This window comes from Eisenibacter elegans DSM 3317 (assembly GCF_000430505.1).
Classification (GTDB): domain Bacteria; phylum Bacteroidota; class Bacteroidia; order Cytophagales; family Microscillaceae; genus Eisenibacter; species Eisenibacter elegans.
Map to the genome: position 1 here is coordinate 115,344 of NZ_KE387152.1, position 57,671 is coordinate 173,014.

General features: G+C 48.0%; 44 protein-coding genes (2 of these 44 cut by a window edge). 23 read left to right on the forward strand and 21 right to left on the reverse strand.

The features are described from left to right. On the reverse strand, positions 1-572 hold the 5' portion of the coding sequence (locus G499_RS0110780) for a mannose-1-phosphate guanylyltransferase (RefSeq protein ID WP_035727424.1). Its footprint begins 502 nt before the window's first position; only the first 572 of its 1,074 coding nucleotides appear in the window; it begins with the start codon at positions 570-572; the stop codon falls past the left edge of the window. A 272-nt stretch (positions 573-844) separates the two neighbouring features. On the opposite strand from G499_RS0110780, the gene recQ reads away from it, so the two are divergent. Continuing rightward, the gene (gene recQ / locus G499_RS0110785; protein ID WP_026999955.1) at positions 845-3,040 is read left to right on the forward strand and encodes a DNA helicase RecQ; all 2,196 of its coding nucleotides are present in this window, start codon (positions 845-847) and stop codon (positions 3,038-3,040) included. Positions 3,041-3,091: 51 nt separating this feature from the next. Here recQ and G499_RS0110790 read toward each other — a convergent pair whose 3' ends face one another. Beyond that, positions 3,092-4,360, reverse strand: coding sequence for a SpoIIE family protein phosphatase (locus G499_RS0110790; protein ID WP_026999956.1), 1,269 nt, complete (start codon positions 4,358-4,360; stop codon positions 3,092-3,094). 41 nt (positions 4,361-4,401) lie between these two features. Further along, positions 4,402-5,013, reverse strand: a complete 612-nt coding sequence (locus tag G499_RS0110795; protein WP_026999957.1) for a tetratricopeptide repeat protein — start codon at positions 5,011-5,013, stop codon at positions 4,402-4,404. Positions 5,014-5,191: 178 nt separating this feature from the next. On the opposite strand from G499_RS0110795, the gene G499_RS19625 reads away from it, so the two are divergent. After that, entirely contained in the window at positions 5,192-6,316 is a 1,125-nt protein-coding gene (locus tag G499_RS19625; protein ID WP_051296170.1) for a glycosyltransferase, read from the forward strand. Here G499_RS19625 and G499_RS21180 read toward each other — a convergent pair. Further along, complete coding sequence (locus tag G499_RS21180; protein ID WP_026999958.1) at positions 6,306-7,319, reverse strand: T9SS type A sorting domain-containing protein; 1,014 nt, start codon at positions 7,317-7,319, stop codon at positions 6,306-6,308. The genes G499_RS19625 and G499_RS21180 overlap by 11 nt on opposite strands. Before the next feature lie 425 nt (positions 7,320-7,744). Here G499_RS21180 and G499_RS0110810 point away from each other — a divergent pair, with 425 nt between their 5' ends. Both G499_RS0110810 and G499_RS0110815 read left to right on the forward strand, forming a co-directional pair. Then, complete coding sequence (locus tag G499_RS0110810; RefSeq protein WP_035727268.1) at positions 7,745-8,929, forward strand: glycosyltransferase family 4 protein; 1,185 nt, start codon at positions 7,745-7,747, stop codon at positions 8,927-8,929. Between the two features lie 180 nt (positions 8,930-9,109). Continuing rightward, positions 9,110-9,484 carry a hypothetical protein gene (locus G499_RS0110815; protein ID WP_154658411.1) on the forward strand — a complete coding sequence of 125 codons (375 nt, stop codon included), beginning with the start codon at positions 9,110-9,112 and terminating at the stop codon, positions 9,482-9,484. Between the two features lie 47 nt (positions 9,485-9,531). On the opposite strand, the gene G499_RS0110820 is transcribed toward G499_RS0110815, so the two are convergent. From G499_RS0110820 to G499_RS19635, 3 genes are all read right to left on the reverse strand, one after another. Continuing rightward, on the reverse strand, positions 9,532-10,893 hold the full coding sequence (locus G499_RS0110820) for a DUF58 domain-containing protein (RefSeq protein ID WP_245576729.1): 1,362 nt from the start codon (positions 10,891-10,893) through the stop codon (positions 9,532-9,534). Then, positions 10,893-11,606, reverse strand: coding sequence for a Crp/Fnr family transcriptional regulator (locus G499_RS0110825; RefSeq protein WP_026999962.1), 714 nt, complete (start codon positions 11,604-11,606; stop codon positions 10,893-10,895). Before G499_RS0110825 ends, G499_RS0110820 begins: the two co-directional genes overlap by 1 nt. A 340-nt stretch (positions 11,607-11,946) precedes the next feature. After that, entirely contained in the window at positions 11,947-12,798 is an 852-nt protein-coding gene (locus G499_RS19635; protein WP_051296171.1) for a hypothetical protein, read from the reverse strand. Positions 12,799-12,880: 82 nt separating this feature from the next. Here G499_RS19635 and G499_RS0110835 point away from each other — a divergent pair, with 82 nt between their 5' ends. The 7 genes from G499_RS0110835 (at position 12,881) to G499_RS0110875 (ending at position 23,720) form a co-directional block, all read left to right on the forward strand. After that, positions 12,881-13,858, forward strand: a complete 978-nt coding sequence (locus tag G499_RS0110835; RefSeq protein WP_026999963.1) for a TraB/GumN family protein — start codon at positions 12,881-12,883, stop codon at positions 13,856-13,858. A gap of 277 nt (positions 13,859-14,135) precedes the next feature. Beyond that, a complete protein-coding gene (locus G499_RS0110840) occupies positions 14,136-14,657 on the forward strand; it encodes an adenine phosphoribosyltransferase (RefSeq protein WP_026999964.1) in 522 nt (173 codons plus the stop codon). A gap of 192 nt (positions 14,658-14,849) precedes the next feature. Beyond that, positions 14,850-15,476, forward strand: a complete 627-nt coding sequence (locus G499_RS0110845) for a hypothetical protein (RefSeq protein ID WP_026999965.1) — start codon at positions 14,850-14,852, stop codon at positions 15,474-15,476. A gap of 108 nt (positions 15,477-15,584) precedes the next feature. Next, complete coding sequence (locus G499_RS21510; RefSeq protein WP_245576743.1) at positions 15,585-16,262, forward strand: DUF2490 domain-containing protein; 678 nt, start codon at positions 15,585-15,587, stop codon at positions 16,260-16,262. Between the two features lie 570 nt (positions 16,263-16,832). Then, on the forward strand, positions 16,833-17,750 hold the full coding sequence (locus G499_RS0110860; RefSeq protein WP_035727271.1) for an aspartate carbamoyltransferase catalytic subunit: 918 nt from the start codon (positions 16,833-16,835) through the stop codon (positions 17,748-17,750). Positions 17,751-18,129: 379 nt separating this feature from the next. Beyond that, positions 18,130-20,910 carry a putative LPS assembly protein LptD gene (locus G499_RS0110870; RefSeq protein ID WP_026999967.1) on the forward strand — a complete coding sequence of 927 codons (2,781 nt, stop codon included), beginning with the start codon at positions 18,130-18,132 and terminating at the stop codon, positions 20,908-20,910. 41 nt (positions 20,911-20,951) lie between these two features. Next, on the forward strand, positions 20,952-23,720 hold the full coding sequence (locus G499_RS0110875; RefSeq protein WP_026999968.1) for a hypothetical protein: 2,769 nt from the start codon (positions 20,952-20,954) through the stop codon (positions 23,718-23,720). Between the two features lie 236 nt (positions 23,721-23,956). On the opposite strand, the gene G499_RS0110880 is transcribed toward G499_RS0110875, so the two are convergent. Then, on the reverse strand, positions 23,957-24,529 hold the full coding sequence (locus G499_RS0110880) for a hypothetical protein (protein WP_026999969.1): 573 nt from the start codon (positions 24,527-24,529) through the stop codon (positions 23,957-23,959). Positions 24,530-24,871: 342 nt separating this feature from the next. Here G499_RS0110880 and sufC point away from each other — a divergent pair, with 342 nt between their 5' ends. The 4 genes from sufC to G499_RS0110900 all read left to right on the forward strand — a co-directional run bounded on the left by sufC (position 24,872) and on the right by G499_RS0110900 (position 28,338). After that, positions 24,872-25,627, forward strand: coding sequence for a Fe-S cluster assembly ATPase SufC (gene sufC, locus G499_RS0110885; RefSeq protein WP_026999970.1), 756 nt, complete (start codon positions 24,872-24,874; stop codon positions 25,625-25,627). A 22-nt stretch (positions 25,628-25,649) separates the two neighbouring features. Next, a complete protein-coding gene (locus G499_RS0110890; RefSeq protein WP_026999971.1) occupies positions 25,650-26,249 on the forward strand; it encodes a pentapeptide repeat-containing protein in 600 nt (199 codons plus the stop codon). A gap of 44 nt (positions 26,250-26,293) precedes the next feature. Then, positions 26,294-27,622: a Fe-S cluster assembly protein SufD gene (gene sufD / locus G499_RS0110895; protein WP_026999972.1), complete on the forward strand. Its 1,329-nt coding sequence runs from the start codon at positions 26,294-26,296 to the stop codon at positions 27,620-27,622. 203 nt (positions 27,623-27,825) lie between these two features. Beyond that, on the forward strand, positions 27,826-28,338 hold the full coding sequence (locus G499_RS0110900) for a GbsR/MarR family transcriptional regulator (protein ID WP_026999973.1): 513 nt from the start codon (positions 27,826-27,828) through the stop codon (positions 28,336-28,338). A gap of 7 nt (positions 28,339-28,345) precedes the next feature. Here the strand turns inward: G499_RS0110900 and G499_RS0110905 are convergent, their stop codons facing one another. From G499_RS0110905 to G499_RS19645, 5 genes are all read right to left on the reverse strand, one after another. Then, positions 28,346-29,206 (reverse strand): hypothetical protein, encoded by an 861-nt coding sequence (locus G499_RS0110905; protein WP_026999974.1) that lies wholly within the window; start codon positions 29,204-29,206, stop codon positions 28,346-28,348. Beyond that, complete coding sequence (locus tag G499_RS0110910) at positions 29,199-30,302, reverse strand: Nif3-like dinuclear metal center hexameric protein (protein ID WP_026999975.1); 1,104 nt, start codon at positions 30,300-30,302, stop codon at positions 29,199-29,201. Before G499_RS0110910 ends, G499_RS0110905 begins: the two co-directional genes overlap by 8 nt. A 9-nt stretch (positions 30,303-30,311) precedes the next feature. Beyond that, positions 30,312-30,650 carry a hypothetical protein gene (locus G499_RS0110915; protein WP_211231611.1) on the reverse strand — a complete coding sequence of 113 codons (339 nt, stop codon included), beginning with the start codon at positions 30,648-30,650 and terminating at the stop codon, positions 30,312-30,314. Positions 30,651-30,926: 276 nt separating this feature from the next. Then, the gene (locus G499_RS19640; RefSeq protein ID WP_051296172.1) at positions 30,927-31,901 is read right to left on the reverse strand and encodes a serine/threonine protein kinase; all 975 of its coding nucleotides are present in this window, start codon (positions 31,899-31,901) and stop codon (positions 30,927-30,929) included. Between the two features lie 60 nt (positions 31,902-31,961). Then, positions 31,962-33,404 (reverse strand): protein kinase domain-containing protein, encoded by a 1,443-nt coding sequence (locus G499_RS19645; RefSeq protein WP_035727279.1) that lies wholly within the window; start codon positions 33,402-33,404, stop codon positions 31,962-31,964. A 209-nt stretch (positions 33,405-33,613) separates the two neighbouring features. Here G499_RS19645 and G499_RS0110935 point away from each other — a divergent pair, with 209 nt between their 5' ends. The 8 genes from G499_RS0110935 (at position 33,614) to G499_RS0110970 (ending at position 46,147) form a co-directional block, all read left to right on the forward strand. Beyond that, positions 33,614-35,812 (forward strand): S9 family peptidase, encoded by a 2,199-nt coding sequence (locus G499_RS0110935; RefSeq protein ID WP_026999977.1) that lies wholly within the window; start codon positions 33,614-33,616, stop codon positions 35,810-35,812. A gap of 164 nt (positions 35,813-35,976) precedes the next feature. Continuing rightward, positions 35,977-36,606 (forward strand): outer membrane beta-barrel protein, encoded by a 630-nt coding sequence (locus G499_RS0110940; protein WP_026999978.1) that lies wholly within the window; start codon positions 35,977-35,979, stop codon positions 36,604-36,606. A 159-nt stretch (positions 36,607-36,765) separates the two neighbouring features. Next, entirely contained in the window at positions 36,766-37,311 is a 546-nt protein-coding gene (locus tag G499_RS0110945; protein WP_026999979.1) for a SiaB family protein kinase, read from the forward strand. 23 nt (positions 37,312-37,334) lie between these two features. After that, positions 37,335-37,730 carry a DUF1987 domain-containing protein gene (locus G499_RS0110950; protein WP_026999980.1) on the forward strand — a complete coding sequence of 132 codons (396 nt, stop codon included), beginning with the start codon at positions 37,335-37,337 and terminating at the stop codon, positions 37,728-37,730. Positions 37,731-37,810: 80 nt separating this feature from the next. Further along, complete coding sequence (locus G499_RS21185; protein ID WP_081413766.1) at positions 37,811-39,331, forward strand: PAS domain-containing sensor histidine kinase; 1,521 nt, start codon at positions 37,811-37,813, stop codon at positions 39,329-39,331. 305 nt (positions 39,332-39,636) lie between these two features. Beyond that, positions 39,637-42,363, forward strand: coding sequence for a 2-oxoglutarate dehydrogenase E1 component (locus G499_RS0110960; protein ID WP_026999981.1), 2,727 nt, complete (start codon positions 39,637-39,639; stop codon positions 42,361-42,363). A gap of 126 nt (positions 42,364-42,489) precedes the next feature. After that, the gene (gene odhB / locus G499_RS0110965; RefSeq protein ID WP_026999982.1) at positions 42,490-44,058 is read left to right on the forward strand and encodes a 2-oxoglutarate dehydrogenase complex dihydrolipoyllysine-residue succinyltransferase; all 1,569 of its coding nucleotides are present in this window, start codon (positions 42,490-42,492) and stop codon (positions 44,056-44,058) included. Positions 44,059-44,959: 901 nt separating this feature from the next. After that, on the forward strand, positions 44,960-46,147 hold the full coding sequence (locus G499_RS0110970; protein ID WP_026999983.1) for a hypothetical protein: 1,188 nt from the start codon (positions 44,960-44,962) through the stop codon (positions 46,145-46,147). A gap of 204 nt (positions 46,148-46,351) precedes the next feature. Here G499_RS0110970 and G499_RS0110975 read toward each other — a convergent pair whose 3' ends face one another. The 8 genes from G499_RS0110975 to G499_RS0111010 all read right to left on the reverse strand — a co-directional run. Beyond that, complete coding sequence (locus tag G499_RS0110975) at positions 46,352-47,665, reverse strand: TolB family protein (RefSeq protein WP_026999984.1); 1,314 nt, start codon at positions 47,663-47,665, stop codon at positions 46,352-46,354. A gap of 143 nt (positions 47,666-47,808) precedes the next feature. Further along, positions 47,809-48,231 carry a thiol-disulfide oxidoreductase DCC family protein gene (locus G499_RS0110980; protein ID WP_026999985.1) on the reverse strand — a complete coding sequence of 141 codons (423 nt, stop codon included), beginning with the start codon at positions 48,229-48,231 and terminating at the stop codon, positions 47,809-47,811. Positions 48,232-48,250: 19 nt separating this feature from the next. After that, the gene (locus tag G499_RS0110985) at positions 48,251-49,267 is read right to left on the reverse strand and encodes a hypothetical protein (protein WP_026999986.1); all 1,017 of its coding nucleotides are present in this window, start codon (positions 49,265-49,267) and stop codon (positions 48,251-48,253) included. Positions 49,268-49,308: 41 nt separating this feature from the next. Continuing rightward, the gene (locus tag G499_RS0110990) at positions 49,309-49,692 is read right to left on the reverse strand and encodes a response regulator (RefSeq protein WP_026999987.1); all 384 of its coding nucleotides are present in this window, start codon (positions 49,690-49,692) and stop codon (positions 49,309-49,311) included. Continuing rightward, complete coding sequence (locus tag G499_RS0110995; RefSeq protein ID WP_051296174.1) at positions 49,679-53,431, reverse strand: PAS domain S-box protein; 3,753 nt, start codon at positions 53,429-53,431, stop codon at positions 49,679-49,681. The genes G499_RS0110990 and G499_RS0110995 overlap by 14 nt, the downstream gene beginning before the upstream one ends. Positions 53,432-53,665: 234 nt before the next feature. After that, entirely contained in the window at positions 53,666-56,476 is a 2,811-nt protein-coding gene (locus tag G499_RS0111000) for a UvrD-helicase domain-containing protein (protein ID WP_026999989.1), read from the reverse strand. A 103-nt stretch (positions 56,477-56,579) separates the two neighbouring features. Beyond that, entirely contained in the window at positions 56,580-57,110 is a 531-nt protein-coding gene (gene lptC, locus G499_RS0111005) for an LPS export ABC transporter periplasmic protein LptC (protein WP_026999990.1), read from the reverse strand. 128 nt (positions 57,111-57,238) lie between these two features. Continuing rightward, on the reverse strand, positions 57,239-57,671 hold the final stretch of the coding sequence (locus G499_RS0111010) for a tetratricopeptide repeat protein (RefSeq protein ID WP_026999991.1). 932 nt of this gene lie beyond the right edge of the window; only the last 433 of its 1,365 coding nucleotides appear in the window; the start codon falls outside the window, past its right edge; the stop codon is at positions 57,239-57,241.

Genomic DNA, 57,671 nt, shown 5'->3' on the forward strand with positions numbered 1-57,671 from the left:
CCACTTTCTAGGAATTTTTCGGCCAGCTCTTGCGGGGGCTTTTCGGTAAATGTTTTGACTTTGCAAATCTCATCATCCCCCTCAACAAACTGAATATAGCCAAAGCCCGTGTCGGGGCGGCTGGGTTTTACGCCCAAAGTCAGCAAAACAGGGTGTAGGGCAGCCTGTGTGAGGGCTTGCTGTAAGATATGGTGAAACCGCGCCTCTTCCAAGATGATTTGGTCTACTGGCGTAACAACTATCAGTGCATCGGGGTCTTGTTGGCGTATTTTGTAGGAGGCATAGGCGATACAGGGCGCGGTATTGCGCTTGAATGGCTCTGTAAGCACTTGGCTTTCAGACAAAAAAGGCAATTGCGCCAAGATACGTTCTTTGTATGCCAGACTCGTTACGACCAAGATATTGCTATCGGGGCAAATACTTCGGAAGCGCTCAGCAGTAGCCTGTAATAATGATTGCCCACTGTCCAAAAAATCGTGAAATTGTTTGGGGTGTTCTTGCCGGCTATATGGCCATAGGCGCGTACCCGTACCACCGGCCATAATCACTACATAGTAGTTGGCATTTGTCATAAGGAAAGAGGTTGGATTGAATGCTTGGTAGTGCAATTTTAGAAAATTTTGCCGTATTTTTACCATCCCATCGCAAAAAACAAGGCCATAAGTGGGGCACATCTCAGGTGTGCTTTTTTTCTTACATCCTTTTTTTGTGAACAGGGTTTTTTGCGTAACTTCATATTCTCAATTCCCAATAATAGCAGGCTCCGAAGGTTGTAGAATGTAATGAACTTTAGTATATTTAGCCTATGGTTGCCCAACTCTCACCAATTTAGCGAAGAACAAAGATGATGTTGACCGACAGTGTAAACCTGAAAAAAGTACTAAAAGAGGTTTTTGGCTACAGCCAATTCCGAGGAGAGCAAGAAAGAATTATTCAAAGCATTCTTGCTGGTAAGAATACCTTTGTGATTATGCCCACTGGTGCGGGCAAGTCGATGTGTTATCAGTTGCCGGCGATTGTATCTGAAGGGGTGGCCATCGTTATTTCGCCACTGATAGCGTTGATGAAAAACCAAGTTGACCAGCTCAACAGTGTTGGGGTTCAGGCTCAATTTCTCAACTCTACGCTGAGCAAGGCTGAGATTACCAAGGTGAAGAAAGATGTCTTGGCTGGCACTACCAAGCTGCTTTATGTAGCGCCCGAATCGCTGACCAAAGAAACCAATCTGACCTTCTTGCAGCAGGCTCAAATCTCTTTTATTGCTATCGATGAGGCGCACTGTATCTCAGAATGGGGGCACGATTTCCGCCCCGAATACCGCAAAATCCGCAATATTATTGACACTATCGGGGACTTACCCATCATTGCCCTTACGGCTACAGCCACGCCCAAAGTACAACAAGATATTTTGCGCAACCTACGGATGGAGGAGGCGACGATTGTCCAGACTTCCTTCAACCGCTCCAACCTATACTATGAAGTACGCCCCAAGACCGCTGCCAAAAAGGAGCTGATTAAATACCTCAAGTCGCAAAAGGGCAAATCGGGCATTATCTACTGCCTCAGCCGTAAAAAAGTAGAAGAGATTGCGGAGTTCTTGCGTGTCAACGATATTCGGGCATTGCCCTACCACGCCGGCTTGGAGTCTCAGGTGCGGATGCAAAACCAAGATGCCTTCCTCAATGAGGATGCCGATGTGATTGTGGCGACTATCGCCTTTGGGATGGGTATCGATAAGCCCGATGTACGCTTTGTCATCCACTATGACGCGCCCAAGTCGATTGAAGGGTATTACCAAGAAACGGGGCGCGCTGGGCGCGATGGCCTAGAGGCCGACTGTATTATGTTTTATAACCCGGCGGATATCCAAAAACTAGAAAAATTCAACAAAGACAAACCCGTTACGGAGCGTGATAATGCCCGCCACCTGCTCCAAGAGATGATGGCCTATGCTACTTCGGGTATCTGCCGCCGCCGTCAATTGCTTTATTATTTTGGGGAGAAAATGGAGAAGGATTGCGGCTATTGCAACAACTGTAAGAACCCCACAGAACGCTTTAAGGTAAAAGAAGAAATGGTGATGGCGCTCAAGGCCATCCAACAAACCAAACAAAAGTTTGCCGCCCAACACATCAGTGATGTGCTTACCGCTACGATGAACGACTACATCGAGAGCTACGGCCATGACCAACTTGAGGTCTATGGCCAAGGCCAAGAGCAGACACCGGAGTTTTGGCTCTCGCTCCTCAGGCAGGCGGTATTTTTTGACCTCATCGAAAAAGATGTGGACAATTACGGAGTGCTCAAGCTTTGCGCCAAGGGAGAGGCCTTTATCAATGATCCTTATACCTTGCAATTGTGCGAAGGCTACGACTATTCGAAGCTCACCGAAGAGGAGGCCGAAGAGGAAAAAGAAATCGGCAGTGCCAACCAAAGCACCAAAGCCTATGACCCAGTGTTGTATGATTTGCTCAAGGCGCAGCGCAAACGTGTAGCCAAAAGCAAAAACTTGCCCCCATATGTCATTTTCCAAGACCCTTCGCTCGAAGAAATGGCAACTACATACCCAACTACTGCCGAAGAGCTGGCGCAAATCAACGGCGTAGGGATGGGAAAAGTCCAGAAGTTTGGCAAGTCTTTCTTAGAACTGATTAGCAAATATGTAGAAGAACACGACATCGAGACCGCCTCGGAGGTGGTTATCAAATCGACGGTCAATAAGTCTAAAATCAAAATCTTTATCATCCAACAGATTGACCGTCGCATAGATCTCGAAGAAATTGCTGAAGCAAGGGGCCTCTCCTTTGATGCACTCCTAAGCGAAATCGAGCATATTTGCTACTCCGGCACGAAGCTGAATTTGGACTATTATATCGACCAAGTCATAGAACAGGACCGCCAAGACGAAATATTTGAGTATTTCCTCAGCTCCGAGACAGACCATATCCCTACGGCCATTGCCACATTAGGGGAAGATGAGTTTAGTGAGGAAGAGCTGCGATTGATGCGCATCAAGTTCTTGTCAGAACTAGCAAACTAATGCACGAGTTACGATTTGGGATTTACGATTTGCGAATCCCAACTCGTCAATTTATACTTTCACCCCAATCACCAATACATCATCAGTTTGTTCTTGGCTGCCTTTCCATTGTTCGAAAGTCTGTTTGAGGGCGGCTTGTTGTTCTGGTATGGGTAATTGGCTGATAGACAAGAGCAGGTTGCGGAAGTTGCTTTTGAGAAACTTACGGTTTTCGGCGCCTCCAAACTGATCCTGAAACCCATCCGTAACGATATAGTATGTATCTTCGGGCAGGAGCTGTAGAGTGTGCTCCTCAAACTGCTTTTGGCCATACTGTGTACCTCCTATGGGGTAGGGAGAGCCTTTGATACTGCTGATTTCTTGATTTCTTACGATGTAGAGCGGATTTTTGGCACCAGCAAATTGTAAGGTTTGTTGATTAAAATCAAATACCATTACGGCCATATCCATCCCATCGTGGTTGGTTTTATCTTCTTGTTGGTGTAGATATTCGACTACTTTTTGGTCAAGCGTTGCCAAAATTTTGGCAGGAGCTGTAATTCCTTGGTTTCGGACGATGTCGTTGAGCAGCCCGTGAGCCATCACCACCATAAACGCCCCCGGCACACCGTGGCCAGTACAATCGATGGCTGCAATCACAACGCGCCAATGTTCACACGTTTCATTAGGTGCTACTTCACTGATCCAATAAAAATCTCCTGATACGATGTCCTTGGGTTGATAATAAATAAAGGCGTTGTCAGAGTAGTTTTGAATATACTTGACCGGCGGCAGGATAGCCCGTTGGATGCGCTCGGCGTAGCGGATGCTATCCAAAATATGCTTGTTTTGCGATTCTATTTTGGCGTATGCCTGTCGGATTTCAACAGTCTTCAGCCGCTCAATTTCTGCGTCTTGTTTGGCCTGTTCTACTTGAAATACAGCCCTCAGATTGTCCATTTGCAGGCGCTGCTCTTCTTTCATAAAAGCCGTTTTGACCTCCATATACTGCTCATAGGCTTCTAGTGCTTGTGCAAGGCGGCCTTGTGCTTTGTAGAGTTGCGCTAGGAGTTGATGCGCTCGTTGGATTTTGGCTTTTATTTTTACCTTATCGGCTAGGGTGAGGCTTTCTGAGAGGTAACTCTCTGCTGTTTCGTATTTCCCCAATACGGTATACAGTTCTCCTAAGTTGAGTAAGGAAGTGATGACCCCTTGTTGATTTTGGTAATGCCTGCGGATAGCCAGCCCCAGTTGCAAAAACTCTTCTGCGCGATGGTAATCCTGAAGTTGTTGGTAGGCCACGCCCAATTCATTAAAGGCGCGGGCTTCAGAATTAGGCACTTGGTATTTTTTGGCAATTTCAAGGGCTTCCCAAAGGCTGTTTAGCGCCTCCTCGGTATGCTCTCTAATTGGAACAATGCGATTCCCTTGCCAATGAGGGACGAAGCTTGCCCTACACCATCATCTACGGCTTTGGCAGCATCAAAGGCTTGTTGGAGGTATTTTTTGGCTTCGCGGTAGTTTTGTAATTCAAGGTAAAAATCGCCTAAGAGGTAGAAGCCCCAAGCTTGCCAGCGTTCGCGATTGGACCCAAAATTTAGGGAGGTGGCTTTGACAATTAGCTGAAAGCCTCTGTTAAAGTCGCCGGCTGCACGGTAGATGCTGCCCATGACCCCTAGGGCGGAGGCCAAACCCTCGTTGTCTTGGAGGGCTTCAAAAATATCTACGGCTTGTTGTACAGTAGCTAGGGCTTGTTTGAGCTGGCCATATCTATAATATTCGGAGAAAGCAATATGTGTCAGGGCAAAGGCTTCCCCTCTAGGGTAGGGAATTTGTAGACTGATATCAAGCGCCTCACGGGCATATTTTTCCGATGCTTGAATATTGACACCACGTGCATTCCAAGACTGCTCTACGAGCGTATCCACCTTGGCTATCAGCTCACTAGTATTTTGATGGTGGGTAGAAGACGAAGTATTGGTGGTTACAGACATGTGTTGGGGGGGTGCGTCAGGGCATTGTCAAAAAAGCTCAAATATAAAGCCAAAACCCTTTTTGAGGCAGAATAGTTGCACTGAGCTCTAGGAATTGGCCTGCCCTAAAACATTTTCGGTAAACTATCGGGGCTTAGGCAAATATGGTATAACTTAGCACCAAAAAAATTGGACGGAGATGGCAGTAGCGCTATTTTTCATTGTTTTTTATGGCTTGGTGGCTTATTGGTTGTTTATTCAGGGATATATGCTGTCTAAGCTACGCCAATGGCAACACCTAGCGCCACAACTGCCCTACCTGCCCAAGGTGTCTATCTTGATAGCTGTGCGCAACGAAGCTCACACCCTCAAGCGTTGTTTGGCGGCGTTGGCAGCCCTGACTTATCCTCAGAAACGCCTAGAAATTTGGATTGCCAATGATGCTTCTGAAGACGAAACAGCGCAATTGTTGAGAAGCGACCTGAGCCAAGCCCCTCATTTTCGGGTATTGACCTTGCCCCGACCTAGTGCCGGCGACAAGCTCAAAGGCAAAGCACGGGCCTTGGCTGCCCTAACGGCGGTTGCGCAAGGAGAGGTATGGTTGTTTACGGACGCTGATGTGGCCGTACCTCCTGATTGGGTACAACACATGGTTGCCCCCGTCTTACACGAACGCGCCGATATCGTTACGGGATTCACCCAGATTGACAGCAGCAGTGGCTGGCGTGTTGCTTGGCAACAGTGGGATTGGGCCAGAGCACAACTACAAATCGCTGCGGCTGCCGCCATGGGGATTCCACTCACTACAATGGGCAACAATATGGCGTTGGCCGCAGGGGCTTATCGGAAATATGGGGGATGGGAGACGCTTCCTTTTTCGGTAGCCGAAGACTGGGCCTTGTTTCGGGCTTGGGTCAATAAAGGAGCACGATTTAGGCACTTGATAGCGGATGATATTCAGGCGGTTACCCTACCAGAGCCAAGCTATAAAAATCTATTGGCACAACGCCGCCGTTGGGCTGTTGCTGCCCTTCATAGTCCGTGGTATGTGCGGCTATTGTTGGGAATGATTTTATTACAGCCCTTGGTGTGGTTGTGGCTGTTATGGCTGTATTGGCCGGCTGCCTTGGCGCTGGCGATGCTACAGTGGTTATATTGGCAACAGCTATTTGCCCGGCATACAAAGTTAGGCTTTGCCCCCTGGGGTGCCATCACCTACTGGCCTTACCAAGCTTTTTTGCCTTGGCGGTTGTTGTGGAGTCATTTGTGCCGCCGCCCAGTAGTTTGGAAAGGGCGCTATTACGCGCCTGGCACTACACCTTGAGTAGTTTGATATGTTCCCAGCCCTCAGGGGTATAGATACTCAGTAGGTAGACCCCTGAGCGCAAATCTCCGACAGGCTTTGTTGTTTGTGCTTCTTCCAATACCCACTCCCGTATCACCTGACCCTGCATATCTGTCAATTTGGCCTTTACGGGCTGTGTATAGGTTCTCCCTAAGTCTATAGTGATTTGTTCGCGCATAGGGTTGGGGTATACGCTGACCACCACAGGCATCCGCTCCATTGATACTGCCACGGCCTCCGTCTGTGTACTCTGACCGTCGAAGTCCGTTTGTTTGAGGCGATAATAATTGATACGCCCCGGCGCAAAGTGCTGTGTTTGTGCTTCATACCGCCGGATAGCCTGTGTGTTGCCGGCTCCCTCCTTGGTCAGTATGGTTTGCCATTGTTGCATATCGAGGCTGTGCTCGATGCTGAAATAAGCGTTGTTTTTTTCGGAGCTTGTTGTCCATTGTAGCTTGACGGCCTCATTGCCTTCGGCAAAAGCATAAAAATTGAGCAGTGTAATGGGCAATGGCTCGATATTGCAAGTGATGGTTCGGTTGGAGATTCCCGGTCCATTGATTTGCAACGCAATCGCATCACACCCCATACTGGCAATGGTGGTCGTATTGCAGTCTGTCCCGTTGTAATAGCTATTGGCCGAAACCGAAGTCCCTGTCCCTCCGTTATTGGGCAAGTTGAAAAAATGGCTCTGCCCACTAGTAGCGCAGCTTACAGTCCCTTGTAATGTCCACACCCCGGCAGCAGGCACACCAGGGCCACTAAAGCTGACATCATAGGCAACACTTACGGTGTAGTTGTATCCAAAAGCACAAGAACTGCTAGCGGGGTTTATCTGTGTGGGATTGAGCGATATATGGACTTTGTAATTGTTGCTTGACTCAACCTCTATCTCACATTGTGCCCACAGGGTGGTAACACGCAGCCACAAACCCAATAACAAAAGCACTGTTGTCGAGGCTTTGGTGATGTAATATTTCATGAGTTAGTTGTATACTGTTTTGTAATTAATACAGCTTACGCCCTCAAAGTCAGCATATAGTTGCGATTAGAGACCTTTTTTTCGACCAGCCTATTAAAATCACAGACGAGCGCTCGTGTAATAAAGAATGCTATTTCAGAATAATAATCTGTGTATTCAGTTTTTCGCAAGCTATTTCGCATAAATTTGTACTATAAAGGGTATATGCATTTTGTTTTTACTAAAGATTCAGTGTATGTGTATCAAGACTGGCAGGCTCTAAAGATTGACAGGATTGGGTTTTCAAGGATTTTGAGTGTCTACATTTCCAGTGCTCTCAAAGATGTCGGTGTAAGGTTTTAAAAACAGGCACTAGGTTTGCAATTCCCTTATCTGTGCTGCATCTTTGCCATAGAGGCAAGACACCTGAGAACAAGATTTTTACTATGTTTTTTTTGCAACAACAACACCCTGCGCTTTTTGCCGCCTTCGATGTGTACCCTTCGGCCAAAGGCTCTGCTACCCATATCTACCACAATGCCGAGGCGCTTTTTGCCTATGCTGGTGGGGGCTGGCTGGCAGTTTTGGGAGATGAGCGTTTGGCCGATTATCAGCGCGAATTCAATCCCCAGTCGGTAGAAATCACTCGGTTTTCGCAGCCTATAGACAATTACCTCCGTCGTGGGCAGGCGTATAGCGACGCGCTCCTACAGACCTTGGCCGAGCAAAAAGGCCTGCGATTGGCGCATTTTCGCGATATTTGGGGTGGCTTACCTATTTTGTTGCACAAAAGCCGCAGCCAAGCCCCTTACAAAACTGTCTTTGAGGTCAATGGGCTGCCTTCCATTGAATTGCCCTATCGCTACCCCCAGCTCCCCCAGAGCACCTTGGCCAAGCTGGGGCAAATGGAGCAATACTGCTTACAACAGGCTGATGCAGTGATAGTACCGTCAGAAGTTATTCGCCAAAACCTCTTACGAATGGGGCTAAGCGCACAGAAGGTCAGTGTCATCAGCAATGGTGCTGAAGTACCAGAAGATTTCCAGCGACTTGCGGCTATGCCGGAGCGCTATGCGATTTATTTTGGGGCTTTGCAGCCTTGGCAAGGAGTCGATACCTTGCTCAAAGCATTTCAATATTTAGAAGATATTCCTGACATAAAACTGGTGATTTGCGCTTCTTCAAAAGCCAAACAAACACGGCCCTATCAGAAACTTGTCCGCCGGCTGGGGCTTACAGAGCGCATAATCTGGCAATATCGCCTCAAAAAGCGCCCGCTGTATAATTGGGTACACTTTGCGGAGTTTTCCGTTGCGCCACTCAAAGACTGTAGCCGCAATCTGGCCCAAGGTTGTTGCCCGCTCAAGGTCTTAGAATCGATGGCTGTGGGCACACCAGTGATTGCTTCGGATATGCCAGCCGTGCGTGAGATTATCCCCTCGGCTTCCTTAGGGCAGTTGGTTCGCGCCGACCGGCCGGCTGTTTTGGCCCGAGCAATGCGTCTCTGGTTTGATCAACCCCCACACACAAGGCAGATGGGCGCGGCCACACGCCAACACATCCAAAAACACTACACCTGGGAGCAAAAAAAAGCAGAGCTTCAGGCCCTATACCGGCAACTTTTGGCCTAATAATTTGTGTTCTCGATACGAGCAAATCTCATATAAATTGCTAACTTTGTTTAGTACTTCTCTGGCGGGCACATTGGCCTAACTCTTGGCACAAACCAATGTTAAGAAGAGTACGCCAACACTCATAAAAACAAACCCTAAATCTTTAGTGCGCTAACTATGAAAATACTTGGTTATATAATGATGATTTTTGGTGGATTCATGTTGCTCGGAGCGCTCTCTTCGTTTTCCATCCCGGGCATGGTGGTGTCTTCACTGATATTGGGTAGCGGAAACTATCTCGCCCGTAAAGCCCAAACACCTGCCCTGCCAAGCACTGGACAAAATCAAGCCGCCCTCAATCCCACCTCAGAGTTCAAACTGACCGACCAACTGATTATCCGTTTGGCACATCGCAATGGCAATCAACTTAGCCCTGAATTTTTGGCCAAACAAACCTCTCTCTCTATTCAAGAAGCACGTGAGCGCCTCGACTTAATGAGCCAGCAAGGGTTGTGTCAGATTGATTTGGATAAGATTGATGCCAATGGAAACATTATCTATGTGTTTTTATAAATAGTGTATCGAAAATCAGCTACTTGAATCCTTAAAAGTCCGCCGCTTCAGACTACCCCCTTGGCCTTGAGCGCTAGGTATTCGTTGATGACCGCAGCCGTTAGCTGGTTAGGGTGGGATAATACCGTATAGATGCCATACTTGTTGAGTTCACGAACAATGAGGCGTTTTTCGTAAACAAATTGCTCAGCCACAGTTTGATTATATAGTTCTTCTAGCGACCGAGGGCGGCGGGTGATATAGCTGTTGATAGCGGTATTTTCAAACATTACCACAAGCAGAACCTGTGTTTTGGCTAGTTGTCGTAGAGCCGGCAGTGCGCGCTGTAGGGTATGTAAGCTTTCAAAATTGGTAAACAACACCAGCAAGCTACGTTGTTTGATAAGTTGGCGTACTTGAATAAAAAGCCGTTGATAGTCCGATTCCTCAAAGCCGGTTTCTTGTTTGTACAGTGTTTCGAGGAACTTCTGCATTTGCCTCCGTCCCCGCGTGGCAGGTACAATCTCGTCTATCTGATGCCTGAAAGTCAGCAAGCCGGGCTGGTCATATTGCATCACTGCGATATTGGCCAACACCAAGGCTGAGTTGATAGCATAGTCGAGCAAGGTCATCCCATTGAAGGGTTGCCGCATATTGCGGCCTTTGTCGATGAGGCAGTATATTTGCTGAGATTTTTCGTCTTGATAATGATTGACCATCAGCTGGTTGCGCCTAGCAGTAGCCTTCCAGTTGATAGAGCGAATATCATCTCCCTGGACATAGTCTTTGATTTGCTCAAACTCACGGTTTTGGCCTATGCGCCGTATTTTTTTGATGCCTGCTTCGCTCAGCTTATTCGAAATAGCAAGCAACTCGTATTTGTGTACTTGAGCAAAAGAAGGGTATACGGCTACTTCGTCAGGCTGTACAAAACAGTAATGACGCGAAATCAGCCCTAGGCCTATACTGACATTGAGGTGTAAATTCCCGAATTGATAAAGACCGCGCTCGGTAGGGCGCAGAGTATAGCTGAGAGTGGTGGATTGTTGGGAGGCCAGCTGGTGGTGATAGAGCGCGAAATCTCTGCGCTGAAACTGTATTGGCAGCTCATCGATTACCTTTAGGGAAATGTGTACGGGGTATTGGTTGGCTATTTCAAGCCCGACAGGGTTGTCATCTCCGTTGGAGAGGCGGCGCGCCACCGTACGAGAGGCTTGTACTCCCTGCTTAGTTTGCCACAGCAACAAGGCCTCTATCAGTAGATAGATGCTCAAAAACAACATCAGGATGTTGGCCGGCAATAATAATAGGGGCCAAAAAAAGGCCAACACAAACAAGAAAGCAGAAAAGAGCAGCACCATAAAAAAGCGCCGCTCTAGAGATAACTGCCAGTATGATGGCTTTTTAGTGTATGGGGTAGTTATAGGCACTAATCAAAGTTTTTGGTCATACGATCTAGGCGTTTTACGTCCAAGATAGCAATTTTTTTGCCTTGTAAATCTACCAAGCCTTCTTTTTTGAAATCTGATAAGGCACGGATTAGTGTTTCGGTTGCGGTACCTACAAGGTTGGCGAGGTCTTCGCGCGAAAGTAGGATATTGATAAAGCCGGTATCGTCGGCCTCTTGGCCATAGTACTGCTTGAGCATCAGGAGGGTTTCGGCTAGCCGCTCTTTTACAGTTTTTTGAGCCATCTTGGTGAGCTTCTCTTCAGCAAAACGGAGGTCGTGGCTTAGCAAGTTCATCACTTGACCGGTCAAGTTGGTGCTTTCTTGCAACACACTCATAAAGACCTGTTTGGGGATAAAACATACACGGGTATCGACCAAAGGAATAGCCGAGACTTCATATGCTTCGCCAGAAATCAAGGAGCGATAGCCCAATACATCGCCTTCAGATGCGAGACGGAAGATATGGTCTTTGCCAGACTCGGTGGTTTTGAATACCTTGACTTTGCCTTGATAAATCGCATACAGCCCTTGTGGATACTGATTTTCTTGAAAAATTAGCTCTCCTTTGCTGAATACTTGGCATCCTTTTTTGGTGGATATTTCCGATAAATTATGGCTTTCAAGGTCTGCGAAAATACCTTTATGCCGTACACGGCAGGTCTCGCAGGGGAATGATTTAACGGTATTACTCATAATTGCGGACAGACAGGAGGGGTGTTAGGGGAGGGGAAGTTACATACATACATACGCCCTTGACAGAGAGGAAAGGCTAGGAGAACCAAGGAGTGGTTTTTGGAAACGAAACTCCTGAGGGATTACAGGTAGCGACAGGTATTTTGAACTTGGTAAAAGCAGTAAATACAGATTAAAAGTGCACATTTTTTACAAATTGTGCAAGTTTAAGGCTGTTATTTTTACAAGTCTAATCTGTGATACAAGCCCTCCCCCGATATTTCCATATCCAATCAAAATTAGTTGGGGAAGTGGATGTATTGAAGCCTAGGCACAACGGGTTGATACTCTGGTGTATTGGCTAGGGTTGTAAGAGAGACAAAAAGGCAGGTGTGAACAAATGTTCGAGCATTTTGATTTGTTCTTGCAACTTACCACGCTGTGCCTCTGTATTGATGTAGCGGATACCCTTGGCCGCACAGTAGACCGAAAGCGAGCCATCATCTGTTACTCGGCTGTTGTCTTGTAGTACGACACTTACTTTGACTTGCTTAAAAAAATCAAAAAAAGCACGCTCAATTACATAATAAAACTCTCCTGTACCCATCAGGGGGTTGATATAGGCTTCCTCGGCCTCTTGAGCCAAATTACCGTTTGGCGCATAGCTACGAACATTAAAGGAAGGGACATTGACGTTGTTGTGGGCTGCAACAATCAGCTCCGGCTGGCCAACTAACGATAACATTTCTTGCGCAAACTTACGCACGGCTTCGTGGGCTTCCGGATGATACGCTGCGCTATAGCGGCTCAGTGTTTGGCGGATACCTTGGTCTGTAAAAATACGGTTAGGATCTAGGCCATACACTGCCCCTTTGAGCCTGAACTTGAGGATACGCTCCCCGCTATGTTGTAGCTCCACCAAGCGGCCTCCAAAACGGTCTATCACATTTTTGGCCGCTTCTACAGAGGTATTTTCATCGTCGTGCATATTAAAAAAAACCATTTTGTGCGCATTCCCCCGCTCATAAGTACAAAGGTATACTGTCGTCTCTCCTACCTGTACGGCAGTGCGTGTAGTACGGAGGCTGTCAGGTTGGGCAAAGGCCAGCCCCAAGGCCGCCCCCCAACAGATTAAAAAACAACCTAACATACGATAACCCGCCTGAAGGCGTTTGGTAATAGAAATAGTCTTAGCGCTTGATAGTTGATACATAAGAAAAACGTCTTTTGGCAAACAACGATTGTTTAATCTCGAAAGATATACTAACTTGCCTGTATTCACAATATAGATGCGTATGAAAAAAAACTACTCCCCCCTTTTCTTCTTTTGGTGGTGTTATTGGCTGTGTTGCACGTCGGGGGTGTGGGCACAAACTGCTCCTACAGACCAGCTCAGCAGTATTTTCTGGGAGATTTCGGGCAAACAGCTCAAAAAACCCTCTTATCTCTTTGGTACACATCACCTATACGAGTATGACTTTATCGAACAGAACCCCGAAATCACCCGCCGACTCAAGCAGGTGGAAGTGGTGGTAGGTGAGATTATTGTGGATAGCGCCGATGTGATGACGATGCTCAAAATGGCCAAATCAATGATGCTCAGTGAAGGTTCGTTGGGCAAATTGCTTAGCCCTGAGGATTTTCAGGCTACCAACGAATGCCTTCAAAACACACTGGGCCTGAGCTTGGACAATCCGCTGATACAAAAATTCAAGCCTATTGTCTTACATCAACTCATCAGTGTGGCCAAATATCTCAAAACAGAAGGCAAAGAACCAGCCCTTCAAGAGCTGCCGATGGAAGGACTGAGCAACCGGGGTTCTATGGATGCATATTTCCAAAAGCAGGGTAAAGTCTGGGGCAAAGAGCTGCGTGGTTTGGAAAGCATAGACGCTCAGGTGGGCATCTTGTATGATTCTTATCCCATAGACCGACAGATAGAAATGTTGTTGGATATGGTATATGACCGCGACAGCAGCTCCACCTTCGAAGTACTCCGCCTCAATCAACTCTATCGCCAACAAAATCTTGATGCCCTTCACGAGCTGATGGTACAACAATCTACAGATGGCGAGCTCGAACGACTGCTCTACGAGCGAAATCGCAACTGGATTCCCCAACTCGACCACTGGCTGGCTACTGAAAAACGCCGACTCTTTATCGCTGTCGGAGCCGGACATTTGCCCGGAGACCAGGGTGTAATAGCGCTCTTGCGTGCCAAAGGCTATACCCTTACCCCGGTCAGCATTGCGGTATATACCGGCAAAGAATGACAACATACCAACATAGGCGCTCTATAGTGACTGTTTTTTCACCCAAAAACCTTACCTTTAGGCGCTCAATTAGAGCCAAAATCTCTAATAGGACTGTCCGAAAAGGCTGAGTACACCCCAAATCAACACAATGTGTATCCTGATATAAGTATATCAAATATTTGGTTTTCAGGAGTTTAGCTAAATTGCTGACTGATTTGGGGCACATAAGCTTTTGCTCCTTCGGACATCCACGTTTCTTGCCCACTCACTCACTGACAGTCTTTATCTTATTTGTATGGAACTGAGTTCATTCATCCGTGATGTGCCTGATTTTCCCAAGCAAGGCATTGTATTCAAAGACATTACTACCCTCCTCCAAGAGCCTGCGGCTCTCAAACAGGCCGGAGAAGCGCTGCTGGCAATGACCCAAGGGCTTCAGATAGATAAAGTAGCCGGCATTGAGTCGCGGGGTTTTTTATTTGGGATGTTCTTGGCCGAGCGCTTAGGGGTGGGTTTTGTACCCATCCGAAAGCCCGGAAAGTTACCTTCCAAAACCTTTAGCGAAAGCTATGCGCTGGAGTATGGCAACGATACTATCGAGATGCACCAAGATGCCATCAAACCCGGAGAAAAAATCTTACTACACGATGACCTCCTAGCTACCGGAGGGACTGCCGCCGCCGCCGCCAGACTTATCGAGCGTGCCGGAGGAGAGTTGGTGCAGGCTTCTTTCTTGATAGAGCTGAGCTTCTTGCCCGGTAGGGCTGCCCTACAATCATATGATGTGCGTTCACTGATTCAATACGACAGCGAATAGCACCAAAGGCGCGCATAATGTAGCATTGTGCCTCATTGTAAGAAACCAAAAATCGTTATATTTGCACAAATGAATAGAACAAGAATAGAAAAGTTTTTATACACGATCTTATTAATCCTGATACTTTACAGCGCAAAGGCACAGGACATTAACCCCGACACATTGACATTTGTATAACTAAACAGGTCAAAATTGTCATTTATACTTGACGATACATATTTTATTGGAGGAGTTAATTCATCGGGGATTTATTACAGCAATAATTTTAGAAATCTATCTTACAAACCGGGGTTTTCGTTAGGTGTGGAACAATATTTCCCATTGAAAGGCAAAGTGTTTTTAAGCTCAGGTTTCAATATCAGTCAAAGAAACTTTTCTTTCTTGAAGGAAGAACCAAACATAGAGGTAAACAACTTGTATCTTGACTTACCCCTAACTGCTGCGTTTGAATTGCCTAATTACACCTTTCTGGATTCTAATCAATCTTATTTAGACAGAGTTGGCTCTATGGCAAAACATTGGAACGATAGCCTATTTACTATTTATCGTGATAATCCTTTCGATTTTAGAAAGCTTGAAACCAAAATATCAGAGGGCTTACAAAATGCCTCGAATATCTTATTACGTTATTATGCAAACCAATTACTTAATGCCAAAAGTTGTGAACAAATTAAAGATGAACTGAATAAAATAATACGTCTAAATAATCGTGTTGAATATTTAGTTAAAAATCCGGAATTGGACAATGTACAGCAATTAAATAAGGTTTTAAGACGTGAAAGAGTACCCAACAGAATAGGAATATTATTGGAATTGTGAAAAAATATTTATTTATAAGCGTTTTATTTTTTGTGCCATTTATATCATCAGCCCAAGATGTTGAAGGTTTAGACAATCGCATTCTTTATACAAAGTATTATGTAGCTGATTTTTTTTAATGACTCTACCAAGTGGGCTTGGGAGCTTGATGTAGTATATAGAAGGCAAAGTGAACTTGGAGAAAGCAATTTTTGGGAACATCCTTTAAGATACAGTGTAAGACCTTGGATTGCATATCAATTCACAAAGATGACACGAGTAAGTTTAAACCCTATTGGCATTTTTCATTCAGCACCGAGATTTCCATTAGAAAGCGACTTGGACAGACCGTTTGAAAGAGAGTTAAGAACTACTTTACAAATTAATAACTATGCCTATTACGGCAGATTTAATTTTACCCATCGTCTAAGATTTGAATCAAGATGGCGAGGTATAGACAATCCTGATGGTGTAAGACATAATTTTAGATTTAGGTATCGAATTAGACTTAGAACGCCTCTTAACACTGATTATTTTTATAAGAACAACACCTTGTATATTTCAAACTATCACGAAGTTCACGTTGAGTTTGGTAGAGATTATGGCACAAATTATTTTTCACAGACAAGAAATTTTGTTGGCTTGGGTTACCGTTTTTGGGATTGGACAAGAGTTGAATTAGGTTATTTATATCAAATTAACACAAGAGCTAATAATTCTCAAATAGACATAAGTCAAGGACTAATGTTTTACTTATTTTTAGATATCCTCAGTAGAAATCAGAGGAAATATAAATACTCGTTTTAATGAAGCCAATAGGAGAACAACTAAGGCACAACATCACCTATACGCAAGCAGGGGTTTGGTACTTCTTAGGACAGAAAGGTAGTAAATTTAAAGTTCATTTCTTCGTAGGAAGTTCAGTGGTAAAAATCCTTGCCTGCGTATAGCTGAGAAACACAGCCCCATCTGTGGTCGTGTCTCCACAGCCATTACCTTGCGGCACATTCCGCTGTAGCATTTAAACCATAGAGCGCAAAGGTTTTTGGAGTTAAGTAGTTGTTATACCAATCAAAATTGGTATAGGCAATGTGTCTGTTGAAAATCCTTGAGAATCAAGAAAATCAAATCTTGTGCATCTCGGCCTATTTTGAATAGGCTCACGCCACCGGACATTTCTCAAATCCCACAGCTAAAACTGTGGGCTAAGTCTCATTTGGAGGTAAAATGAGACATCAGCTTATCTCGAAGCCAGAGCTCCGGGCTACTTTTCCAAAAATGTCCGGTGGTGTATGATATGCTTGTCCTATTCCTACTTTCATTGCTCGTAAATATGCGTAAAAACCCCTACCTTTGCCAGCAAAAAAGATTAAGGCAATGAAACACCTTTTGGGCATCAAACCATTGAGCGTCGCCGATATAGAATTGATTTTTCAGACCGCCGATGAGTTTAAAGAAGTCATCAACCGACCCATCAAAAAAGTCCCCTCTTTACGTGACATCACCATTGCCAATGTATTTTTTGAGAATTCTACCCGTACCCGGATTTCATTTGAGCTAGCCGAAAAGCGCCTTTCTGCCGATGTGGTCAATTTTTCGGCCTCTTCCAGCTCTGTCAAAAAAGGGGAAACCCTGCTAGATACGGTGCAGAATATCTTGGCGATGAAAGTCGATATGGTGGTAATGCGGCATTCCAGCGTGGGAGCGCCGCATTTTTTGGCCAAACACGTGCCGGCCAATATCATCAATGCGGGCGATGGGACGCACGAGCACCCTACCCAAGCCCTGCTTGATGCCTATTCGGTGCGTGAGCGCCTCGGAGAGGTGGGCGGCAAGCGCATCGCCATTATCGGAGATATTATGCACTCACGGGTGGCCTTGTCCAATATTTTTGCTTTCCAAAAACTAGGGGCAGAGTTGATGGTCTGTGGTCCCACAACACTGATTCCTAAATATATTGGGTCGTTGGGAGTACGGGTTGAAACCGACGTACGCAAGGCCCTCGCTTGGTGTGATGTGGCCAATGTATTGCGTATACAACTGGAGCGCCAGCAAATCAAGTATTTCCCATCGTTGCGCGAGTATCGTCTTTACTATGGGATTACCAAAAAAATGCTAGAACAGCTTGATAAAGAGATTGTTGTGATGCACCCCGGGCCTATCAACCGAGGCGTAGAGCTGAGCAGTGATGCAGCAGACTCTTCGCAAGCCATTATTCTTGACCAAGTAGAAAACGGCGTGGCTGTGCGTATGGCAGTGCTCTATTTGTTGGCCGGCGGGCGCAGTGGTATTTAGAACTTGTTTAAAATTATCTTCATCGACACCAAAACGCTGCTTTTTGGCTATTATGTCGTTAAAAATGCTCGCCATAGCCCTCCCACGATTTTAATCGTGGGCTAAGCATAGTGCCTGCGTTTTTTACCTAGTACCAGCACAAAAACAGCTGCTTTGCGTACCGCGCTGAAAATTTAAATAAGCCCTTAGCCCCTAAAATATCCTGTATCAGGGGTTTAACAAACTTTAACAGCCCTGACCATAAAGCCAACTGGCTGATAATCAGGGTTGTTTTTATTAATAAATGCATCAATATTGCAAAAGTAAATTGGTTTTGAATAAAAAAAGCCTGAGTTTAGCAAGGCTAAGCCTAAGACCACGTATTTTTGCGCCCGTGAAAATGAATCAATCTCATCCCGTGTCTCTACCTGTGTTGCTTTTGAAAGCCTTCAGCACCTTGTTTGGTTTGTCTTATCGCCTTGGCGTATGGCTCTGTGGTGTATTATGCCTGCTTTCTGTGTCGTTATATGCCCAAGACGATAGCCTGAAGCAAGTCAAAGACCCTAAGTGGTTGGAGCGCGACAGCCTCTCTACCGACAGCCTACAGAAGGTAACCATCAATACGGCAGCACGGCGTGCTGCGGATACAACACGCCCCGCACGCGAGGAGAGCGACATCGAAACAACAATAGACTATACGGCCAAAGATTCTATCATCACCAATATGTTTGATGAGGTGGTCTATCTCTATGGCAATGCTGTAGTGGTGTATGGCGATATGAAGATAGAGGCCAATGTGATCGAAATAGACTGGCGCAACGATTTGGTCAAAGCGCGGGGAACGCCCGATTCTACAGGCAAGATGAGAGGCACGCCCGTCTTCACCCAGCAGGGCGATGTGTTTGAGTCGCAGGAGATGACCTATAACTTCAAAACCAAAAAAGGACTTATCAACGGGGTCGTTACCCAACAAGGGGAGGGCTATATCTATGGAGCTAAGGTGAAGAAAAGCCCCGAAAACGAGATGTACCTTTCCAGTGCTACCTATACGACCTGCAATCTCAGTACACCTCACTTTCACATCCAATCGCGCAAAATCAAGATGGTTCCCGACAAGGCCGTCATAGCAGGACCTTTCAACCTCTTTATCAACCAAAAGCCTACACCTTTGGGCTTTTTATTTGGGATATTTCCCTTCTCCGAAACCCGCCGCTCGGGCATTATTGTGCCGGTGTATGGCGAAGATGCCGCACGGGGCTTCTTCTTGCGCCAAGGGGGGTACTATTGGTCTGTCAATGACAACATCGCGGCTGAGTTTTTGGGCGAACTGTACACCAACGGTAGTTGGGGGGTAGACTTTGGCACGACTTACCGCAAGCGTTATTACTATGACGGCGGAGCGCGTGTACGCTACAACAAACGCCTACAACAAGAGACAGACCTCTCTCAAACCGAAATCCAAGACTTTTGGGTAGAATGGCGACACTCGCCCACACCACGTGGCAATGGGGCTTTCAATGCCAATGTCAACTTTGGTACGACTTCGTTCAATGCCAATAACTCCTTCAATCCAATGGACTATGTGTCAAACAACTTCCAGTCCAGTGTGTCGTATCGTTATGCTTTTGGAAGTGTGGCCAATTTGAGCTTGGCTGCCCGTACGAGCCAAAACACCCAGTCGGGGGAGACCAACGTGATTTTGCCCAACTTTAACTTTGCGGTCAATCGTTTTTTCCCTTTCAAACCACGAGGCGCCTCCCCCAAAGGTTGGTTGCAAAACATCAACCTGAGCTATGGGGTAGATGGGGTGTACCAAGTCAACAACACCTTTACGTCGCCGTATCCTTTTACGGTAGCCAACCCGCGTACACAGGCCGATGGTACTCCCTTCGACCCTAACCAACGTCCTGATTTTTTTGAAAACTTTGACCTCGTGCGGCAAAACGCCCAAGTAGGTGCGGTACACAACATCCCTATCTCTACGACCATCAAGTTTTTCAAATACCTACAGCTCAACCCCTCTTTCAACTACCAAGAATACTGGTATCCGTACCGCCTCGACTATACCTGGGTGTCTGAGCAAAACGCCGTCCGTGTGGACACCATCAATCAGTTTTCGCGCGCTTTTAACTATAACCTCAACGCCAACTTTACGACCCGTTTGTATGGAACCGTGCTCTTCCGCGACAAAAAGCGGCTGGAAGGCATCCGCCACACCCTAGTACCTACCATCGGCTTGTCGTATAGCCCTGATTTGTCGTCGCCTTCATTCGATTTTTATCAAAATGTACAAGTCGACAGTACAGGGCGCGTAGAAAATCTCTCACGTTATTTGGGCTTTATCAGGGGCTTTCCGGGAGGCTCAGAGGCGGCCAATATCAACTACTCGCTCAACAATATTTTTGAGATGAAAATACGCCCCAAAGGCGACAGCGCGGCCAAGGCTGAGAAAGTCCCACTTTTGGAAAATATTTCTATCTCTGGGGCTTATAACATACTGGCGGACTCCCTGAACTTCAGCAATATCAATATAGCAGCCCGTACGCGCCTGATTGGACTGCTGGATGTCAATGTCAATGCCAATGTAGACCCCTATATGTCGATAGGGGCTTCCAATACTGATGGTACGCTGCGCCCGGTACGTGTCAATCGATTGGCATTGTTGGAAAACGCCGGCCTAGGGTATATCAACAACGTCAGTATGGGGGTGAATACCAACCTCACTCCGACGGCTTTTAAGAAAAAAGAACAAGAAAAGCGCCAACAGCTACAAGAGGAGGCGCTCTCTGACCCACGTATGCGGCAAGTACTGGACGACCCTACGGCCTATGTCGACTTTGATATTCCTTGGACGCTCAACGTGTCGTTTACCTATAGTCTCAACCGCCTACCCTTCCAAGAAAAACAAGAAGTGATGACCTTCAACTTTGGCGGCAATCTGAGTCTGACTCCTACTTGGAAACTGGCCTTTAGCTCGGGCTATGATTTTGTACAGAAAGATTTGGCCTTCACGACCATCGACATCATCAAAGACCTGCATTGTTGGGAGATGCGCTTCAACTGGATACCGTTTGGCGTACGACAGTCTTACAATTTTGACATCTACATAAAAGCCTCTATCTTGCAAGACCTCAAGATTAGCCGCCGCCGCAGCTGGTACGATCGCCCGATTGGGCGCTAAGCCCGCAAGGCGATTCACTACTAAGCCCTTTTCGACACCTTATGCGCCCTTCATTGCCCACGATACTCACCAAACTCACCACAAGCCAACGCTGGATAGGCGGTGTAACGCTAATGTTGTTGTTGTTCGGAATGGTATGGTGGCTGTGGCTGCGCCCTAAGGCCTTGCGCGAAGTCTGGGACTTCATCCCTTCGGAGCCGGTGTGTGTGTTGGAGGTAAAGCCCTTTACCGAAGCCTACGACCAAGTACAACGGCAGCCTTTTTGGAAAGTCTTCCAGCAGATAGCGCCATTTCAAGAAATCGTATCGCAGGTCAATTATCTGCATCAGATGATTCAACAGGAAGAGGAGCTACACCACTTTTTTGCGGAGCAGCCCGTGTTTGCCTCTATCCACCTAGTCTCTAAAGAAGAGTTGGCAGCGCTGCTGATTAGCCCACTCAAAAACCCCAAACAACTAGAGAAGTTTATTTTCCCTTTCCGGATCAACCCAGAGTATAGCCTGACAGAGCGGTACTTTGAGCAGTTTACCATCCAAGAGATTCGCCACCAGCCAAGCAAGCAGGTTTTTTCATACATTATGTATGATGGGTACTTTATTGGGTCTTATGCCCCCTTGTTGATGGAAGATGTGCTGCGCAACTTGAGCCAAGGCAAACGCCAATACCGCTTCACCCGCAATGCAGACGTAGCCCAACAACTCCCTGCGCTCAAATCGGGCTATGTACACCTCTATCTCAATCCGCGTAAGCTGCCTGCGCTCTTGGGGCTGCATAGCAGGGGCGCGTTAGAGCCTTTTTTTAAGCCCTTGGCACAGTATGCCGAAGCGTCGTTGTTTAATTTCCAGGCCGAGCGCTATGCTTTCCAGCTTCAGGGGCGTAGCTTTTCGACCCAAGACAATGCCGAGTTTTTGCGCCTGCTCGACGGGCAAAGCCCGCAGCCCTTTCTGATGCGGGAAGTAGTTCCCAATCAGACTGCTGTCCTGTATCATTTTTCTTTTGAAGACAATGCCCTCTTTTTCCGGCAGCTTGTGCGCTATTGGCAACAACAAGACCCGGACTTTGGCTCCGCACAAGCCAAAACACAGGCCAGCTATCGGATGGATTTTTCGGCTTTTTATGAGTTGATAGCCAAGGAGTTGGGGATGGCAATCTTGCAGCCTTCCGGCCAAGCGGCTAAGACCAATGTGGCGATTTTGAGGGTAACCAAGGAGGCCAAAATGAAGGAATTGTTGGAGCGCTGGGCCAAAGAAGTGGCGCGAAATCAAGGTGCTTCGCTCGAAACAGCAACCTATCAAGGGCAAACCATCACCCGCCTAGATGTGCCCAATTTCCCGGCAATCCTCTTAGGCAACTTATTTGCAGACTTCCCTACGGTTTATTATACTATCTTCAAGGGCTATCTGTTGATGGCCGATAGTGAGCCCGGTATCCGACGCGCCATCACCGCTATCCAAGAACGGGATGTATGGCGCTACTCGGCGCGGCGCGATTTGTTCAAAGACCGAAATGCGACCTTCCGGTTTTTTGTGCAGACTTCCAAAATCTGGGAAATTATCTACCGGCAAGCCTCCCCTGCTTTTCAGGCCTTGATGACCCAATATGCCGGAGAGCTGCGCTTTATCGACTATCTCAGCCTCCAAACAGGGCGGGCTGGCGCGCACTACGATACCAAGGTTACGGTGCAGTTTCAGCAAAAAGCCCCCTCACGAGAGAGTAATAAATATTACAAAACACTTGCTAATCAGTATTTTACACGACCACTGCGCACAGCACCTTTCACACCGGAGCCTTATCCACAAAATATCCATAAGGTCTTGGTTCAGGATATGGGCAATGACCTCTACCTGCTCTCCGAAAAAGGAAACATCGTTTGGAAAAAAAACCTCGGTGGCGCCTTGGTTACCCCTTTGCAATCACTGGACTTGCTCAACAACAACCAACAGCAACTCTTCTACCTAACCCGCGATCGCATAGGGGCGCTAGACCTTCAGGGCAATGCCATTCCGGGCTTTCCTGTTTTCCCCCCTCAAAAAAGCAAACTCGAAACCTTGGCGGTATTCAAAGTACAGCCTAGCAACACTTGGCATTGGCTGGTCAGCAACGCAGAGGGTGCGCTGTATCTCTACAACGAAAATCGCCAACTACAAAAGGGCTGGAATCCCAAAACCCTCGATAGCCCGCTGGGGCCGGCAGCACGCTATGTTTACATCGATGATCAGAGCTACCTGCTAACTATACAAGAAAACGGGCGTGTCAGTATTTTTGACCTTCAGGGGCAGTACCTTCAGGGTTTTCCGCTCAAGCTCAGCGGCACAATCAGCAGCCCGCCCTGGGTACAGATAGGGGCAAATCTGGAGCAAAGCAACCTGACTTGCCTTACAGAAGGGGGGCAACTCATTACCATCAACTTCAAAGGAGAAGTACAACAAATCCGTAAACTCATACGCCTTTCGGACAATAGTTTCTTCAGCCTTATCCCTAATCAAGGGATGACAGACTTTGTTGTTGGTGCACAGGATGCCGCGCACCTGCGTCTCTACAACCCCTCAGGGGACTTGCTCTTTGAGCGTGATTTTGAAAAAGATGGCACCATGGACATACAGTTTTTCAGCTTTGATGATGGCCTCAGTTTCTTTGCCATCACCAACCGCGCCGAGGAACGCACCTACTTTCTGATGCCCGATGGCAGCCCCGCAGCGCCCCCGGTAGAGAGCACCCTGCCTATCGCCATTAGCTTCACACCGATAGACAACCACATGGTCATCCATAGGGTTTACAAAACCGATGTGGGCAGTTTGCAGCTCAATTAATCCCTTCTTCACGCCACTGGATATTTTTCAAATCTCATCTCGTTATACTCAACCAAAATTGGTTTGGAAAATGTGTATGCTGAGAATCCTTGAGAATCAAGAAAATCAAATCTTGTGAATCTTGGAATAAAACGGTGGGCTAAGTCTTATCCTACCCCCAACATGAGGCCTCAGCTTGTCTCGGAGCTGGAGCTCCGAGCTGTCTTTCCAAAAATGTCCGGTGATGTGTACCTTCTTTATTGCCGTTTATAGCTGATATCCAAGATAAGCTGCGCGATGTGTTCGGCTACTTCTTCGTCAGTATATGTTTGACTACGCGCCGAGACCTTGTCAGCTGGTGGTAAGCGATGCTCCCCACCATCCCCACACTGCCACCATTCGGGGCGGTGCTCCTTGCAAAAAAGGTCTACGGAGATTTTATGCGTATCGCTATTCTTGCGGGGGTGATACGTGAGCCGTACTTTCACAGAGCTGCTGATAGGGCGGTTGTTGGCTCCCGAAGTTTCGAGCATATAAAACTTGTGAATTTGCGGCTGTAGGGTGTCTACATCATCCCAAGTGATGTTTTTGAAGCGGGAGGTAGGCGTGATTTGCCCTTCGCGGCTCAGGACATAGTTTTGGGTAGTCAGGATACGGGTTACCTCTTTGAGAATTTTTCTGGATACTCCGTTGCTCTCCTTGTCTACAAATTCGAGATAAAAACTAATTTCTTTGACTTGCTTCTGATATCCATTAGCAAAATTGGATTGGCAGGCGGCCAGCGAGGCCAACAATACAAGGCCAATCATCCATCTGGTGAATTGTACCATGGCTTTTTCACTTTATTATGAAGGGTTTGTGAGAGAAACTAAAGGCTTATGCGACAACAGCCTTGACAAACAATAACAAAAACACCTGTATTATGATTGAAGCGACACACGGCATCTTCTTGTGTATCTTGAGGCTAATATTATGAAATTCAGGGCAAAAACACAATGCATAAGGAACTTAATTTTTGAATAGTTGAAGAAAGCCACTGTTTCAAAACCTATTGCCACCAAATTTTGTTTGCCTTATCATAAGCGAGCGCTTGCGTGCCAATTGGACTTGCGCTCAGATATTTTTAATTTTGCGTTTCAAAATCATTTTTCGTTTTCCAATCAGACTCAAATATGCTAAAAATAGAAAACCTGCACGCCGAGATTGAGGGTAAGGCCATCCTCAAAGGAATTAACCTCACTGTCAACCCGGGAGAAGTACACGCCATCATGGGCCCCAATGGCTCTGGGAAAAGCACCTTGGCTTCTGTATTGGCTGGGCGCGAAGAGTATGAAGTAACTCAGGGCAGTGTCAGCTACCTAGGAAAAGACTTGCTGGAGCTAGCGCCAGAAGAGCGCGCCGCCGAAGGCGTATTTTTGGCTTTTCAGTATCCGGTTGAAATCCCCGGAGTAACGACAGTCAACTTCCTCAAAACTGCGGTCAACCAAATTCGTAAGTATAAAGGCGAAGACCCTATCGACGCAGTCAACTTCCTCAAGAAGATGAAAGAAAAAATGGCCTTGGTCGAAATAGGTCAAGAGCTGCTCAGCCGCTCCCTGAATGAAGGCTTTTCGGGCGGAGAGAAAAAGCGTAATGAGATTTTTCAAATGGCCATGTTGGAGCCTACTCTTGCCATCTTGGATGAGACGGATTCAGGCCTCGATATTGATGCGCTGCGCATTGTGGCCGAAGGGGTCAACAAACTCAAAACACCGCAAAACGCTACCATCGTCGTAACACACTACCAACGCTTGCTCGACTATATCGTGCCCGATTTTGTACACGTGCTCTACCAAGGTCGCATTGTCAAGTCAGGTACTAAAGAGTTGGCACTAGAGCTGGAGGAGAAAGGCTACGACTGGATTAAGGAAGAAGTGGCCAATGCCTAAGCCTTATTAGCCCCAAACTGCGATGCACAAAGACCTCCGCAAAGTCAACGAAGCCATGTTGCGCAAAGCCGCCAATGCCCAGCCTATTCTGCTACCGGAGTGGGAGACGATTTTGGCCAAGCACCATGCTTTTTTGCGTACCCAAGGCGGAGGGTCTTGGCAAACGCTACGTGCCAACCTGTTTCGGATTGTTGGAATCTACACCGCTCCCAACACGCCGATTCACAGCACCTACGGAGCTCAGGCAGATGTATCGCAGCGCAGCCTTGCGCGGCTCTCGCTACAGTGGGTCAATTTTGCCTATGCCAATGCCGCCGGTATCTATGCCGAAGAGCAAAACTGGTACAAGGCCAGCCTACGCGGAACGCTGATGATTGACTCCTTGCTCAATTATGCTTCTTTTGAAGAGGCAAATTTGAAAAATGCTGATTTTTCACGCAGCAAAATGATGGGGTGTAATTTCAGCGGAGCTGATTTAGAAGATACCGACTTCGAAAACTGCGATTTGCGCGGGGCTAATTTTAGTGGGGCACGCATCGTTCGTGATAAAACTTCATTCAAAAACGCGATTTTGGATTTCCCCGAAGAGGATTTGTATCCTCCCACTCCTCGCCCTGATTAGTGCGTGGCTGGGGAAAGCCCAAAACCCTCAGTCTTCTCAAAACTATGATACAACAGAAAAACGATATAGCTGCCGCTTGGTTGAGCCAAATGCAGGGCTTTGTCCCCCCCAATACGCTGGGGCAAGCCCGCCGCCAAGAGGCGCAGCAACTGCTGCAAACCCTCGAAATACCCACACCCAAGCACGAAGAGTGGAAATACACCCCCCTCAATGCGCTCGGCAAGGTAGCGTTTCAATACACTATGCACCCCTCACCCAATGTATTGCCGCAGGCTACTGCCCTAGCACCCTTGCAGATTGCAGGGTTGGAGGCACATACACTGGTATTTGTCGATGGCTTTTTTCGGCCACAGCTCTCGGCGATTCAGGCGCTGCCCAAGGGGGTTGTGCTCACTGCCCTGAGCCAAGCCCAAGAGGCGCAGCAAGCTGCTTTTGCCACCGTTTGGGGGCAATTGGCGAATCCTGCACAAGATTGGTTTGCGGCTTTTAACTTGGCCTACGCTACCGACGGCTTGCTATTGCACCTCCCTGCCGGTAAAATCATCGAGCAGCCCATTCGCCTGCTACATCTCCAAACAACAACAGAACAGGCTAGCGCCGTACAGTTGCGCCACGTAATCATTGCTGAAGAAAACAGCCAATGTACTATCGTAGAGCAATACCACAGCCTTGGCAAACACGACACCTTCGTAGGCGTGGTGGCAGAGTTTGATGTAAAATCGCAGGCTGTTGTGCATCATCTCAAGCTTCAAAACGACCAAGCCCACAGCCATCAGGTAAGTACGACACAGGCGCGCCAAGCGGCCAACAGCCAATTTACCAATACGACGCTCACCCTCGACGGTGGTTTGGTGCGCAACCAACTCAATCTCACCCTCGAAGGTGCGCACTGTGAAGGCAATATGTTTGGCCTGTATATGCTCAAAGGACAGACCTTGGCCGATAACCACACCACTGTAGATCACCAACAGCCCAATACGCTGAGCAATGAGTTTTATAAAGGAGTGCTCGACGAACGCTCCAAAGGCGTATTTAACGGGAAGATTTTTGTGCGCCAAGCCGCTCAAAAAACCAATGCTTATCAGCAAAATCGTAATATCTTGCTTTCGGACAATGCGACCATCAATACCAAGCCCCAACTCGAAATATGGGCTGATGACGTAAAATGTTCTCACGGAGCCACTACCGGCAGCCTCGACGAAGATGCCCTCTTTTATATGCGGGCACGTGGGGTAGACAAGGCTGCGGCCAAAGCTTTACTGACTTTTGCTTTTGCCAATGAGGTCATCCAAAAAATCAATCAAAAAGCCATCCGCCAGTATTTGGCCGCCCTCGTGGCCGAAAGATTAGGCTTGGTAGCCGAAGATTTGTAGGCAATGATGGCCATACCATAAGTCCAAACCCTGTCAGCGGTGCAATTGCTGGCAGGGTTTTGTGTGTGTAGAGAAGCACTAGACTTGGCGATATTTTCAAAAACTTCAGAAACTTTGATTTGCAGCCCTGCGTTTCCAATACATAGTGTTTAGGCGATATATAGGGTATTATCGCACAATCGACCATCAAAACGCAAACAACAATGGCAGCATCACTGATAGAAGCTAAGGACAAATTTATTGATACTTGGGGAACATTGGGTAGCAACTGGGGTATCAACCGGACAATGGCGCAGATACATGCGCTTTTGTTGGTGTCAGCAGTTCCCCTAACCACAGAAGATGTAATGGAGCATCTGGGAATTTCGAGAGGCAATGCCAATATGAACCTCCGAGAGCTACTCGCTTGGGGTTTAATCCACAAAACCCTTGTGCAGGGGGAGCGTAAGGAATATTTTGTAGCTGAAAAAGATATGTGGGAAGTATCTCGCTGTATTTTGAGAGAGCGCAAGAAGCGAGAATTTGACCAAGCCCACAAAGTTATTGTTCAGCTTGCACAGTTCAAACCTACCAATCAAGAGCCTGAGAGCGAAGCCTTCAAAAACACCATGAGTGAGATGCTACAAATGGCCGAACTCGTAGAGCGAGTGCTCAGCAAATTGGCCATAGTAGAACGCTCTTGGATATTCAAAAAATTACTCAAGTTGTTTGTTTGACAGTCTTTCAGGCTGTTTGGCGATGGTAATTCACCAAGCCTTCAATAGGGCTCTGCAACACCTTGCTGAGTTTGATTCCCCTAGACTTACAAAGCTGCCCCAACAGCACCTGATGGTGTAGCGCTACCGAGCCGCTCAGCCCGAGGGGGTGCTGGGTATAGTCGGGTAGGGCGCAGATATATTTATCCAAAAACAGCCCAAAGCCCTGCCGCAAAAGGCCGGAGCAGTAGGGCTCACTGTCGTGAATTTGTAAGAAGGGAGCAAACCCTGCTAGGTAGCGGTTGGGAAAAGGTTTTTGATATACATTTTCGAGCAGGGTTTCGAGATTGATGTGATAGCGCTGCTGAAAATCGCGCTGCATAGGCCCTGGCATTTGCCCGTGCATATAATCGATAACGAGTTGTTTGCCAAAGAAGCCAGCACTCCCCTCATCGCCTAGCCAAAAGCCCAAGTTTGGCAAAGCAGCGTTGAGCTTGTTAGGAGCTTGGTAGAGCGCAGCATTAGACCCCGTACCCAAGATGCCCACCATCCCTGTTTGCGTGCCAAATAAGGCGCGTGCTGTACCCAGCAGGTCGTGATTTACTTCGCACGCCGAAGTTACGGGAAAAGCCCGAGACAGTGCAGCGGCTACCCGGGTCTGGTTGGCTTCACTAGAGCAGCCCGTACCATAGAAATACAGTTGTTCTATTGGCGCTATGCTCTCCAAAAGAGGCAGTAGCTGGGTGTTGAGCGTGTGGTAAATCTCATCCTCCGTCTGATAGTGGGGGCTGATGCCGTCGGTATGGAATAGCTGTGTGTTGCCGTTGGCCAGCACCAGACACCAGTCTGTTTTGGTGGCTCCGCTATCGGCGATAAGGGAATTAGACATAGTACTGAATCGGGTTGGTCGATAGCTGGGTTCGTACCACCGGCAAGCCGACGAACGCTGCTTGGAGCTTGTGTTGTAAGAGATCTGCTGTAAACTGTTCGCTTTCATAATGGCCTATATCGGCGATTAGGATGCGTTGGTCGGCATCAAAAAACTCGTGGTACTTGAAGTCTGCACTGACAAACACATCTGCGCCTTGTCGGATGGCTTGTGGAAGCAAAAAGCTCCCCGTACCGCCACACAGGGCAATGGTTTGAACAGTTTCTTGGAATAAGGCCGTATGGCGGATACAGCGGGCTTGCATCTTATTTTTGAGCAAGGCCAGAAAGTCGGCAATAGGCATAGGTTGGGGCAATTGGCCGATAGCACCGCTGCCAATCTCCTGGTTGTCGTTTTCGAGTTGGTGTAGATAATAGGCTACTTCTTCGTAGGGGTGTGCTTGGCGTAGCGCCTGCATCACAGCGCCTTTGAGGTGTGTGGGGAAGATGACTTCGAGCCTATCTTCTGCCACCTCTTCTAGTTGGCCTGCTTGGCCTATAAAGGGCTTGGCGTTGTCGTCGGGTTGGAAAGCGCCGATGCCACTCGTGCGGAAGCTACAGTTTTTGTAAGCGCCTATCTGCCCTGCTCCGGCTTGGCCTAGGGCTTGGAGTACGGCCTGTGTATGGCTGGTGGGGCAAAAAGTTGTCAGCTTGAGCAAGGTATTGGGGCGTGGGGCCAAGATGCGCACTTGTTGGAGCCCCAGCTGGGACGCAATATGGGTATTGACTCCGCCCTGAATATTGTCGAGATTGGTATGGATGGCAAAAATGGCGATATCCTCGCGGATGGCTTTGAGGATAGTACGCTCTACATAGTTTTTGCCATTGAGTTGTTTTAGTCCCTTGAACACAATCGGGTGATGCGCTACTACGAGGTTACAGCCATGGGCTTTTGCCTCTTCGAGGGTAGCCTCTGTAGCGTCGAGGGCAGTCAATACCCCCTTAACAGCAGTACCAGGCTGGCCTACTATCAGTCCGGCATTGTCATAAGATTCTTGGTACTGGGGCGAAGCCCAAGCAGAAAGCATTTGAACGATGGCACGAATAGTAGTACTCATTGGCAGGGGTTAGTTGGCTTCTTGTTGTAGTTTTTTGAGGCGCTCCTGCGCATCCTGAAGTTTTTCTTTTTTGGCTTGGAGCGTATCAGGCAGGGTTGGCGGGTCAAGGTCTTTGAGCACAAAACTGTCGATGCGCCGATTGACTGTTTCGGCATCTATATTTTTGCTGATTTCGCGGCTGAACTTTTGTCCGGGTTTTACTTGGTCAAATATTTCGGTGTGTTCGGCCACGGCCTTGTTATTGGCATCGAAGAACTGTACAATCACTTTTACTTCTTCAAAGGCGACATCTTCCCGGGTATTGACAAGGCTGAGCCTGACCTTGAAGCCTTCGAGGCTGTTGCTCAATATCTGCAAATCACTAACAAGAGCGCGCTCCAGTCGTTTGGTACGGCGCTCATTGAAAGTTTGAATTTGATTTTCTGTTTCTGTGATGAAGGTTTGGAGGCTATCAAGTTGCGCCTTGCGTTTTTCGGCAGCCTTAGCCTCTTTATCATCCTCTTCCTTATCTGGACTATTGTCCTCTATGTTGGCCGGTGTGTCATCGGTGGAGGGCAGAAAGATGTCATCAATACCGTCAGTATTGTTGAGACGAGCTTCGCGTTTGTCTGTGGCCCAAGGGTTTCACCACAGCCCCAACAACGCCACCACAGTAATAAAGGCCACTGCGAGGATAGACATCACATAGCGGGTGCGGAAGCTATACGACATCTTTTTGGTGATAATCTTGACCGGTGGGGCTGGTTTATCAGCAATGGCCTTGGTGGTATTGTATCGGATGGGGCGCTGTACGGCTTCCATCATCGACAGGGCGTTGATGTAGCGGTCAGCAGGGTTTTTGGCCGTGGCCTTGTCGATAATTTCCTGAAGATAGACCGATACATTGGGATTTTTCTCTACTACAGGAGGGAGGGGCTCCTCTTGAATGCGCCTGGCTATTTCTTCAGCACTCAGCTTGCTGGTATCATAGGGGGGGGTGCCGGTCAGCAGCTCATACAACAAAACACCTAGGGTATAAATATCGCTGCGATGGTCTACGGCAGCGTCTTGAAACTGCTCAGGGCTGTAATAAATAACCGAACTTTTGGCGCGAGTGCTGCTATCTTGCTTGTCAGCAGAGGCATTGAGCAGATGCGCAATACCGAAATCAAGTACCTTGGCGGTATGGTCTTGACATACCACTATATTGGACGGCTTGAGGTCTTGGTGAATAATCTTCTTGCTGTGTGCGTAGGCCACTCCTCCCACAACTTGGATAAAGATAGGAAGCACTTGCTTCTCATTGATAGGTTGTAGCTGTTCCTTTAGTAGTTGGTTTAGGGGTTTGCCTTCTACATATTCTGCAATGATACACAGCCCGTGGCTATCTTCAGCATAATCATAGAGCGTGGCAATATTGAAGTGTTGCAGTTTGGAGACAGCTGCGGCCTCTTCCTGAAACTGCTTGCGCACTTCATAGTCTTCGAGAATATTGGAGGGATATACTTTGATAGTTACTTGGCGGTCAAGCGTGATATGCTTGGCCAAGTATACTTGTCCGGTTCCGCCGCTACCGAGGCTCCGCTGAATGGTGTAGTTGAGTATTCTTTCGCCTATCATTGGTTATCAAAAGTTTTGCATCTAGGAAAGAGCGCGCTGGTTTTTGAGCAGCACAGTGTGTTAGAGAGGAATGATGATGACCTTACCTTCGGTGATGTCTTGGGCTTCATCCACAATTTGATTTGTACGAATCAATACCGAACGGTTGACATTGAATCGCTGTGCGATGGCCGCCAGTGTTTCGCCCTTGCGCACGGTATACTTGGTTTTGATATAAACTCGGATGCCCATTTTGGGTTCAAGTTTTTTGTCGGCAGGCATTTGGGCCATATCATTGAGAGAGCGCAGCGAGTCTACGGGCAAGGCATATCGTTGGGCAATGCTGTTGAGGGTTTCGCCAGCCCTCACCTTGTGCATATACATTTCGATGAGCTGCTTTTTACTTTCCATCAGTTTGGCTACTTGCAAACTTTCGGCTTTTTGCTGCATTTGGCGCGCCAAGCGGATAGAATCACGCGTGCGTTTGATGCTGAGCGTATCATTGAGGTTATAGGCTATTTTGGGTGTTCGTCGGCTGGGGGTATTGTAGGTCATCCAGAAAACAAGACTCAGTACCGAAAGGCCAATCAGTACATACAAGGGCAGGTTGACGAAGCGTGTATTTGCAGGGTCTAGTGCTTGTGCCTGAGTATTTTTTTGTTTTTTCTGAGAGCTTGTCGTGTTGTGGCTGGCTGCCGCTTGGGTATGAGCCTCGGCGGGATTGCTGGTTAGTTTTTGCCTGAATGCATCAGCGCCCAGCCAGCGCTGCTGGCTGTCTTGAGCCAAGGCCTGCAACACTACTGCCTGCGCCTTATCACTAACGGCGGGGTAATGTGTTTGGAGGGGAGCTATATGACCTTCGGCAACAGCTTGACTGAGGGCAGGGGGAGCGAGTTGCAAATCGAAGGGAGGTTTGCCCGTCAATACTTCATAGGCAATAGCCCCGGCTGCGTATACATCTCCGGCAATAGATACTAGGCCTGTGGCAAGGCGCTCCGGTGCTTGGTAGGCAACAAGCGTATTGTCTGACTGGCTTAGCAGGTATTGCGCATAATAGAGGTTGAGCGCAAGGTCGCTGATTTTGAGCTGGCCTTCGTCTGTCATAAACACCTCCATACTACAAAGCGCTCCACCCACCAATTGGTGTTTGTGGGCATAGGCTAGCGCCATGAGCAACTGTTCTAATAGGGGCAGTGCCTTGGCTTCGGGAATGGGGCCGCTTGTTTGGCGGATGAATTTGTGAAGCGTTTGTGTGCCTACATATTCCAAAAACAAAAATATACCTGCCTCATTCTCTACATAGTCGTAAAAAGTCAGGATATTAGGATGTTGGATATGCGACAACAGCCGTATGCTTTCGTCAAACTGCCGGCGCTGCATCTCGCCCGAAAAAGCTCCGGGACGGATATGACGAATCATCACTTGCTTGGCATATTGGGTATGCGCAGCGCGGTAGGTGGTAAAAAATGGGGTCTCGGCGATGACAGCCTCAATACGATAATTGAGTAATTGCTCTCCAATCATGGTAGCGCTTTAGGGCTTTAGAATTTTCGACAAAATTAAGGATATTTTCTTTGCAAGCAATTCTGCCTTGCACAAAAGCAAGACTATTGCCCACAAACCAAACAAAAGATGATATATTTGCCTTGCATTGCTATGGCGACAAGCTTCGGCTTTTGTATCTGTGTATATAAGAGCCACATCAACATATCAAAAACAACAAACACAATCGTATGCAATATTTACCAAACCTTTTTTCTTTGAGGTTAGGAGCGCTTATTTTAGCCTGCTGGCTTGGCGCTTCTCCTGTGGCGCTTCTCCAAGCACAAAAAGCCGTAAGTTTAGAAGATATTTGGGCAAAGTATAGCTTTGTAGCAAAACGGATAGACGGGCTCAATTGGATGAAAGATGGGCGTTATTACACCGCTAAAGACGGCAACAAGGTCGTCAAATATGATGTAACTACCGGCCAACAAGTAGAGGTGATTTTTGGCAAAGACAATCACCCCAAGCTTGAGTTTCAGTCTTACAGTATCAATGGTACAGAAGACAAAATCGTGTTTGTGGCCGAAGAAGAGGCGATTTACCGTCGCTCTAGCAAGGGCAAAACCTATGTTTTTGACCTCAAAACCAACGAACTCAAGGCCATCCCCAGCGACGAAAAGCAATCCAACGCTACGCTCTCGCCCGATGGCAGCCGTGTCGCTTTTGTGCGCAACAACAACATCTATATCGTAACCCTCAACGACCTGCGCGAAACCGCCGTAACTACCGACGGCAAGGCCAACGAAATCATCAATGGAATGGCTGATTGGGTATATGAAGAGGAATTTTCGTTTACGCAAGCGCTCTTCTGGTCGCCCGATGGGCAGCGTCTGGCCTACTATCGTTTTGACGAGCGCCAAGTGCCTGAGTTCAATATGCAGATGTGGCCTGATGCGCTCTATCCACAAGACTACCGCTTCAAGTACCCCAAGGCAGGAGAGCCAAACGCCATCGTATCGATAAGGGTGTATGAGGTGGCCAATGCCAAAACCCAAACCATCGACCTCGGCAACGAGACCGACATCTACATCCCACGCATCAACTGGACCACCCAGCCTGATTTGCTCTCCATCCGCCGGATGAACCGCCTCCAAAACCAACTCGAACTCCTACACGCCAACCTCAACAATGGGCAAGTAAGTACTATTTTGACCGAAAAAGCGCCTACCTACGTAGACCTCGACTTTACCGACGACCTCACTTACCTAGCCGACGGCAAACAGTTCATTTGGTCGAGCGAGCGCAGTGGGTTCAAACACCTCTATCTCTATGATATGCAAGGCAAGCTCGTCCGCCCCCTGACCGAGGGCAACTGGGAGGTGCAGCAGTTTTTAGGAATTGACGAAAAGCGCAAAACGCTTTATTATACCTCCAATGAGCCTAGCGCTACAGAGCGCCACCTCTATGCTATCGGGCTGAATGGCAAGGGAAAAACCCGCCTCACCCAGCCTGCCGGTGTACACAGCATCGACTTCAGCCACGACTTCAAGTACTATGTCAATACCTACAGTGCGGCCAACCTACCAACACAAGTCGGCCTACATACGGCTCCAGACGGCAAGTTGGTCAAAGTTTTACAAGACAACCAAGACCTACAAGCCCGCCTCAAAGACTTCCGTGTGCAACCCAAAGAGTTTATGACTGTCAAAGCTGCTGACGGCACCGACCTCAACGCCTGGATAATCAAGCCTCATAACTTCGACGAAAACAAGCAATATCCTCTCCTGATGTTTGTATATGGCGGCCCGGGCAGCCAACAAGTAATGAACCAGTGGGATAGCTTCAACTACTTCTGGTATCAGGTATTGGCCGAAAAAGGCTATGTCATCGCCTGTGTGGATAACCGAGGCACTGGTGGCAAAGGTGAGCAATTCAAAAAAATAACCTATGGCCAACTAGGCAAACACGAAGTGGCCGACCAAATTACGGCAGCTAAATACTTCGGCAGCCAACCCTATATCGATGCCAACCGCATTGGTATTTGGGGATGGAGCTACGGTGGCTATATGTCTTCGTTATGTATTTTGCTTGGCAATGATGTGTTCAAGGCGGCTATCGCCGTGGCTCCTGTTACTACTTGGCGCTTTTATGACACCATCTACACCGAACGCTACCTAGGCCTGCCCCAACAAAACGCCAAAGGCTATGACGAATACTCGCCCCTGTTGCACGCCGACAAGCTCAAGGGGAATTACCTGCTCATCCACGGCACAGGCGACGACAACGTGCACTTCCAAAATGCCGTAGCACTACAAAACGCCCTTATCAAGGCCGGAAAGCAGTTTCAGTCTTTCTTCTACCCCGACCGCAACCACGGTATCTATGGCGGCAATACCCGCCTACATCTCTACCAGATGATGACTGACTTTATCGAAAAAAGCTTGTAATATTTAACTTATAGGCAGACTAGCCCAAGGCGGCCTCCAAGCAATATAAAAGCCTGGAGGTCGTTTTTTTTTCAAAACCTTGTCGCTTGTTTTACGTAAGTTTTGCAGAAATAACTCACCAACCAATACCCCAACTCATCCCCGTTTTCGACTCCATATCACCAATGAAACCATATCCCCTCTTTTTCTCGACTATATTCTATCTGGCGCATTGTTGCTTGGCTGTAGGGCTTGCAGCTCAAAACCTCCCTTGGGACATAGGCTTCAAAGGGGGCATCAGTTCGGTGTCGCTCTCCCGTTTGGCCGAAGGCGAAAGCCGCCTAGGGCAGATAGGCTATCAAGCTACACTCATGGCACGCAGCGAGCGTTTCCCTGTTCTGGGGCTGTATTTTCAGCCAGAGCTCAGCTTCAGCCAAAAAGGTGGCCGCTACCAAAACGAGCTTATCGAGCGCCAACTGAGCATCCAAACCATCGACATCGCCGTATTGATGGGCATAGCCCTTGCAGACAATGCCCTACACTTCCGCCTGGGGCCTAGCTTCCAACTCCTGACCGCCGCCCGCGAACGTATTGATGTCAAAACAGGCCTTCCCGGGCGCAACGCCCCCGCCGACGGCGCAGCACAGCGATTTCTGGCCCTACACATAGGCACTGGCGTAGAATATGGACGCTTTATGCTTGACCTGAGCTACGAGATTCCCGTAATTGATTTTTTTGACTATACCTCGGCTTATCGGCCTCGCGCCCTAAGGGTCAGTTTTGGATACCGCTTTGGACATTTGCTATTTCGCTGATAAACCAAACTTTATCCTAACAAACCCTGGCGCTTTGCCGAACATAAGCTAAGCAAAAATCGTTTTCCTCAAAAATAACTAACTTTTCAAAATCAATTAGGTTGGTTTGAGTTTACGCACATACAGCAGCCTACTGTCTATCAAAACCCTATGCGTACGATGCACCCATTCCTTATATATACGCCCGAAGACTATTCTCCCACTGATGAGACTATCTTACTGTATTATCATGGGGCTTTTGATGCAGCTTCTTTAGCGGCTATTGGAGAAGAGTTAAAACAAAAACTTCAAGACCAACCTCAAGTGAGTTGGAAGATTTTTGCTATCTTTATAGAGCTAGCCCAAAATATAATGCGGTATGCCGAAGAGTGTAACATTTGTACGCGCCAACACCTCGACGCAGTAGGCACTTGTATGCTCCGCCAACAAGGGGATACCTATCGGCTGACAATGGCCAATATCACTAACCGAGAGGGGTGTGAGTTTGTACAAACACGCTGTGCCGAAATCGCGCAAACCAGCCCGCAAGAGTGGCGAAAAATGAAGGGAAGGCTGCGCAAAGAAGCACTCGCCAAAGGATGGGACGGCGCTGGCATAGGCCTGATACAAACAGCCATCTGGGCCGAAAACCCTCTGGAGCTACAGGTCTATCACGTCAATGACAAAGTAGGGCTGATGAGCTTAGTCGCTAACATTAAAGCATAAACCATTATCTGGCACTATAATTTATGGAAAATTTGTACCTAGAAGGAACTAAAGGTGTGTTTTTTACACCTACTGTCGCTTTTGATGCCACTCATTGGATTTGTGAAATTAGTGGAGAATCATATATTGAAGATACCGAAGCGTTTTATGAGCCGCTTTATCAGTGGATTACTCAAATGATGGAGGCTGGCCCCAAAAGGGTGTTGTTTAATTTCAGACTGACCTATTTCAACACCAGTACCTCAAAAGCCATTCTGCAAATTCTGCAATTGCTCAAAGGGTTTCGAGAAAATGGCGGGAATATCGAAATCAATTGGTACTACCCCGAAGACAATTACGACCTACTAGTAGAAGGAGAGGATTTTGTGGATGACTTAGAGCTAAACATCAACCTGATTCCCTATCAACTGGAGTATTAAAAAAACACCGACACCGCGTGGCTCGCCCACATAAAATATAATTCAAACTATTCGCTAAGCCTGTTTTTGATTGGTCGTCTATGAGTACAAGCAAGGTTTATGTCAATCACCAAACACCCGGAATGCGGCTTTCGTCCGAAATGCACGCCGTCCTCGACGTGCAGGGATATATCCTTGCTATCAATCCGGTATTTGTACAATGTCTGCGTAGCACCGAGGAGCAGCTCGCCGGAACAGACTTTAAAGCATTGCTGACCCCCAGTGCTCAAGAGCTATTGACCCATACCATCCAACAGGCACTCCAACAGCCTGACCAACCTCTGCCCATTAAGCTCGATCTCCAACTGGCTGATAAACAGCAGCAATCACAAATAAAAGGCCGTCTATTGGCCAACAACGGCCAACTCTATTTGGTAGCCAACTTGGTCGTATTGCAAGATGCACCCTTGGCGCGTTTCCGACGGTTTTTTGATATGTCGCTCCTCGATATTGTCATTATCTTAGACCAAGAGCGGCGCATTATTTATGCCAACCAAGGTTTTTCGGATATGCTGGGCTACCTGTGGCGCGATACCAAAAATCAACCTTTCGACCAGTTTATCCATCCCGAAGACAGCCAAATTGTTATCCAAGCATTTGACGAGCTCAAGTTGGCCGAAGGCATTACCAAGCGCCTCATCAACCGGATTCTTTTGGCCGAAGGAGGCTGCAAGTGGATTGCTTGGAGCGCCTTGTTTGCCAAAGGCTATTACTATGTCATTGCCAATGATGTAACCGAAAATAAACAACAAGAGCTGCGCATTACCGAACTGCTCAGTGACACGATGTACCTCAACCAACAACTGGCACGCCAAAACGAAGAGCTCTCTATCTCACGCACACAGCTGACCGAAGCGATGAAGGAGCTGGAAGTCCGCAATTTTGAACTCGACCAATTTGTATATCGTGTCTCACACGACTTGCGCGCCCCACTGGCCTCTATTTTAGGGCTAATCAACTTGGCCAAGATAGATCCCAACAAAACCGCAAACTTCCCCCGATACCTCGAGATGATGAGTATCAGCATCGAGCGTTTGGAGCAGTTTATTACCTCATTGTTAGATTATTCTAAAGGTGGTCGCGCTGATAGCATCTCCGAAGAAATTCAGTTTCAGTTGATTATCCAAGAAGTACTCAATGACCTGAAATTTGCCAAATACCTCTACCGTCTCAAAATAGATACCTATATTGAACCCGAATTGAAATTTATCAATGAGCCGATGAGGGTAAGAATTATTTTTAGCAATATTATTTCTAACGCAGTGAAGTTTCAGAACTTACAGCGGCAAGAGAATTGGCTCAAAATTCGAATAGAATCTTCCAGCGAGGAGCCAGATGTGATCAGCATTAGCTTTCAGGACAACGGCATTGGCATCAGCCAAGAAGTGTTGAACAACATTTTTTCGATGTTTTATAGAGGCACCGAAATGTCGGACGGAGCAGGCCTAGGGCTGTATATTGTCAAACAGACAGTAGAGCGCCTCAATGGCAAGGTGGTGTTGAATAGTGTAGAAAATGAGGGAACAAATATACGTATATTGCTTCCTAATTTGAAAGCTTGATGTTCTTCTATCCTTTAGGGGGCTGAAGCCATGACAAGCTGCGTACTGAAAACCGAGCCGGCCAAGCCATCACACAGATGCTTTGTTTCTATTTGGAAGGGTACTTGTAAAGCGTGATAGCTATATTAATTTAGCAAAATTATGCCAACAAGTCTGACCCTATAGCGGGTCAAAAATGCTAAAATGCATAATTTTGAGGTATCGTCAACAAAGGCTGAAAAGAAGCTTTGTTACGAGTTTCCAAAAATCAAACTATTTCTTAGCTTTGTATACAAATTCCACTGAAACCCAACCTAGTGCTCACAATGGATAAATACTCATACATCAGCAATGCGCACGTAGATTATATCGACGAAATGTATCGCGCCTATAAAGCTGACCAACACTCGGTAGACGAAAGCTGGCAACGATTTTTTGAAGGCTTTGAGTTCTCGGCCAGCTACCCCAATGGGAGTAGTGCGGCTACAGCCGGAACAGCTACCGACGAAGACATCAAGAAAGAAGTCAAAGTACGCAACCTGATTTATGCTTACCGTGGGCGTGGGCACTTGCTCGCCAAGACCAACCCTGTACGCCAACGCAAAGACCGCCGCGCACGCCTGAACCTCGAAGATTTTGACTTGACCGAAGCCGATCTTGACACGGTGTTCCAATCAGGTATTGCCGTTACGGGGCAGCCAATGAAATTGCGTGACATTATCGCGGCGCTCGAAAAAATCTATACCCAAACCATTGGCTTTGAATTTATGTATATCCGTGAGCCGGAGGTACTCCAATGGTTTTTGCAAAAGGTAGAAAAAGAATCACTCGAATATCAACCTACTGCCGAAATTGAACACCGCATTTTGTCGAAACTTAATGAAGCTGTAGTGTTCGAAAACTTCCTCCAAACCAAATACTTAGGCCAAAAGCGTTTCTCGCTCGAAGGAGCCGAATCGACTATCCCGGGCTTGGATGCCATTATCAACCGCAGCGCCGAGCTAGGCACCAAAGAAGTGGTGATAGGGATGGCACACCGTGGCCGCCTGAATGTATTGGTAAACATTGTGGGCAAAACCTACGAGGCTGTCTTCAACGAGTTTGAAGGTACCCCCCCCGAAGAGGTGATGGGCGATGGCGATGTGAAGTACCATATGGGCTTCTCCAATACCATCACTACCGAAAGCGGTATTCCTATTACCCTACAGCTGGCTCCTAACCCCTCACACCTTGAAGCCGTAGACCCTGTAGTAGAAGGGTATGCGCGAGCCAAAATAGACGGGCTCTACCACGGAAACGTAGACAAAGTGCTGCCTATCCTCATCCACGGAGATGCTGCCGTAGCCGGCCAAGGCGTGGTGTATGAAGTAGTACAGATGGCCAAACTCGAAGGCTATCACGTGGGCGGAACCATCCACTTTGTCATCAACAACCAAGTAGGTTTTACAACCGACTTCGACGATGCACGCTCTAGCATCTACTGTACTGATGTCGCCAAGATTATCGACTCACCCGTCATTCACGTCAACGGAGATGATGTGGAGGCGGTAGTGTTTGCTTGTAAGCTGGCCGCAGAGTTCCGTGAGAAGTTCAACCGCGATATCTTCATCGATATGGTGTGCTACCGCCGCCACGGCCACAACGAAACCGACGAGCCTAAGTTTACCCAACCTAAGCTCTACAATGCCATCGCCAAGCACCAAAACCCACGCGAAATTTATAACGAAAAGCTCGCCGCCCGTGGCAAAGCAGATGCGGACTTGGCCAAGAAAATGGACGCAGAGTTCCGACAGATGCTACAAGACCGCCTCAATATGGTCAAGCAAAAGGCAGTGCCCTACAAGCTCCAGCCAATGGAAGAGGCTTGGGCTAAGCTGCGCACAGCCAGCCCTACTGATTTTGAAAAATCACCCGAAACCGGCATCTCTGCTGAGTTGATCGAAAAGGTAGGCAAGGCCTTGGCTAGAGTTCCGGAAGGCTTCAAGCCCCTGCGCCAAATTGAGCGCCTCTTGGCCGACCGCGAAGACCAGTTCTTTAAGTCAAAACAACTCAACTGGGCTTCTGCCGAGCTATTGGCCTATGGCTCTCTGCTAGCCGAAGGCAAGGTAGTCCGTATGAGTGGACAAGATGTGCGCCGAGGTACTTTCTCGCACCGCCACGCGGTATTACTCGATACCGAAACCAACGAACCGTATTTCTCGCTCGACTATATCGCCGAGGAACAAGAGCGTATGCGCATCTACAACTCTTTCTTATCGGAGTATGCCGTTTTGGGATTTGAGTTTGGCTACTCTATGGCCAACCCCGACGCACTTGTGATTTGGGAAGCGCAGTTTGGTGATTTTGCCAATGGCGCACAAGTGATGATAGACCAGTTCATTACCTCTACCGAAAGCAAGTGGGGACGTATGAACGCCCTAGTGATGCTCTTGCCACACGGCTACGAAGGCCAAGGCCCCGAGCACTCCAACGCCCGCCCTGAGCGCTTCTTGCAGCTATCGGCAGAGTACAATATCATCGTGGCCAATCTTACTACCCCGGCCAACCTCTTCCACGCCTTGCGTCGACAACTGACCTGGGAGTTCCGTAAGCCCTTGGTGATTATGTCGCCCAAGTCGCTCCTGCGTGAGCCATTGGTAAGCTCGCCCATCGCAGATTTCCAAGAGGGCCGTTTCCAAGAAGTCATCGGAGATGATTATGTAGATGCCAAGCAGGTCAAGAAAGTACTGCTCTGTACTGGCAAAGTATATTATGATTTGTACAAAAAACAACAAGCCGAAGAACGCAAAGATATAGCCATCATCCGTGTGGAGCAGCTACATCCTTTCCCTTCTAAGGCCGTACATTTCGAAATCAGCAAGTATAGCAAGGCCAAAATTGTGTGGGTACAAGAAGAACCCGAAAATATGGGCTACTGGACTTATGTGAATCGTGCCTATACCTATGATTCGCTCAGCGTGATTGCGCGCAAGGCCAGCGCCTCGCCAGCAACAGGCTACTCTAAAGTCCACGAAAAAGAGCAACAGGCTATTCTGGAAAAGGCCTTTGCTTAATATAAATATTTTTCAAAAGCCTTCGGTACTGTTCCGGAGGCTTATTTTTGAAAACTCTCATCTCCCGACAATGCTACTAGCAGGCCCTAGCCGTCGGATGTCCAATTGCTTTAGTAAAAAAAGTGTATGAGTATCGCTATCAAAGTTCCACCTGTAGGAGAATCTATCACAGAGGTTACCATTTCCCAATGGTTCAAGCAAAGCGGCGATATGGTATCTCAAGACGAACCTATCTGTGAGCTAGAATCTGATAAAGCGGCTTTTGAGCTACCCTCAGAAGCTACCGGCATCTTGACGGTGTTGGTGGCCGAAGGGGAAACTGTAGCCGTAGGAACTGTTGTGGCCTCTATAGCACCGGCGACGGCCAGCACCGCTACAGCCCAAAAACCTGTAGCAGCCTCTGCCATCGCCAGCACCCCTACCCAACAAAAGTTTGAACAAACCTCTAATACTGTGAAAGAAACAAGAGAAATCCGTGTAGTACCTTTTGGCGAATCGATTACAGAAGTAACCATCGGTACTTGGCTCAAGAGTGATGGAGATTTTGTGGCCTTGGATGAGCCTATGGTCGAAATTGAAACCGACAAAGCCACGCAAGAATTTCCGGCAGAAGTAGCCGGAATCTTGCGCATCGTAGCCCAAGAGGGCGATGTATTGGCCATCGGCGACCTAATCTGTAAAATAGAAGTAACCGACGAAGTGCCCGCCGACAGTGGAAAGACCGCTGATACCCCTGCACCCGTCGCCCAGACAGCCAGCGCCGGTAGTACCAGCGCTACCAGCAGCCACGCCGCCGGGCATCCCTCGCCCGCTGCCGCCAAAATCTTGAGTGAGAAAGGTGTCAGCCCTAGCGATGTCAGTGGCACCGGCGTAGGCGGACGCATCACCAAGCAAGATGCCGTAGAAGCCAAAGCCTCTACCCCCGCCAACAATGGCAGCGCCGGCACTGCTTCGACTAACCAAGCACCTGCTGCCCCCGCCGCCCAAGGTGGTAGCCGCAACCAACGCCGCGAGCGTATGTCGGCCTTGCGCAAAACCATTGCCCGCCGATTGGTATCCGTCAAAAACGAAACGGCCATGCTCACCACCTTCAACGAGGTGAATATGCAGCCCATTATGGATATGCGCAAGAAGTACAAAGACCTCTTCAAAGACAAACACGAAGTAGGCCTTGGCTTTATGTCCTTCTTTGTAAAAGCTTGCTGCGTAGCGCTGAAAGAGTTCCCACAAGTCAATGCGATGATAGATGAGACCGAAATCGTCTTCAACGACTTCTGCGACGTGTCTATTGCCGTCTCTGCGCCACGAGGCTTGGTAGTGCCCGTAATCCGAAATGCAGAAATGCTCAGCTTTGCCGGAATAGAGAAAACCATTGTGGAGCTGGCTGTCAAAGCCCGCGACAACAAGCTGACCATCCCCGAAATGACCGGCGGTACCTTTACCATCACCAATGGCGGTATCTTCGGCTCTATGATGTCTACCCCCATCATCAACGCCCCACAGTCGGCCATCCTCGGGATGCACAACATCGTGGAGCGCGTAGTGGTAGAAAACGGCCAGATGGTCATCCGCCCAATGATGTACCTCGCCCTTTCGTATGACCACCGCATCATCGATGGCAAGGAGTCGGTAGGCTTCCTCGTGCGTGTAAAGCAATTGCTCGAAGCACCCGAGCGCCTGCTTTTGGAAGTGTAAACCACACCCCAAGGCAATATACTCACAAAAGCCTCCTTCGCACGCAGCGTTGGGGGCTTTTTTCCGAATGTATACTCCTGTGTGTGGGGCTTACCCGGGGCTTGTACAGGCTTGCAAGATATACCCAAACCACACCACTGGACATTTTCCAAACCCCACAAGTTTTAACTGAGGGGTAAGTCTTATTTTAACCCCAAAATGAGGCTTCAGCTTGTCTCGGAGCTGAAGCTCCGAGCTACTTTTCCAAAAATGGCCAGTGGCGTGATGAGTTCTTTCATTCATTTTCAGTTGTGTCTTCTAAAATAGCCCACAACGGTTCGGGTATTGCCACAGTGGCGGATTTCGGAGCGCTTACTTTCAATTAAGCAGAACACTTTGATAGAAGCACAAAGCTTCAAGTTTGCACGTCACTCCGCCTTTTGGCTTCGCTGACTTTCATCGCAAACATAATGTTGTGTGCTTGTGCATTTTTTTGTTACTTAGTTTGTAATTCGTATTATTCCCAAGTCGTCAGTTGGTTTTAAGCCGAACTTGTTCTCTAAGTGCCTGATTTTAGAGTTTAATATTTCTGTATTTTCTAAATTTGAATTATCTACTAATAAAAAATCTATCACGTTTACTGTTTCAGCTGTTTCAACCTGTTTTACTTTTGAGAACATAAAAATTACGTCTGTTACAATACTTGTATCTTGAATATTATTAAATAATACTTTTTTCGTTTGTTTATAATACTAATTTTCAAAGTTTTCATTCAAATGAAATCCCAAATAATAAGCCCCAACCAAACGCAACCTTTTGTAGGCCAACCATCAGGGCGGATGATACGTAGTCATAAAGTCAACACGACGTTGTATGCGCTGACAAGCTTTTGATTCATTTCACTATTCACACTACTAAACCTATGGCACACACGGCTACTTTCAAAGATTATGTCTTCGCTACGCTGGGGGTATTGCTCTTGTTGGGCGGGATGATGTTTGTGGTCTTGTTCTTGATGGACAACCTGAGTAAGAAACGCTATCAGCTCGAAGAGGTATACTACCTAGAGCAAGCAGGGCAGCCAGTATTTTTGTTGCAATACAGCAACTTTACCAGTGGCAGAGGGGGTTCTACCAATCATAACTATATCCATCGTCTTGATCCACAGGCTGAGCCCAAGTTGGCCCGCAGACACCTACATCTTTCAAGCCGTAGTTGGAGCAACAGCAATATCCACCTAGGATACACCCAAGGGGACACCCTCTTTGTGTTCAGGTTAGGAGACCGAAACAGAGAGCGGATTTTCCTGGTATCGTTACAAGACCCCAGCCGCCGGATAGGGTCTGAGCAGCAGCTCATCCAAGCGCTGACTCAAAAATACCCAGAGCTGAACCCGTGCCTGAAATGGGATATCGGCGAAGACAATAACCTCTACTGGACTACCGAAACAGGCCAAATATACCGAATCTCACTCTCAGATTGGAGCGTACAGCCGCATAATAAGGAGGTTTACAACAGGTCTTCTGCCCCCAAACTACTCAAAACGGCCAAACACCACCTTGCCAATCCGGTTTTAGGGGAGCGTGTACGGTTGATGGGTGGGCCACAAGAAACCCTGTACATCGAGCCACCAAGTCAAAACCGCAACCGTATCGAAATCAGCATCGAAACATTTGATGAGGCAAACAGGCCGTCTGCAAAACAAAAAAATCAGTCTGAAAGCGCACAAAACCAAGCCTTGAGCCAGATTGTGTTTCTCAAAGGCGCGTTGCTGAAGCCATTCCGCTACGACAGCCCCGCCAATGAGCCTTACCAATCGATGGTGTTTGTGGCTCACCAAAACAACCTCAACCAAGATAAATCGGCACTGATGGTTAGCAAAATCAATATCGACAAAGGGGAGGAGCTATACCGTGTGAATGTCTCAGAGGCCGCCGGGCTCGAAAAGCTCCACAAGGTAGAGCGTAGCCTTTTGTTTGGGAACCAGCTCTTTTTGTTTGTACAAGGCAACTCAGAGTTGAACTTCCTCTGCCTGAACGCCCAAAATGGGCAATTGCTCTGGCGCGAACGCCTCGCCTATGGGGGTAGCCTACGCATCAGAGCGAGATAAGCTACTCAGGGCTCGTAATGCCAATCAAAAATGGGAAATTATGTGATGATAAAACACTCCTTCACACCACTGGCCATTTTTGGAAAAGTAGCTCGGAGCTTCAGCTCCAAGACAAGCTGAGGTCTCATTTTGGGGGTACAATGAGATTGAGCCCACAGTTTTAACCGTGGGGTTTGAAAAATGTCCAGTGGTGTGAAAATAAGATTAGTTGCCTGTCTCGGCGGCGCCTTCGTCTTCCAACAGTTTAGGTTTGTCAGGAGGCGTAAGGCTCAGCGCCACATCAGCCTCTACCAGATTAAATCCGGTTTTGAGCACCACTTTGTGCTGTTGTGTTACTTCGGGGTAGCCTTGTTTGCTTACTTCGTGAATGAAATTGGCATATTCAATCGGGACTAGTACGGCATATTCCCCTGTGGCCGCGTTGCTTACACACTGTACAATCAGGGCATTGCTGCTGGGGTGTCTGATAGAGACTAGGGCTTCTGTCCCGCGCTGGGTACGGTCAAGCGTGATTTTACCTTTGACCATCAGTATTGTTTGGGGCTTCATATCGGGGTTGGCCTCTCGAATATCGGCGCTGTAAATATCGCCATCGCGCACAAAAAAAGCTTCTTCGCCACTAGCTGGCATAATCAGCCCATAGTCATCATTGACGGTATTGAAGGGCGCTCCAATATTGATGACTTCTCCACAGCTATCGTCATCGTTGAGTGTGGTTTTGAGAATATCTAACCCGCCCCAACCTGCATAACCATCGGAGGCGAAGTAGAGTGTTTTGTTATCGGCTGCAATGAAAGGGGCACGTTCGTTGCCAATAGAGCTGATAGTCAGGCGCTTGAGGTACGACCATACGCCTCGCGCATCTTTGCGGCTGATGTACAAATCCATCTCGCCTTGGTAGTCAGGGCCGGCGGCAACAATAAAAATGTTGCCATCGGGCGAAATCGTCGCCCCATCAGTGGCATAGGCTATTCTCGTGGGGGTTTTGGTTTGTGAGTCTACAAAAAAACGTGTAATCCCCCCCCCTAGCCCAACGGGAGCACCCCACTGTGTGCCGTTGAGCTGAGCGGCATAATAAGGACCCATCGAGCGCGACCAGTCGGCTCTCCAACTCTGAAAATACACTCGCTGCCCGTCTGTTGAGATATTGGGTTCATCTTCTCCCATCGCCGTATTGACCGAAGCGCTGACACACACTGGCGCTTGCCACCGGCCATTGGCATCGCGAGTACTATACCAAATATCTCCATCAAACTCTGGGTGTCCTTTGTAGGTGGTATAAAAAGGCGTGGACCAAACCTGCTGCCCTCGACCCGACATAAAAAAAAGATAGCGCCCGTCAGGCGAGATAGAAAGGTTGGTTTCGCGGTATCGGCTATTGAGAATGGTTTCGCCTTTGATGCGGATGTTGCCGGGGTGCTTGAGGATTCGTGGCGGCACAAACTGCGCTTGTGTTGGCATCAGTCCCAACCACATCAAACATATACCCATCCCGATAATCGACCAGTAGTATCGCATAAGTTCTAAGGCTGTTTTGAGGTAAAAACGTAATATGATGGTTCAAAATTACACAAAACCTTACAAACTACCACGACCCAATCCCTGCTTCGTATTTGGGGTATCGCCCATACCCATTTGTTTTGAGGTAACGAAGGCGAAGTTTATGCGTTCAAAAAGCGGTTTTTCCACTCTGGGCGGGGCATCATACAGGCTTCTTGTTTGCCAAACCAGCGGTAGCGGTTACGTGCTATCCAGTGGTAGAGGCCATCGCGCAATATTTTGGGGATAATTACGCCTACATATAGTATCGGCCAAAGCCCTGTCAGCCTTCGCGCAATGCGCAGCGCAGCGGTAGAATGAGTGTATAGCCTGCCATTTTCCAACAACAAGACACTCTCTAGGGCCTCTGTGGGGAGCTTGTGATGTGCCATTACGGCTTGCCCTACGGCAGACTGTAGCGGAGCAAAGGCAAAGTACCCTTTCTTGTCGCGCAGGAGTATAAACTGCACCGAAGTATTGCATAAATTGCAAACACCATCGAAGAGTATCAAGCCTTGGGCGGCTTCGGGCAGGGGGAGTTCCATTGTTCTGGGAGTGATTGGGTTAGGGCGTTAGCGAATTGCCACCAAGTTGTTGGAGCAAATTTTGGGCTGTTTGGCGGCGTTCTTCGTCTATTTGTTCTATTTTCATTTGGAGGTATGCGGCCTCATAGCGCAAAGACTGTAGGGTTTGGTCGAGTGCTTCGAGCGGTTGAATCAACTCTCGCGTCAGCTTCTGATAACGGGCAAAGAGCATCACCTTGAGGTGGGTCAGAGAATCGAGCGTAGGGCTAGCCCACAAACTGAGGCTGAAATCATCATTACTGCTCTGGAGCAGTACTTGGGTGAGTGTGTTTTGCCATTGGGCTAAGTCATCGCTCTCAAACAAGGTTTTGAGCAAGGTATATTCAAAATATAGGTTATGCTCGAAGCCCTGATAACAACCGTCTGTAGCCGCAATCAGTACCAAGGGACCGGCGAGCGTGTAGCTGCTGGCTTGTAGCTGAAAGTCGCCCATACTGTTGATGTAATTATAGATTTTGGCATCGGGCTGGTTGCCCAACAGGCTTTCGAGCAAGTCGGGCGAGGGGTTGATGTCGTCTTGGGTGAGCTGTTGTAGGCCCAGTGTGGTCAGGGCATAACAGCGGGAGTTGCCGGCCCAAAAAGCGATGGTTTGCCACTGGGTAGGGCTGAGGGGGCGCACATACATCCCGGCAATCGTTGTCGGAAAAGGCTTGGTGAATAGTGGCGTTTCTTCGATACCAAACTGCGCACGGAGATAGGTACCAAAATCATCTTTGAGGCTATACTCAAGGTTTTCGGCAAAGTTGTCATCTAACTCGGCGTGATTAAAAAAGCCCTCGGTAATGGTTTTGGCTAGGCGCGCCGCCACATAGCCTTGGCTATACAACTCTTGTGTTTCGTTCTCGACAGTCGGGCTGACCGAAAAGAGCGCTTCTGGTTGGCTTAGCCCATCATACACAGCCAATAAACCCTGCGCCTGCTCACGTATCAAAAGCGAAGGGGGCGCATCTTCTCCCTTGTTTGGTTGCTTTTCTTCCCAAATGGTAAATTGAATCATACCGTCTAATTGTTCAGGCCGTCTTTGGCAAAAGTCGCTTTTTAGTCCTTGGTCAATTGCTTTACAAGCTCTACTAATCTGTCAAAATCAATAGGTTTGGGCACATATTCGTGGATACCGGCCTCTTTGAAATCTTCCATAGAGTAGTTTTTGGCGTTTCCGGTAATGGCTACGATGGGGATGGCCGCTTTTTTTTCATCCGATAGGGCTCGGATTTGCCGGGCACACTCCATCCCATCCATCTGAGGCATATTGATATCCATCAAAATCACATCAAAGTACTCATTTTCAAGTTTTTTCAACACCTCTTTGCCATTTTTGGCTGGGGTGATGCTATATTGCTGAAAAGACAATACCTTGGCTGCGATGTTCTGAATCACGGAGCTATCCTCGGCGATTAAGATTTTCTTTTCAGAGTTGCTCATGAGGGTATGCGTTTAGTTGTTGCTGATAATGTGCTCTAAATTTGTTAAAATTTTCTTTCAATTCAAGCCAAGTTTTGGTTATTTTTTCATATTGCTGCGTTTTGAGTAATGATTCCAGTTGTTGGGCGCTAAAGGCGAGGGCGTTGATTCCTAGGGTGCCTGCATTGCCTTTGAGGGTATGTAGGTGTCGTAGGGCTTCGGGGTAATCCCGTTGGCTGAGGGCATTTTCGCTTTGCTCGATGAGTTGTAGGGCCTCTTGCTCAAATTCTTCGAGTGTTTCTTGTACCAGATGCAAGCCCCCATACTTGCTCAATTGGGTGATGATGGCAGGGTCTACTACTTCGTCAGGCAGGCGGCTGGGTAAGTCTTCAATGATGGTGGAGGGGCCTGACTCGACAGCACCAGTAGCTTCTTGCAAAATGCTGAGTTGGTCAAGCACATAAGTCTGTACTTTGGTTACGAGTGCTTGGGCATTGATGGGCTTGGGGAGGTAATCATCTAGCCCTTGGTTGAGAAATTTCTCACGGTCTTCCTTCATCGAGTAGGCCGTCATGGCAATAATAGGCGGGGTATTGAGCAAGGCCAATTTACGGATACGCTGTGTAGCCACCACTCCGTCCATATCCGGCATCTGTATGTCCATCAGAATCAGGTCAAAGGTTTGCCCTTGCTCCAACAAGTCGATGGCCTCTTGCCCTCCGGCGGCTTGCGAAACCACACACCCGGCGTGTTTGAGGATTTCCCCGGCGACCTTCCTATTGACGGCATTGTCATCTACTACCAAGATATGTGGAGCGCGGGCTTTGAGCTGTTCCAAGAAAGTAGGTGTTTCCTCTGGTTGCTCATCGACCTCAAAATAAGGCATTGTTGCGAGGGCTTTGGCTTTAAAGCTAAACCAAAATACACTGCCTTGGCCTTTAGTCGAAGACACACCTATGTCGCCCTGCATCAGCTTGCAGAGTTCTTTAGAGATGGCTAGGCCAAGGCCTGTGCCAGCGTAGGCTTTGGAGAAAGAGTTATCGAGCTGGCTAAAGGTCTGAAATAGGCGCAGCTGGTCTGTAGGAGCAATCCCGATGCCGGTATCGTGTACGCTCAACTTGAGGAGGTACTCATCGTTATTTTGCTCCAATACTTCCAATCGGAGGCGAATCTGCCCCTGCTCCGTAAACTTGATGGCGTTAGAAGTTAGGTTAGAGATGATTTGGATGAGGCGTGTTTCGTCAAGCATCAAATAACGGGGCACATCAGCCTCACGTTGTATTTCAAACTGGTTGCCCTTGCTGCGGGCCTGCTGTAAGAACAGCGCCCGCACCTTGTCGAGCACTAGCTGTATGTCTGCCGGGGCTTCGTTTAGCTCCATTTTCCCGGCTTCTATCTTGGACAAATCGAGGATGTCGTTGAGGATATGCATCAAGGTTTCGGACGACTTCTTGATTGTATCCATATATTCCTGTTGGCGGCGGTTGAGCGCCGTACTCATCATTAGGTCTATCATCCCGATGATGCCATTCATCGGTGTACGGATTTCGTGGCTCATATTGGCCAAAAAAGCCTGCTTGACCTGCAATGACTTCTCGGCCAGCTCCTTCGCACGCATAGCTTCTTCGGATATTTTTTTCAGCTCCGTAATATCGCGCACAACCCCCTCGATGGCGATGGGCTTTTGCTGGTGGTCATAGACCAAGCGCAGGTTGGAGATAGACTGTATCACACGGCGGTCTTTGATACGTAAAGGAAGCTCTACATTGCGTAGCTTGCCTTTTCGGAACAGCTCGTAGATAGAGCGGCGGTATTTGTCAGGGTCAATACAGAAGTCTACCACTGAGCAGCCCATCACTTCTTCGGGTTGGTAGCCGCTCATCTCATAGAGCGATGGGCTGATGAGGGTAATGCGCCCGCGCAGGTCAGAGCGATAGTAGATATCTTGAAAAGACTCGAAGATGTTCCGGAATTTCTCCTCGCTCTCTATCAGGGCTACCTCTGACTTTTTTTTGGCTGTGATGTCGTGTGCAATGGCCGACACCTCTTGTATACTCCCGTCGGCTAGGCGGATAGGGTTCAGGTAGACCTCCTGCCACTGATGGCCGTCAGGGGTCTCAAAGTCGAGCTCAAAATATTGGCTTTCACCTGCAAAGGCCCGGTCATAATAGGTATCCCAAGCGCTGAGGCTGTTGTTTTTCTGCAAATCTTCGCGAATGGCATCGAAAGGTGCGCCAATATAGGGCCGTTTTTGATAAACTTTTTCGAGTAACTTGGCATAGTTACGGTTGAAAGAGGTCAGCTGCCGCCGCCTATCCAAAGACCACATCAAGTGCGAACCGCTCTCAAAGATGGCCTGTAGTCGGGCGGTTTGGTTTTGAAGCTTGGCTTCGTTTTGTTTGCGTTGAATGGCCAGAGCAATCTGCCCCGAAATAAAATCAAGCAGCTCTAGGTCGTGGATATTGTAAGTATCACGATTGCGGTAGCATTTGACCGAAATCAGGCCGATTACCTCATCCTCAAACTTGAGCGGTACGCCAATCCAGACCTTGGGCATAGGTCCGTAGAGGTTGAGTTGGTGCGTCTCAACCAAGGCCTCTATGTCTTCTTGATAAAGGAAAAGAGCTTTTTTGCCCCGCATCACAAAATCACTCAGCCCTCCTCCGGCCTTACGGCGCGTAACCTTGGCTTCGGTAATGCGCTGCTCGTCTACATAAAATGGGAACTGGATGAACTGCTTGTCGGCGCTATAGAGCTTGATGTAGAAGTTGCTTACTTCTATTACTTTCTTCAGCTCCTCGTGGATATTATGGTAAAGCTGGTGTAGGTCATGGCTTTTGATGGTCAGGTTGGCAATGCTGTAGTAAAGCGTTTGGGCTTTTTCGGCACGTATTTTCTCCGTAATATCATACAAAATCCCCCTGATGGCAGTGGGTTTCCCGCCTTCCATCCGAAAAGTAAGGCTGCCTTCAAGGTATACCGGTTTATTTTGTTTGTTGAGCAAGACCGTCTGAAAGCGTTGGTTGGTCAAGCCAAGGCTGATTTTTTTGACCAAACCAACGGTGTCGTCCAAGCTTTTGGGATGGAGCAAGTGCCGGATATTGACCGATTTGAGCTCTTCGCTGGTATAGCCTAGTTTTTTCTGAAATGTTTTATTGGCAAACAACAGCGACCCCTCCATGGAGATGATGAGGATGAGGTCGTTGGAGTTGTCAAACAAATCCTGTAAGGCGGCATTGGTTTCGCGCAAAGCGGCATACATCTGATGCTTTTCCGTAACATCTTCGCCAATGATGGTAACCCCCAACACGGTGTCTTCGCTATCGTACCAAGGGACCCAGTTGAAGTGTACATAACGTGCGTCGGCCTGGCGTGTCAAGATAACCCTATCCGCATCGGCCTGAAAAGCACCTTTTTGCAGACGGCTCTCAAATTCCTTGCGGCGGGTTTGCCGCTCTTCTTCGGGTGGGAAAATATCAAAATAGTTCTTGCCTATGAGTTCGCTTTTGCTCCAGCCCATTACTTCTACAAAGTGGCTGTTGCAGAACAAGATGGTGCCATCCGCTTTGAGCGTAATGGCATATAGAAAGGTATAATCTAGCGACTGGTGCAGGCGGGCTTCCATATTGGGTAGCGCCAAAGTCGGGTTGAGCTGTTGTAGCTGGGCTTTGAGTGCTTGGTTTTCGGCTTGGGCTTGCAGCAGGCTCTCTACCAATGTTTGTTTGTTTTGGCGTGTCAATGCCTTAGAACTATCGGCCATAATTGCGAAAGGAGTCTCGGGTTGTCTAGGCGAAGATACTAAATTATCCTCAAAAGTGTGGCATTGTATGCTTAGAATCAGGGCTATTAGGGACTATTCAACAAATAACCTGCTTGTTTCCAAGGAAGGCTCAATGTCCATATATGCATAAAACCCATTTTCTACCTATGTTGCCGCAACTACGTTGCTAACAAAGCCCCAGAGGGGTGGTTTCATCGGTAGACCGATGATGGGCTACTCTGGCAGCTCTATCCAAAAGATATGGGAGTCGTCGGCTTGTTCGGCCTTGGCTTGGTAGGGTTGCCCTTGTTTTAAGACAAATCTGTCGGGTTTGTCATTGGCATCGGTGAGGTCAAAATCTTCTGCTAAATACCTGAATATCAGGGCGCTGATATTGTCTTTTCCGGGGGCTACCTCCTTTACCACTACATACAGGCGGTGTACGGCTCTGGTAAAGGCCACATAGAGGAGGTTGAGCGCCTCGATGAATTTTTTCTCGTGTTCGCGGCGGTTTTGTTCCTCAAGAAAGGTATTTTCAAGGAGTGCGCCCGTTTTCACAATGACACTATTGAGGCGTTGGCCGGTTTGTGAGTTAGTAAGCTGGGGGAGTTTGTCGGGGGGGAGGTCTACCCACAGTTTTTCTCCTGTGCGCGGTGTGGTACTCCAATCGGCGAAGGGCAACAATACGACGGGATACTCCAAGCCTTTTGATTTGTGGATGGTGGTGATGATGATGGCATCACGTTCGGGCGTGTTGATGGCTAGGCTGTCGCGGTTTTCACCCCAAAAGCTGATAAACTCACTCAAGCTACCCCCTTTTTGTTGTTGGAATTCCAGCACAAAGTCCAAAAGCCGGAAGAGATACTCCAGCTTGTAGGCGCTTTGCATCAGGCCGAAATGCCGGCTCATCTGTTCTATCAGCTCATAGAGTGGCATCTGCTGCCATTGGGTATAGGGGATGGGGTAGCCCAACACTGCATAGGCCTCTAGGTAGCTCAGGATGTCTTCTTTGAGTAGTGCTTGTATTTTTTGGTTTTCGGGGTCTTCAGGAGTGATTTTGAGCACGGTCTTGAGGAACAAGTACCAAGCATTGGCGCGTGCCAGTTGATCTTCGGGGTGATTAAGTACTTTGAGCCAAGCAATCAGGAAGAGGATGCGTTCATCGGCCTGTACCAAGAGCGAGTCTTGCGAAATCACCTCATAACCCTGAGCGGTGAGGTATTCGGCAATGTGCCTAGCCTTGCTTTTGACCCTACAGAGTACGGCAATATCGCGTAGGCGGAATCCATCGGCTAGCGCTTGGCCAACGGCCTCACCCAGCAAGTCGAGGGTACGCTGTAGGTACTCATCACTTTTGCCCTGAGCCACGGCTATTTCGATATGGCCTCCGGTACGTTGGTTGGCCGGAGGGATTTGCTGCTGGAAGCTTTCGTCATAAATCTCTCCCAGCAGTGGGAAATCGTGGCTGTAGAGGTCTACGATTTTCTGAAAAAACGCATTATTGAAGCCAATTACTTCGTGTGTGCTGCGGAAGTTGAAATTGAGTTGAGCCGGACTGTGTTCGCGGCTCAAGGTAAGGTAGCGCTCTTCGAGCCAGAGTTGGTCTTCTTCGGTCATCTCGGCGAGGCGCTCCATTTGCCCTTTGTAGAGATAGACCAACTGCTCCATTTCGCCCCCACGCCATAGATAAATGGCTTGTTTGGCATCGCCTACGATGAGGTTAAAGTGGTTTTCGGAGAGGTTATTTTCTACCAAGGGCATCAGGTTGAGCCATTGGAGCTGAGAGGTATCCTGAAACTCGTCTATCAGCAAATGGTGAAATTTTTCGCCCACCCGCTCATAAATAAACGGCACCGGCTCATTGGCGATGATATGGGCAATTTTTTTGTTGGTGTCCGAAATATGGATGAGGTTGTTTTCTCGTTTGAAGGCCTCTAGCTCTTGCTCTATCTCTTGGATGAGGGAGATTTGGTAGAGGTATTGCTGAATGAGGTCTGTAAGTACAAAGCTTTCTTGTTCTTGGGCTATCAGGGCAGCAATGCGCTCATAACACTCCCGCAGGCGCGGGGCTATGGCATCGATGCGGGCTTGGATGGCTATCTTGTCGGCGCTGGCTTTCTTAGGAGTAGAGTACCAGATATCTTCTTCGATGGCTTTTTTGACATAGTTGTTGCCTAAGTCGAGCAATAGCTCTCGTTTGTCATTTTTGGGGTCAAATAGCGCTTTTTTCTCAAAAAACACCCCTATTCCCCGGGTGCTTTGGTAAAAGTCTTGTGCTGTCAGTCCCTCTGTGATGAGGAGATTTTGAGCCGTATGTGCCTCATGGATAATTTGTTGTTCGATACCGAGGAGATAGGCATCGATTTGTGATTTGATTACCTCATAATCCGAAAGTTGTAGTTTTTTGATTTTGTTGACATATCGGTAAGAGCGCTCATTGGTCAGTTCTTGTTGGGCAAACTCGGCTAGGTCGCGCCCAATTTTGCTCCAAGCCTTGCCCTCCATCACACGGTCTATGGCCCAGCGAACCACGGTTTTTGACAGCTCTGGTTTTTCGGCAGTACCTACTTTTTCGAGCAGGCGCTGGATAGTATTGCGCATCAGCTGGGCCGTGTCGAGGTCTATTTCGTAGTTGTGGGGGATATTTAGTTCATAAGTAAACGCACTGATGACGGCATTGACAAAGCTATCAATGGTACTGACAGCAAAGTCGGTGTAGTTGTAGACAATCTTGCGGAAGGTCTGTGTGGCGCGGCTGCGGATGGTGGCAGTGGGCAGGCCGGTTTCGTCTGCAATGGTTTGGAGTAGTTGTTCGCTATCGCGGCGCTCCTTGTCGCTGAGCATTTCGGGATAGGCAAAGCTGCGCAACACCTTCACAATACGCGCCTTCATTTCGTTGGCTGCGTCGTTGGTAAAGGTAATCGCTAGGATATGCCTAAAATAAGAGGGTTCGTCTGACTGTAAGGCCAGTTTGAGGTACTCTTTGGTGAGGGTGTAGGTCTTGCCGGAGCCGGCAGAGGAGCTATAGATTTTGAATTTTGGCATCGAATGACAGGCAAAAGCACAAATTAGCATATTTGCCTGAGATATAAAAATGCCTAACGCCCCATTTTAGCGTCTTTGCTGGTAGTGGTGGCCAGCCACGCCATTAGTCTACAGCCAATGTTCCGGTAGGTTGGATGATTTTGTAGCGGCTGAGGTCCTGTAGGGCTTCTAGGCCAATGCCAAAAAGCTCATCTTTAGGTGTGATGATATGAACTTTTTCTTTGGTAAACACCAGCCGCTCTATGGGCTTCCAATGAAGGATTTTGGTACGCAAGACGCGGTTTTGCTGTACATTTTCGACCACTACATTGCCCGAAGCTGTGTAGAGATTTTGTTCTTTGTTGTAATAGCCTTTGTCGGCAGTAAGCTTGGTTTCGAGCACCTCTTTTTTGTCAAAAAACTGTATCTCTAGCCCTTCGGGGAACTCTAAATTGCCCGAAGCATAGTCGAAGCGTAAGGGAGCCAACAACTTGACCACTATTTTGGCCGAATCACTGTAGCTGGTTTCAATGTTTTCTGCGCGCAGGGTAGGCCCTTCATAAGGGGTGATATCCTTTTTCTTGTCTTTGGATTGGCAGGCCGCCAAAGCAGCAGTCAGGGCTAGACAAGTAAGTATTTTGACAATGAGTTGCATAAGTATAAAACGGTGAGGGACTCTACTGAGGGGCTTTTTAGGAGCAACGACATATAGTTCAAAAAGCCCGCCCAACAGATTGTCAGGAGGGCTTTTGTGCTTTTTTTTAAAAGCAGGTTAGGGGGAGCTTAGTAAGGCAAAGTAACCGTACCACCAATCCAGCAGCCTACAGGCAGGGTTTGGTTTTGCAAGCCCTCTACGAAAACCTCTTCTTTGGTAGGGAAGTATTTTTGAGCCATTGCTGCACGGTCATTGTTGCCGGCTTGTTTGTAGGCATTATAAGCTGCAATAGCGTACAACTTGCTCTTCACAGGAGAGTCAGAGCGGCACTCATCGGAGCTGTTAAGGTAAAGGTTTCCGATGAAAGTATAGACATCATAAGCGTTGGCGCCACTGTTGAGGGCAAGCTCGCGTGCTTGTGATTTTAGGCCTTGTTGCGACTTCACAATTGCCAACTGCATATTGAGCTGAGCTTTTTGCTTGGGGTCATTGGCATACTTTTGTGCTTCGCTCAGGTAGCTTTCGTTCTTTGTCGCACCATAGAGCTTGATGTTGGCATCC

Coding starts and splice junctions, on each gene's coding strand:
- G499_RS0110880 (WP_026999969.1), bottom strand. CDS start 24,529: ATGGTACAATTCACCAGATGGATGATTGGCCTTGTATTGTTGGCCTCG.
- G499_RS0110940 (WP_026999978.1), top strand. CDS start 35,977: ATGAAACCATATCCCCTCTTTTTCTCGACTATATTCTATCTGGCGCAT.
- G499_RS0110875 (WP_026999968.1), top strand. CDS start 20,952: ATGCGCCCTTCATTGCCCACGATACTCACCAAACTCACCACAAGCCAA.
- G499_RS0110825 (WP_026999962.1), bottom strand. CDS start 11,606: ATGAGTAATACCGTTAAATCATTCCCCTGCGAGACCTGCCGTGTACGG.
- G499_RS0110870 (WP_026999967.1), top strand. CDS start 18,130: ATGAATCAATCTCATCCCGTGTCTCTACCTGTGTTGCTTTTGAAAGCC.
- G499_RS0110995 (WP_051296174.1), bottom strand. CDS start 53,431: ATGGCCGATAGTTCTAAGGCATTGACACGCCAAAACAAACAAACATTG.
- G499_RS0110890 (WP_026999971.1), top strand. CDS start 25,650: ATGCACAAAGACCTCCGCAAAGTCAACGAAGCCATGTTGCGCAAAGCC.
- G499_RS0110860 (WP_035727271.1), top strand. CDS start 16,833: ATGAAACACCTTTTGGGCATCAAACCATTGAGCGTCGCCGATATAGAA.
- G499_RS0110795 (WP_026999957.1), bottom strand. CDS start 5,013: ATGTCTGTAACCACCAATACTTCGTCTTCTACCCACCATCAAAATACT.
- G499_RS0110935 (WP_026999977.1), top strand. CDS start 33,614: ATGCAATATTTACCAAACCTTTTTTCTTTGAGGTTAGGAGCGCTTATT.
- G499_RS0111000 (WP_026999989.1), bottom strand. CDS start 56,476: ATGCCAAAATTCAAAATCTATAGCTCCTCTGCCGGCTCCGGCAAGACC.
- G499_RS19645 (WP_035727279.1), bottom strand. CDS start 33,404: ATGATTGGAGAGCAATTACTCAATTATCGTATTGAGGCTGTCATCGCC.
- G499_RS19625 (WP_051296170.1), top strand. CDS start 5,192: ATGGCAGTAGCGCTATTTTTCATTGTTTTTTATGGCTTGGTGGCTTAT.
- G499_RS21180 (WP_026999958.1), bottom strand. CDS start 7,319: ATGAAATATTACATCACCAAAGCCTCGACAACAGTGCTTTTGTTATTG.
- G499_RS21185 (WP_081413766.1), top strand. CDS start 37,811: ATGAGTACAAGCAAGGTTTATGTCAATCACCAAACACCCGGAATGCGG.
- lptC (WP_026999990.1), bottom strand. CDS start 57,110: ATGCAACTCATTGTCAAAATACTTACTTGTCTAGCCCTGACTGCTGCT.
- sufC (WP_026999970.1), top strand. CDS start 24,872: ATGCTAAAAATAGAAAACCTGCACGCCGAGATTGAGGGTAAGGCCATC.
- G499_RS0110990 (WP_026999987.1), bottom strand. CDS start 49,692: ATGAGCAACTCTGAAAAGAAAATCTTAATCGCCGAGGATAGCTCCGTG.
- G499_RS0110905 (WP_026999974.1), bottom strand. CDS start 29,206: ATGTCTAATTCCCTTATCGCCGATAGCGGAGCCACCAAAACAGACTGG.
- G499_RS19635 (WP_051296171.1), bottom strand. CDS start 12,798: ATGTATCAACTATCAAGCGCTAAGACTATTTCTATTACCAAACGCCTT.
- sufD (WP_026999972.1), top strand. CDS start 26,294: ATGATACAACAGAAAAACGATATAGCTGCCGCTTGGTTGAGCCAAATG.
- G499_RS0110815 (WP_154658411.1), top strand. CDS start 9,110: ATGATGATTTTTGGTGGATTCATGTTGCTCGGAGCGCTCTCTTCGTTT.
- G499_RS0110810 (WP_035727268.1), top strand. CDS start 7,745: ATGTTTTTTTTGCAACAACAACACCCTGCGCTTTTTGCCGCCTTCGAT.
- odhB (WP_026999982.1), top strand. CDS start 42,490: ATGAGTATCGCTATCAAAGTTCCACCTGTAGGAGAATCTATCACAGAG.
- recQ (WP_026999955.1), top strand. CDS start 845: ATGATGTTGACCGACAGTGTAAACCTGAAAAAAGTACTAAAAGAGGTT.
- G499_RS0110970 (WP_026999983.1), top strand. CDS start 44,960: ATGGCACACACGGCTACTTTCAAAGATTATGTCTTCGCTACGCTGGGG.
- G499_RS0110980 (WP_026999985.1), bottom strand. CDS start 48,231: ATGGAACTCCCCCTGCCCGAAGCCGCCCAAGGCTTGATACTCTTCGAT.
- G499_RS0110910 (WP_026999975.1), bottom strand. CDS start 30,302: ATGAGTACTACTATTCGTGCCATCGTTCAAATGCTTTCTGCTTGGGCT.
- G499_RS0110835 (WP_026999963.1), top strand. CDS start 12,881: ATGAAAAAAAACTACTCCCCCCTTTTCTTCTTTTGGTGGTGTTATTGG.
- G499_RS0110840 (WP_026999964.1), top strand. CDS start 14,136: ATGGAACTGAGTTCATTCATCCGTGATGTGCCTGATTTTCCCAAGCAA.
- G499_RS0110985 (WP_026999986.1), bottom strand. CDS start 49,267: ATGATTCAATTTACCATTTGGGAAGAAAAGCAACCAAACAAGGGAGAA.
- G499_RS19640 (WP_051296172.1), bottom strand. CDS start 31,901: ATGATAGGCGAAAGAATACTCAACTACACCATTCAGCGGAGCCTCGGT.
- G499_RS0110960 (WP_026999981.1), top strand. CDS start 39,637: ATGGATAAATACTCATACATCAGCAATGCGCACGTAGATTATATCGAC.
- G499_RS0110900 (WP_026999973.1), top strand. CDS start 27,826: ATGGCAGCATCACTGATAGAAGCTAAGGACAAATTTATTGATACTTGG.
- G499_RS0110945 (WP_026999979.1), top strand. CDS start 36,766: ATGCACCCATTCCTTATATATACGCCCGAAGACTATTCTCCCACTGAT.
- G499_RS0110975 (WP_026999984.1), bottom strand. CDS start 47,665: ATGCGATACTACTGGTCGATTATCGGGATGGGTATATGTTTGATGTGG.
- G499_RS0110950 (WP_026999980.1), top strand. CDS start 37,335: ATGGAAAATTTGTACCTAGAAGGAACTAAAGGTGTGTTTTTTACACCT.